Genomic DNA, 50321 nt, shown 5'->3' on the forward strand with positions numbered 1-50321 from the left:
CGGACTACCCGATGGAACCCCCTACTCCAAGTTTCAAGGTCCACGGGGAACTTTGTCCCCAAGAACATTGTACCCAATCCGTGTCCACCTGTGGTGGACGTGGGGGAGCTAAGCTCCCTTCGGTCGCATGTAGCTGCAAGGTACGCTTTGCGTGACCGCTGACCCATGTATCCCCGGTTTGGTCAGCCTGTGTCACGCGTTAGCGTATCTTGAGGGCTATCTTGGAAACCGGGGGATTATAGCTCCCCCACACCCCCTCTTTTCTCTAAACTGCCTTGCGCCACGATACGGGAGTATACACCCAAGCCCCCCTTGGGACAACGGGGAAAAGCTCTTTAGCTACCGCCCCAGGGTGAGAAGGGCCAGGAGGAAGCCCGCGCCGTAGCCCACCGCTAGGGCTAGCCGCAAGGCCTGGTGGGTAGTCTTGGGCGTGGGGGAGGGGGCAGAGGCGTTTAAGGCGTAGGCTCCCCGCTTACGCAGGCGCACCCCTAGCCTCAAGGCCAAGGCGGCCATGGGGAAGCCGGCATTGGGGGAAAGCGTCTTCCTGGCTTCCTGGAGGAGCCTGGGCCAGAGCCGGGGAGGGCAAAGGAGAAGGCCCGTGATCCGGGCCGGGACCAGGTTTAAAAGGTCGTCGGCCCGGGCGGCAAACGCTCCCCTCCTTCCGTGCTCGAGGTAGCCCCACATGGCATCGGCGGTGTTGGCGTACCGGTACAGGGCGGCTCCGGCCAGCCCCAAGAGGGCGTAATAGAGGAGAGGGGCGATGACGCTATCGGAAAGGTTCTCCCCAAGGCTTTCCAAGGCGGCTTCCCGAACCTCCTCTGGGGAAAGGTCTTCTGTGGGGCGGCTCACGATCCGGGCTAGGCGCCGCCGGGCTTCTGCAAGGGAATCCGGCCCCTGCAGAGGCCCATAGGACAGGGCTTCCTCCACCCTACCCACCTCCCAAAGGAGCATCCTCAAGCTGAAGAGGGGCTTGAGGAAAAGCCCCAGAAGAAGCCAGCCCCAGGCCAAGGGCCTGAGGATCAGGTCCAGGAAAAGGGCGGGGAGGGTGAAGAGGAGGGCCCCCAGGGTCCAGTAGAAGGCCCCCGTCCAGAAACCCCGCACCTGGGGCCAGGCCCAGGCCAGGTACCGGCCCATGAGGACCACGGGGTGGAACCGGGCAGGGGGTTCCCCAAAGAGGAAGTCCAAGAGAAGAGCCAGAAGGAGGCTCACGGGTTTGGAATCAAGCGGTCCAGGACCCGCTTAGGCCAGTCCAGAACCACGGCGCTTCCTGGCTGGACAAGGCCGTCCTCCCCTAAGGCCCTTAGGGCCGCCCGGATCACCCCTCCGTGGGTGAAGAGGACCGCAGGGGCCTTGATCGCCTCCAGGAAGCGGAGGACCCGCTCCTGGAAGGCCTCGAGGCTCTCCCCTCCTGGGGGGGCAAAGCCCTGGAAGCGCAGGAGGGCTTCCTGGTAGGCGGGGTCCAGCTCCTGCCAGAGGGCTCCTTCCAGAAGGCCGAAGTGGATTTCCCTTAAGGCGAAGACGGGTTGGGGCTGAAACCCCGCCAGTTCCGCCGTCCTTTGGGCCCGAAGCAGGTCGGAGCTGAAGGCGGGAAGCCCCGGCAGAACCCCTCGGAGGGCCTTGGCCTGGGCCTCCCCCAGGGGGGTGAGGGGGAGGTCGGTCCAGCCCAAGAGGCGGCCTTCCCGGTTCCAAAGGGTTTCCCCGTGGCGCACCAGCCATAGCTCCATGCCTCAGAGCTTATACTCCTGCCGTATGGGATACCAGGAGGTTCTGCAGGCGGCAAGGGAGCGCATGGAACGGCTCACCAAGCCCCCTAGGTCCCTGGGCCACCTGGAGGAGGTGGCGGTGCGGCTTGCTGCCATCCAGGGAAGGCTGAAACCGGAACTGGGCCTGGGGGCGGTGGTGGTGGCTGCTGCAGACCACGGGGTGGTGGCGGAAGGGGTTTCCGCCTACCCCCAGGAGGTCACCTACCAGATGGTGCTGAACTTCCTTCGGGGTGGGGCCGCCATCAACCAGCTGGCGCAGGTGGCAGGCGCCAGGGTGTACGTGTTGGACGTGGGGGTAAAGGGGGACCTGCCCCAGCACCCGGGGCTTCTAAAGCGCAAGGTGCGCCCGGGCACGGGGAATCTGGCCCGGGAGGCGGCCATGACCCTGGAGGAGGCGGAAAAGGCCCTTCTGGCGGGCCAGGAGGCAGCCCGCATTGCCATCGCTCAAGGGGCCACCCTTCTTGCGGCTGGGGATATGGGCATCGGCAACACCACGGCGGCCAGCGCCCTAACCGCCGCGCTTCTTGGCCTTTCCCCGGAAAGGGTGGTGGGCCCGGGCACCGGGGTGGGAGAGGAGGGCCTTAGGCGGAAACGGGAGGCGGTGGCCCAGGCCCTAAGCCGCCTGCGCCCCGGTGAGCATCCCCTGGAGGTGGCGGCGGAGGTGGGGGGTTTGGAGCTTGTGGCCATCGCCGGGGTCTACCTGGAGGGGTACCGTCAGGGTTTGCCCTTGGTTTTGGACGGTTTTCCCGTTTCCGCTGGGGCCCTTCTGGCCTACCGGTTGGAGCCAGGGCTTAAGGAGTACCTCTTCGCGGGCCACCTCTCCCGGGAGCCTGGGCACCGGTACATCCTCGAGGCCCTGGGCCTAAGGCCCCTCCTGGACCTCCACCTGGCCCTGGGGGAAGGGACGGGGGCAGTGCTGGCCATGCCCCTCCTCAGGGCTGCGGCCCGCATCCTGCACATGGCCACCTTTGAGGAGGCGGGGGTTTCCGACCGCCAGTAGTCCATGCGCCCCTTGCGCCTGGCCCTAGGCCTTCTCACCATCTTCCCCTTGGCTCCCAAGGAGGCCACCCCGGAGGATTTCCGAAGGAGTACCCTTTTCTTCCCCCTGGCGGGTTATGCCCTGGGGCTTCCCCTCATGCTCCTGTCCTTACTTCCCCTTCCCGATGGGCTTTTGGCTGCCCTGCTTCTGGCTTTCCTCCTGGGCCTTACGGGGTTTTTGCACCTGGATGGGCTTTTGGATCTGGCCGATGCCCTTTTGGGCGCAAGGCCCAAAGAGGAGCGGCTTCGCATCCTCAAGGATCCTCACCTGGGCCCCTTTGCCTTCGGGGTGGGAGGGGTTTACCTTCTTCTTCTTTGGCAGGCCTTGGCCTTGGCGAGGGAACCCCTTTTCCTCCTCCTCCTGCCCGGCTTTGCCCGCTTTGCCGTCCTCCCCTTTTTAAACCGCTACCCCCTCCTGCATTCGGGAATGGCGGGTCTCATCCGGGGAGGTCCCTGGGGAGGCGCTTTCCTTCTGGCCCTGCCCTTTCCCCTCCTTTACCCTTGGCCTGCCCTCCTGGTTTTCCTGGCCGCCTATGGGGTGGCCCGCTTGGCGGTGGCCCGCCTGGGGGGGCTAAACGGGGATGTCCTGGGGGCCATGATCGCCTTGGGGGAGCTTTCGGGACTGGTAGGCTATGCCTTATGGAAAGCCCTAAGCGGGTGAAGCCGTACGCCAGGCCCACGGAAAAGAGACGGGGCCTCCTTCTGGTCTACACCGGGGAGGGCAAGGGGAAAAGCACCGCCGCCTTTGGCCTGGCCCTTCGGGCCCATGGCCGGGGCCTGAAGGTGAGGATCTTCCAGTTCATCAAGCACCAGACGGCCCGCTTCGGGGAGCACCGGGCCTTTGCGACCCTGGGGATTCCCGTGGAGGGATTGGGGGATGGCTTCACTTGGAAAAGCCGCGACCTTTTGGCTTCGGCCCGGTTGGCCTACGAGGGATGGGGGCGGGCCAAGGAAGCCATCCTCTCCGGCGCTTACCATCTGGTGGTCCTGGACGAGGCCATCTACCCTTTGCGCTACGGCTGGATTCCTTTGGAGGAGTTCCTTGAGGTCTTAAGGGTGCGTCCCGAGCACGTGCACGTGGTGGTGACGGGGCGGGATGCTCCCGAGGAGCTTTTGCACCTAGCGGACACGGTCACGGAGATGCGCAAGGTGAAGCACGCCTTTGACCAGGGGATCCCGGCCCAGGCGGGAATGGAGCACTAAAGCCTTAGAGCCCGGCCCGCCACCAGGAGGTAGACCTCCTCTGCCTCCCGGGCGAAGAGGGCGTTCACCTCCCCCAAAAGGTCCCGGTAGCGGCGGGCCAAGGGATGGGCGGGAACGATCCCCATGCCCACCTCGTTGCTGACGGCGATGACCCGCTTGCCGCTATGGGGGAGGGCCTCGTTGCTTCGCGGAGCGAACAATGCCTCAAGGAACCGCTTGGCCTCCTCCAGGGGGTCCAGGCCCTTTTCCAGGAGGTTGGAGACCCATAGGGTCAGGCAGTCCACCACCACCGTGGGGTAGCGGGCCTTTGTTAAGGCTCCCGCCAGGTCCAAAGGCTCCTCCAGGATCTCCCAGGTGGGGGGGCGTTCGGCCCGGTGGCGGGCGATTCTTTCCGCCATTTCCTCATCCCGGGCCTCGGCGGTGGCGATGAGGGTGGCGAAGGGCCCCGCTAGGTTCTGGGCGTGGCGGCTTTTGCCGCTTTTCGCCCCACCCAGGAGAAGGACCAAGCCGGGGCGAGGGTCATGCGGATCGGGACTCCGGCTCGCTAAGGGGCCTTGTGGGGGATCCGGGCTTTGCGGCATGGAGGGCAGGGGTTTTGCCTTGCCAAAAAGCCCTAGGGCGCGGTGGAGGGCCTTCAGGTCCAGATGGCGCTCCAGGGCGTCCGCCAGTTCCTGCAAGGCCTCCTCGAGGCCTCTGGCCTCCCGGCCGAAGAGGGCCCGTTGCACCCCGGGGTTTTCCAGAAGGCCATGGAGCCAGGTGGCGAGGAGGGAGCCTTCCTGGTGCAGAAGGGGGAGGCCCTGGCCATGGTGGATCTCGTAGCCCTCCACCTGGAGGCCGTTTAAGCTACCCCAAAAGCCCGTCAGTCCCTCCAGTCTTACCCGCCGGCCGAAAACGGTCTTGGCCTTTTCCATGCGCACCTGGAAGGGAAGGAGGCCGAGGCCTGGGAAAAGGCCCCTCTTTTCCACTCCCTCCTCGTCCAAAATAGGCTCCGAGAGCATCTCCGCCCCGCCGCAGACCGCCAGCACCGGCTTGTTTTGGGCCAGGTGGTTTTGGATCAGGGACAGGAAGTCTCTAAGCCAAGGGAGGTCTTCGCTGGGGAGGCGGCTTCCCGGAAGGATGAGGAGCCAGGCCCCTTCCGCCTCCTTGGGGGTGCGGGCATGGACCAGGTGGGCGAGCTCGCTCAAGGGCCAAAACTCGTCCAGGTTGGAGGCATAGGGGTAGCGAAGGACGGCCACCTTGGGGCCCGGGCCAGGCCTAGGGCGATGGCGGAACCCATCTTCCTCGGGAAGCTCCAGCCCCAGCATGGGCAGGGTGCCCAGTACCGGGACCCCAGTCCAGTCCTGGAGGAGGCGGTAGGCGGGTTTTAGAAGTTCCAGATCCCCCCGGAACTTGTTGAGGATAAACCCCACCAGCCTTGGCCTGTGCTCCCCCAGAAGGGCCCAGGTGCCGTAGAGGGCGGCCAGGGAGCCACCTTGGTCCACATCCGCCACCAGGAGGGCCTTGGCCTTTGCCCACTCGGCCACCTTCAGGTTGGGGAGATCGGGCCAGAGATTCCGCTCCACGGGGCTTCCCGCCCCCTCGATCACCACCAGTTCGTAATCTTGAAGAAGCCCCGCCAAAGCTTCCTGCACCACGCCATCCAGGTGGGCCCGCCGCTCGGCCCAGGAAAGCCGCGAAAGTTCCGGGCTAACCTGGCCCAGGAGGATCACCTGGGAGGCCCGTTCCCCCATGGGTTTTAGGAGAACCGGGTTCATGCGGGGCTCGGGAGGGACACCCGCCGCCTGGGCCTGGACCCACTGGGCGCTGGCCATCTCGCCCCCCGCCACCGCCCGGGCGTGGTTGGACATGTTCTGGGCCTTGAAGGGAGCCACCCTAAGGCCCAGGCGGCGGAAATGCCGAAGGAGCCCGGCGGTGAGGAAGCTTTTCCCCACCCCGCTTCCCGTGCCCCAGATGACGAGCGCCTTGGCCTTCACCGGGAAACCCCTTTCGTCTTGGCCAGAACCTGGGCCAAAGCCTCCAGGAGGGCCCCTATGACTTCCTCCCGCCCGGCGGAAAGCCTTAGCCACTCCGGCAGGCCGAAGCTGGTGGCGTCCCGCACCCGGATGCCCTTCTCCCTGAGGGCCCTGGCCACCTCCGTGGCCCGGCCCACCCGTACCAGCAGGAAGTTGGCGGGACTTTCCCGCACCTCGAGGCCCAACTCCCTAAGCCCCTGGGCCAGAAGTCCCCTCAGGCGGTGAAGCTCTTTACGGGTGCTTTCCAGCCAGGCCTGGGCCCTGGGGTCCAGTTGCCTCTCCAAAAGCCCTTCCCCGTACACGGATACGGGCCAGGAGGGGGCCAGGTTCTGGAAAACCGTGAGGTCCAAGGGAGCCACCAGGTACCCGGCCCGCACCCCCGTAAGGCCGTGGGCCTTGTTGGGGCTATAGAGGAGCCAAGCCCCTTGGGGTAGGGAAGGGGGCGTTTCCATTAGGGGGAAGTAGGCCAGGTCCAGCACCAAGGCTCCTCCCGCCCGCCTCACCGCCTCCTCCAGGAAGGGGTAGACCTCCCCCGTGGGGTTATTGGGGAGGCAGAGGAAGGCTATGGAGCTTCGTGGCAAGAGCCTTAGGGCTAGGGTCCTTGGCCTGGATGTGCTCGAGGACCACGGGATTAGGCCCCAAGGCGTTGGCGTTGGTGGAGAAGTCGTATAAGGGCTCAGGGCCCCCGTCGGGACCTCCGTGGATGGGCCTCAGGACATCGTCCAACATGCCTCCATGTTAGGCTAGGGTTCAGGGCAGCGCCTTAGCCTGGACCACTGAGGTTCCGTGGGACCTTGGGCCATTGCTTGATGGTGAGCTGACAAAGCGCCCTTAGGGTGGGGGCATGAGGATTCTGGTGACCAACGACGACGGGATTTTCAGCCCAGGGCTCTGGTCTTTGGCGGAGGCGGCCAGCCGCTTCGGCGAGGTCTTTGTGGTGGCCCCCGACGTGGAGCAAAGCGGGGTCGGGCATGCCATCACCATTGCCCACCCCGTCCGGGCTTTTCCCCATCCGGCCCCCCTGCCGGGGCCCCATTTCCCCGCCTACCGGGTGCGGGGCACCCCGGCCGATTGCGTGGCCCTGGGCCTCCACCTCTTTGGCCCCGTGGACCTGGTCCTCTCCGGGATCAACCTGGGGAGCAACCTGGGCCACGAGATCTGGCACTCGGGTACGGTGGCCGCGGCCAAGCAGGGAAGGCTCTTTGGCCTCTCCGCCGCCGCCTTCAGCACCCCCATGAACGGGGCGGGCCCGGATTTCTCCGCATTGAGGCCCTGGGTGGAACGGGTGCTGGAAACCCTCCTGCGGCTGGAGCGACCCTTCCTGGTGAACGTGAACCTGCCCCACCGGCCCAAGGGCTTCCTCTGGACCCGGCAGTCGGTGCGGTCCTACGAGGGGGTGGTGGTGGAGGGTGAGGACCCCATGGGCCGCCCCCATTACTGGTTTGCCGCCAGGCCCCTAAAGGAGGCGGAGGAGGGAACGGACCGCTGGGCGGTGGAGCAGGGGTTCATCGCCGCCACCCCCCTTAGGCTGGACCTCACCGACGAGGCCAAGCTCCAGCCGGCTTTGGCCCACGATTAGCCCTATTCAGGTCCCGCCCGCCTTCTTTTCAGCTCTCGCAGGCCCGGCAGGAAAGGAGGAGGTCCCGGCTGTAAGCTTGGGCCGCACTGGCGCTGAACTGGTAGTAAAGGGCCTTGAGCCCGCCCCTCCAGGCGTGCAGGTACAGCTCGTTCACGTCCTTGGGCGGGGCCTCAGGGTGGATCACCAGGTTCAGGGACTGGCCCTGGTCGATGTACTTCTGCCGGGCGATGGCCAGGTTGACCAGGGTCTTTTGGGAAATCTCGGAAAAGGTCTTGAACACGTCCTTCTCCTCGTCGGAAAGGAAGTCTAGGTGCTGTACCGAGCCATTCCTCTCCAGGATGCTCCGCCACACTTTTTCCTCGTTCTTTCCCTTTGCTTGGAGAAGCTCCTCCAAAAAGGGACTCCTGAAGGCGATTCGGGCCTTTTGCAGGTCCTTGAGGTAGTAGTTGCTGGTGTAGGGCTCGATGGAGGGGGAAACCTGCCCCAGGATGAAGGAGCTGCTCTTGGTGGGGGCGATGGCCAGGAGGGTGGCGTTGCGCCTTTCCATGACCTCGGCCAGCTCGTCCTCAGGGTGCCGCTTCCTGAGCCAGCGGCTAGCTTCCTCCGCTTTCTCCCTTATGGTCTTGAACACCAGGCCGTTGAGGAAGATCGCCTCGGCGCTCTCCAGGGGTATCCCCTGGGACTGCAGGTAGCTGTGCCAGCCCAAGACCCCGATGCCGATGGCCCTATAGCGCTTGGCGAAGCGCACCGCCCGCTCCATGTAGGGGATGCCCTCCGCCTTCTCGATGAAGTCGTCCAGCACCGAATCCAGGAAGATGGTCAAGGTTTCCACGGCGTCGGTGTCCTTCCACTCGTCAAAGTGGAGGAGGTTTAAGGAGGAAAGGCAGCAGACAAAGCTTTCATCGGGTCCTGAGGGGAGCATGATCTCGGTGCACAGGTTGGAGGCGTGGATGGTTTTCCCCAACTTCTTGAAGATCTCCGGAGCCTGGCGGTTGGCGTTGTCCCGGAAGAAGAGGTAGGGGATGCCCACTTCGGCCCGGCTCTTCAGCACCTGGGCCCATCTTTCCCGCTTCCTTTTATCCCCTCCTATCATCTCCTCCATCCAGGCATCCCCCACGGTGACCCCAAAGAAGAGGGACTGGATCTCGCTCCCCTCCCGCTGGATCTTGAGCCACTCCTCAAAGTCGGGGTGCTCTATGGGGATGTAGGCGGCGCACTGCCCCCGGCGGGTGGAACCCTGGTTGAACACCTCGATCACCCGGTCGAAGAGAGAAGCAAAGGCGTAGGAACCATTGCTTTCCCCGTTGTCCCGGATGGGGGCTCCCCTGGGGCGAAGGGCCCCCAGGTAAACCGAGGTGCCCCCACCCTGTTTGCTCATCATGCCGATCTCCGCCACCGCCCTCAGGATGGAGGCGGTGTCGTCTTCCACGTAGGTGCCGTAGCAGGAGATGGGGAGACCCCGCTTGAGGCCGTAGTTGGCCCAGATGGGGGTGGCCAAGGAGTACCAACCCTTGGCCATGTACTCCTGGAACTTGCGGGAGAAGCCCTCGATGCGGGTCAGGGCCTCCGCCCGGTCGGCGATTTCCTTCACCCTCTTCTCCACCGTCACCCCAGGGAGAAGGTAGCCCCGGCTCATGTAGAGGCGGGTCCACTCGTTGGCCCAGTACCACGGTTTGTACTCCCTTTTGGTCTTTAGCATCCTCGTCCCCCTCTTTAGAACAGGCTGTCCGGGTCAAAGCTTTGCACCCTCCTGGCGTAGGCCACGCTCCTTTTGTTGAAGAAGTCCACTTCCTTGTCCGCCAAAAGCTCTAGGTCAAACCATGCCGTGTCCCTAAGCGCTTCCTCCTTAACAGTGAAGGGTGCGGGGAAGCCGTGGAGGGAAAGGGCTTGGTTGTACCGCCATTTCAGGAACTCCAAGACCTCATCCCGCCCCACCGCTTCCGTGTCCCCTTTGGCAAACATCCAGTCCAAGAGGGCTTCCTCCACCTGGAAGAAAGCCTGGACCCGCTTGAGGACCTCCTCGGTGAAGGAGGCATCAAAGAGGTCGGGGCGCTCTTCCTTTAGGATGCGAAGAAGCTCCACCCCGAATAGCCCATGCAGGTTTTCCTCCTTGCTGGTGGCCTCGATGGCATTGGAGATCCCCTTGAAGCGACCAAGGCGCTTGTTCAGGGCCATAAGCACGTAGAACTGGGAGAAAAGGGAGGCGTGTTCGGTGAAGGCGGAAAAGAGAAGGAGGCCTTTAGCGTACTCCCTGAGGTCCCCCTTTCCCGAGCGGGCCAAGACCTGGGAAAGCTCCTTTTGCCTATCCCTTAGGGCTGGCTCCTCGAGGGCCTGGGCGAAGCGCTCTTCCAGGGAGAGGAGGTCCAGGAGGTGGGCGTAGGCGTTGGCATGCCGCACCTCGCTTTCCGCAAAGGTCATGCCCACCTCGGCGATCTCGGGCTTGGGGAAAACCTCGTAGGCTTTGGCCCAGAAGAGCTTCACGGAAAGCTCCACCTGGGAGATGGCAAGAAGGGAGCGCTCCACCAACGAGCGCACCTCAGGATCCGCCAGGGCGTAGTCCTGGACGTCTGCCGCATAGCTGAACTCCGTGTGGAGCCAGTAGCTGTGCCGGATGGCGTCCCGGTAGGCCAGGAGCTTTGGGTACTGGTAGGGCCGGTAGTGGGGTCTAGGTTCGGTGAGCATGGCCACCTCCTGGGGATTTTCCACCTAGGGCTTGGCGAAGCCGCTTGGCGGCCTCCACCATGTTCCTGAGGTTCGAGATGGCCTCCTGGGGTTTACGGGTTTTTAGACCGCAGTCGGGGTTTACCCACAAGGAGGCCGGGGAAAAGAAGTTGAGATAGCCCTGGAGGCGGGTGAGCATCTCCTCCACCGTGGCTTCCTCTGGCGTGTGCACATCAAATACCCCGGGCCCGATCTCTAGGGGAAGGTCCTTAAGGCTTTGGAGGAAGGCTGGGTCCTGCCGGGCTCCTTCCACGCTCACCACGTCGGGGTCCATGGCCTCCAGGAAAGGCCTTAAGGCGGCGTAATCGGAGTAGCAGAGGTGCTGGTGCACCTGTACCTTGGGTTCCAGATCGCCCACCACCCGATGGAAGGCCTCCTGGGCAAGTTTTAGGTAGCTGGGCTGCTCTTCCCGCCTGAGGGGCATTTTTTCCAGAAGGGCTGGCTCGTCCACCTGGACAAAGCGGATTCCACGGGCGGCCAGGTCCCGCACCTCCTGCCTTAGGGCCTCGGCCAGGGCCATGACCGCCTCAGGGAAGCTAACCCCTTCCGGCAGGTAGCTCCAGGCGGCCAGGGTGATGGGGCCGGTTAGGATGGCCTTCACGGGCTTGGCGGTTAGGCTTTGGGCGTAGAGGGTTTCCCGAAGCACCAGGGGTTCTTGGCGCCGGGGAGGGGCAAAGAGGATGGGAGGGCGCCAGACCCGGCTTCCGTAGGAAAGGACGAAACCCTTCTGGGTGATGAAAAAGCCCTGTAGGCGTTCGGCGAAGAACTCCACCATGTCGCTTCGTTCGGGTTCCCCGTGGACCAGGACGTCCAGGCCCAGCTCCTCCTGCAACCGGATGTTTTCCTCGATGGCTTTTTTGATGTTCTCCCAGTAGGCGGCCTGGTCCAGCTCCCCTGAGCGCAGGCGCCTCCTAAGTTCCCTGAGCTTCCCCGTCTGGGGGAAGCTGCCGATGGTGGTGGTGGGGAAGGGGGGGAGGCCGAGGTCTTGCTGGGCCTGGCGCCGCACCTCCAGGGGGGGCCTAGGGGGAGGTGGGGGAGAAGGGTGGAGCTCCCAGGCGGGAGGCGGGGTGTACCAGGCCCTGGCGGCTTGGTATGCCCTTGAGGGCGAGGTGGCCGCCTCGAGGTGGCCTGCTGGGCCTTGCCCATCCGTCAAGAGCTCTTTGAGGAGGGAAAGTTCCTGTAGCCTTTCCACGGCAAAGGCAAGCCGGCCCTCGAGGGCCTTGGGCAAGGGCTCATCCACCCGCCAGGGCAGATGGAAAAGGGGTGCCTTAGGGGCCAGCCAGACCTCCTGCCCCTCTAGCAGGGGCAGGATCCCTCCTAGGGCCAGGAGATGGGTTCGCCACACGCCTTGCCCCTCCACCACCCCTAGGACCAGGGCCATTCCTGGGGGTAGCTTGGGCAGGGCTTCCCCTACCGGGAAGACCCCAAGGCCCCGCAAGGGAAGGTTGGCCAGGCTCCGAACCACCTCCGAAGCCGGGGGCAGGTAGTAGCTGAGAAGGACCAACGGTACCCTCTTTGCCAAGGCGGCATAGGCTTTCAGGAGGTGGGGTAGGTCCCGTTCCACCCCATCCAACCCCAGGGCCGGTTCTTGGAGGAGGAAGAGGGTGCCGGCAAAAGGCTCAAGAAGCTCCGCATAGGCCTCCACCAGGGCCTCGAGGTGGTCCTCCACCCTCTCGGGGGGGTTTTGCGCCAGGCGCAGAAGGGTGTAGGGACCGAGCAGGGTGGGAAGGCCTTCCGCCGAGCCTGGGGTTTTTTGGCCAACAGGATAGGGGAAAAAGCCCCGCCTGGGGGTGTAGCGGGGTTTTTCCGGAAGCCGGGGGACCAGGTAGTGGTAGTTGGTGCCAAACCACTTCCTAAGGGGAAGGGCCCCCTTGCCCCGGGCCAGGGCGTAATAGCCTTCCAGGTCAAAAGGTTCCACGGGGTAGACCCCAAGGGCCACCGCCAGGTCCAGCATGGGGTCGTACAGGCTGAGCTCCCCTGCTGGATAAAGGTCCACGTGTTCCCGATAGGTGGCCATCCTGAGACCCTCGAGGTCCTCGAGGGCCTGGAGGAACTCCTCCCTCGGCAAGGAGCCCTGCCAGTAGGCTTCCAGAAGCCGCTTGTACTCCCGGTTAGGGCCCAGCCGGGGAAGGCCAAAAGCCAGGGTCCGGATGTTGCCTTCTAAAGACGCATGGAATTTTTCCCGCATCGCTTACCTCAACTTTCCCATGACCAGGGTAGGGTGGCCCACTGGGAGTTAGGAAAGAGGGGGAACGGAAACCGGCCGCCCCACCTCGTCCACCGCCACCAGCACAAATCCGCCCTTAGCTGCCAGGTAGGGTTCCCTACCCACCTCTATGGGCTCCACCCACATCTCCACCTCCACCCGCATGGAGGTGCGGCCCACCTCTATTACCCGGGCTACAAGCTCCACGATGGAGCCCAGGGGCACGGGGCGCTTGAAGTCCACCGCATCCGAGTGCACCGTCACCACCTTGCGCCTGGCGTGGCGGGTTGCGGCCACGAAGGCTGCCTGGTCCATCCAGGCCATGGCGGTGCCGCCAAAAAGGGTCCCGTAATGGTTGGTTTCCCCAGGGAAAACCGGGTAGACCATGCGCGTTTCCTTCACCACGGACCTCCAGGGCCGTCTTTGGGCCCGTAAAAGCTAAATCATCCCTTCTACCTGCCCAAGGGGAGTAACCCCGTGCTGGGCAAGAACTTGCCTAAGGTCGCCTGGCCCAAGGTCCTTGGGCCACCGGGTTTTGGGGGGTTAGGAGTCTAAGGTCCCACAGGCATCACCACCTTCACCCTTGCCTCGAGGGCTACGGGGTAAGGCCGCGAAGCGGGTACTCGGGCTTCCGGACAGAGCCGGTTACCGTTGCGGGACAGCGCCGGACTTGCACCGGACTTCCCCCACCGCCTGGTGGCGTCCAGGCCTGTCGGCCTGGCATCGCGGCCAAGACACCCTAAGTCTTGGGTGTCTTACCAGTGAAGCTACCATATCTTGAATCCCAGGTCAATAGGCCTAGGCTTCCCCTTTTGGGAATCGGGGATTTGTCCGAGGAGCCCTGGTGGGACGTGCCTCGGAGCCAAAATATAACAGGCCGCCTAAGGTGGCGGCCTGAAGGAAGGAGCATCTGCCAAGTTTCCTGCCCCGAGAGCGTTTAAGGGGTTCAGGGGAGCATGGCCCTAGGCCCAGATGTCCTCGGGGTGAGCCATGCCCACGGGGCGGGCCTTGAGAACCTCGAGGGCCTCTTCCTCGGACATAACCGGGTTCTGGTAGCGAATGCCCAAGGCTTCGCCCATCAGCCGGAAGACATGGGTGTTGTCCAAGAGGCCCAGAGGGAGGAAGCGGAGGCCCTGGCCGTAAAGGGCCAGCATCACCGGGCTTGCCGTGTGCTGGCCGGAGTTCCAGCCGATGTTGGGCCGGTCAGGCTTCTTGGCGTCCTTCTGCACCATGGCCCAGGAAAGGGTGTTGCTGGGCTGGACGCCGTAGCGCACCCCATCGGGGCGGTGGACCTTCTTGGTGATGGCCTCCACCACCATCTGGGCTTCGGCGTCCTCCAAGGTCACGCCCTTCATGGTCCGGAAGGCTTCCTTTACCTGGCTGGGGTCGGGGTTGTTCCCTAGGACACGCAGCATGTGCTCAAAGCTGGCCTTCTGGCCTTCCAGGAGGTCCAGGCCCACGCTGCTTTCCAGGTAGCTTCTGCCCGTTCCGTACAGGGCCCCCGTGCCCGTGGCGTGGTCGGATACCAAGATGAGGAGGGTGTCGGGGTTCCGGTCCGCGAAGGCGGTGAGGAGTTCCAGGGTTTCGTCGGCCGCCAGCACATCCCACAAGGTGGCGGCGGGATCGTTGAGGTGGTTGGCGTGGTCAATGCGCCCGGCTTCCACCTGGAGGACAAACCCATTGCGGTAGGCGGCCAAGCGGGCCAAGGCGGCCTGCACCATCTCCTTGAGGCTCGGTACCTTCACCCCCTGGAAGCGGCGGTCCACCTCGTAGGGCACGTGGCCGTCAGAGAAGATGCCAAGGAGCTTGCTGGCGTTGGAGCGGGCCAGCTCCTCGGGAGTGCGGACCACTCCGTAGCCTGCCTGAGCGAAGGCGGCATACATGTCCTTCTTGTCCTTGCGCTTCTCGGGGTTGAAGAAGCGATCCCCGCCCCCCAGGTAGACCTCGGCCCCAAACTCCAGATACTGGCCCGCGATCCTCTCCTCGGCGTTGCGGTCGGGATTGGAAATCACGAAGCTGGCGGGGGTGGCATGGGTTGCGGTGGTGGTGGTCACCAGCCCCACAGCCTTCCCCATCTCCTTGGCTGCGGCAAAGAAGGGCTTTAAGGGGGTGCCGTCGGCATGTACCGCTAGACCGCCATTGACCGTCTTGACCCCGCAGGAGAAGGCGTTGCCGGCAGCGCTGGATTCGGTGACGTAGCTGGTGAGGCTATAGGTGTTGATGAGCCCGTTAGGGTAGCGGGCCAGGAGCCTTTCCAGGGTAAGGACCCGCCCCTGGCGCCTGCGGGCGTAGGCCTGGGCGATGGCGTAGTCTTCCCAAGAGAAACCATCATAGACGAAAACAATGAGGTTCCGGTACCTCCGGCCGAGGCTGGGAACGTTCTGGGGTGCTCCCTGGGCTCCACCCTTGGGGAGAAGGACCAAGGCTCCTGCCGCCAAACCGCCTTTGAGGATATCCCTTCGCTTCATGGCTCACCTCCAAGAGTAGGCTAGGCACCCTGTGTCATAGCCGGATCAAGGGTTAGAGAAAAGTGGGGGTGTGGGGGAGCTATAATCCCCCGGTTTCCAAGATAGCCCTCAAGATACGCTAACGCGTGACACAGGCTGACCAAACCGGGGATTGCGGCCGCACGCGGCCGCATAGCTCCCCCACGTCCACCACAGGTGGACACGGATTTGGTACTGTGTAGAAGAAGCCAGCCATGCGCAAAGCCTTCAAATACCGCCTGTACCCCACCCAGCCCCAACAAAAAGACCTGGAGCGCACCCTCTCGCTGTGCCGCCACCTCTACAACGCGGCCTTGCAGGAGCGTAGGGATGCTTACAAGAAGGCCGGGAAAAGTGTCGGCCTCTACCAACAGAAGAGGTACCTGCCCCAGATACGAGAGGAACTGCCCCAGTACAAAAGGGTCCACTCCCAGGTGCTCCAGGATGTTCTTCACCGGGTGGACAAAGCCTTCCAAGGCTTCTTCCAGAGGCTCAAGGCCAAGAAGGGTAAGGCAGGCTACCCCCGCTTCAAGGGGAAGGGGCGCTACGACTCCTTTACCTTCCCCCAGGCCGGGACTACCGGGGTCAAGCTCCAGGATGGGGAAAGGCGTGTACTCCTCAAGGTGTTTCCCTGACGGGAAAGCAGCCACGGGATTGGCTCCGTCAAGGTCAAGCTCCACCGCCCTTTGGAAGGGAAGATCAAGACGGCGACGGTTAAGCGGGAAGGCGAGCATTGGTACATCATCTTCATCACCGAGGTGGACCCCAAGCCTTTGCCTCCAAGCGAGGAGGCCATCGGCATAGACCTGGGCACCAACCCCCACTTCCTCGTTACCTCGGAAGGGGAGATGGTAGAGGCCCCTCGGTACTTCCAGAAGGCGCAGGCTAAACTCGCCACCGCCCAGCGCAGCCTTGCCCGGAAAAAGCGGGGCAGTAACCGCCGCCGTCAGGCCAGAAGGCGGGTAGCCAGACTGCACCGCAAGATCGCCAACCAGCGCAGGGACTTCCACCACAAGGTAGCCAGGAAGCTGGTAAACCGCTACGGAACCATCGTCCACGAAGACCTGAACCTTCAAGCCCTTTCCCGCTCCCATATAGCCAAGGGCGTACAGGATGCGGGCTGGGCCCAGTTTCTCGCAATCCTCGCCTACAAAGCGGAAGAAGCTGGTAGGCGAGTCATCAAGGTAGACCCCAAGTACACCAGCCAGGACTGCCCGGTGTGCGGCCATAGGGAGAAGAAGCCTCTCTGGGTGCGGGCGTACACCTGTCCCCAGTGTGGGGCGCTTCTCCACCGGGATGTGGCCGCCGCTCAAAACATCCTGGCAAAGGCCTGGACGGGGCCTTCGGGGGAAACCCCGCGTGCTTTCCCGCAGGGAAACACCCCGAGAAGCCCTGGACTTTAGTCCGGGGAGTCGTCACTATGGTACCCATGACCGACAAGAGCCTCGGCCGTTTTTACGCTTTGGCCCAGGAGTTCTGGTCCCAGCTTCCTCCTCAGGCTCGCTTCCGCCCCCTCGAGGACGCCAAGACCTTTGCCCGCCACAAGGAGGCCATGAGGTCTTGGGTGGACGCCGTGGTCCAGGGCTTCTACGACACCCTCTTCGCCCACCCCGCCACCCGGGCCATCTTCCGGGAAGGGGAGAGGCCAGCCCGGGAGAAGACCCTAAGGGACTGGTACCTGCGCACCGTGGAGGGCCCCTTCAACGGGCAGTATTTCGCCTGGCAGACCCTGGTGGGTCTGGTGCACGTGCGCCGGGGGGTGACCAACGCCATGATGGCCGCCATGTGGAACTGGGTGGTGGATACCGTCTCCCGCCTGGCCCGGGAGCACCTTTCCCAGGAGGAAGCCCAGGTCCTGGCGGATGCCTGGCGCCGGCTGGGCTTTACCGTAATGGCCTTGATCTCCGAAGGCTATCTCCACGCCTACCTCGAGGCCCTGGCCCAGGCGGAAGGAGTGGAGGTGGGGATGTTTCTGCAAAGGGCCCAGGAAGAAGGGGCCCGAATGCTAAGAAACCTTTCCCCAAGCTAAAGCCATGCTTAGCCTTCCCCGGCTGGTCCTGGGAGCCCCCCATTCGGGGGCAGGGAAGACCACGGTGGCCCTAGCCCTTCTTTTGGCCCTGAGGGAACGGGGCCTGAAGGTGCAACCCTTCAAGGTGGGGCCCGACTACGTGGATCCCACCCACCTCGAGGCCGCTTCGAGGCGCAGGGTGTACAATCTAGACGGCTTTTTCCTGGACCCCTCGGGGCTCCTTTCCCTCTTCCAGCACGGGGCTAAGGGGGCGGACCTGGCCTTGGTGGAGGGAGTGATGGGTCTATTCGATGGCAAAGACCCCTTGGGAAAGGAGGGCTCCACCGCCCAGGTAGCCAGGCTCTTGCGGGCTCCCGTGGTCCTGGTGGTGGATGCCTCCGCCATGGCGGGCTCCATCGCCCCTTTGGTCCAGGGTTTTCGCACCTTTGACCCCGCGGTCCAGGTGGTGGGGGTCTTTGCCAACCGGGTGGGCTCGGCCCGTCACGCGGAGCTTTTGCGGGAGGCCCTGTCCCAGGTGGGCCTGCCCCTTTTGGGCTGGCTTCCACAGGATCCTAGTTTGGAAGTCCCCGAGCGCCACCTGGGCCTGGTGCTGGCGGGGGAGGTGCGGCCGCCCCTCGAGGCCCTGGCCCGGGCTCTCCAGGTGGATCTTGAAGGAATCCTGCGCCTGGCTGCCGCTGCCCCGCCCCTGCCCGAGGCCTTGCCCTTCCTTCCCGATAGGAGGCCTCCCCGGGTCCGGGTGGCCTACGCGTGGGATAAGGCCTTCCGCTTCTACTACCCTGAGGCCCTGGAGCTTTTGGAGGCCCTGGGGGCTGAACTTGTTCCCTTTAGCCCTTTAGAGGACCCGGCTTTGCCCGAGGCCCAGGCCCTTCTCCTGGGGGGCGGTTACCCCGAGCTCTACGCCCGGGAGCTTGCGGAAAACCGGGCCATAAGGGAGGCTATCCGCCGTTTTCCCGGCCCCATCGTGGCCGAGTGCGGGGGGTACATGTACCTCTCCCAGGGGCTTTGGGTGGAGGGAAACGTTTTCCCCATGGTGGGCTTGGTTCCCGGGGAAGCCCGTATGGCCCAGCATCCGGTGCTGGGCTACCGGGAGGTGGAGGCCTTAAGGGATAACCCCTGGGCGCGAAGGGGGGAGGTGGTTAAGGGGCACGAGTTCCACTATGCCCGGATGGAGCCTTCTCCGATGGCTGCTTGGCGGCGGCTGGATACGGGGGAGAGGGAGGGCTATACGGATGGGCGGGTGCTGGGGAGTTTTGTCCACCTGTACCTGCCGGCCTGGCCTCGAGGGGTTGCGCGCTTTTTGCAGTTTGCAGAAGGTTAGCGGAGAGGGAGGGCACAAGCGTGGTGAATCGTGAATCAAAGCACAAGAAGCCGCCACACTCAGCATAGGGTACCCCAACGCACAAAACAACCCCCGCAAAACGGTACGGCCTACGAACGGAGCCAAGCAGGATGGCATCAGAAGCCTTCCCTCAGAACCGGGAGGAGTTCGGGCCGCACCAGCTCGAGGGGTGGCGTCTTGCCCTCCCTCAGGAGGGCTCGTACCTTGGTCATACTGATGCTTAGCCGCTTTTCCCGGTGCCCTTCTGGACAGGTTCTCTCCGAGGCCATACCCCCACAGACGGGGCAGTGGAAGACAGCCCCCACCTTTATGATCTCGATCCCCAAGGGGGGAAGCTGGTCAAAGATGCGGTGGGCTGCGTAAGGATCGTAAAAATCTCCTACCCCTGCATGATCCCGGCCCACCAGGAAGTGGGTGGCCCCGAAGTTCTTGCGCACAAGGGCGTGGAATACCGCTTCCCGGGGGCCGGCGTAGCGCATCGGGGTGGCAAGGCCAAACAGGGCCACCCGTTCCCGGGGCAAAAAGCCTTCTATGAGGGCTTGGTAAGCCTTAACGATGACCTCTGTGGGGAAGTCGTCCTCTTTCTTGGCACCCAGGATGGGATGGACTAGAACTCCATCGGCCAGCTCCAGTCCCAACCGGATTAGGTACTCGTGGGCCCGATGGGGGGCGTTGCGGGTTTGAAAGGCCACCACCCTCTTCCAGCCCTTTTCCCGGAAGAAGGCCCGCATCTCCTCAGGGGTCTTCTCCAGCTGTGCAGACCGGGGTCTCCAGGCCAGCACCTCCACCCGCCCCCCAAGGGCGTAGGGCCCCTTGGCGAGGAGCTTCCTCACCCCGGGGTGGGCCTCGCTTTCCGTACCGAACACCTGGCGGGCCAGGGCCTTGAGGTCCAGCTCGTAGGCGTCCTCCACTTCCAGCACCGCCACCGGCTTTGCTTCGTGCACCAGGGCTACCTGGTCCCCTTTTCCCACCTGGGGCTTTTCTCGAAGTTGGAGGAGGATGGGGATGGTCCAAGTATCTCCTGAGGGAAGCCGCATTTCGTAGGCCACAGACTGCGCCTCCTCCCGGGTCATAAAGCCCCGCAGGGGATGGAAAGCCCCCGTAACGAGGTTTTCCAAGTCCAGCCTTTCGTCCTCACTAATTTCCACTTGGGGCAGGGTTCCCACCATCTTCTAGACCTCCACCGTTGCCAACGCCGCCAAGGCCGCCTTCGTGTCCTGAACAAAAACCCTCACCACTTCCCCCAGCACCCATACCGCCGGGGAAGAAACCGCTACCTTTCCCGCCGCCACGTCTTCCAGGGTGGCCGGCACCCTGCTTTCCCTTGGGGTGGTGGCCTCCATAACAAAGAGGGTGGGCTCATCCGGCCTTCTGCCGAGGCGGATAAGCTCCTTGGCGATCCACGCTCGCCTCTTCACCCCCATGAGGACCACCAAGGTGGGTACCTGGGCAAACGCCCTCAGGTCCGGGTAACCCCCATCCTCCAGGACGCCGGAGACCACAGCGAACCCTGAGCTCAAACCGCGGTGGGTAAGGGGAAGCCCCGTGGCCAGGATGCTGCTCACGCCAGGCACCACCTCCACCTCTATCCCATGGGTAGCCAGGAAGAGGGCCTCTTCCCCGCCTCTGCCAAGGACGAAGGGGTCCCCTCCCTTAAGCCGGACCACATAGGGAAAGGCCCGGGCGTAATGAAGCAAGAGGCGGTGAATGGTTTCTTGCTTACCGCTTTCCCCCTCCCTCTTGCCCACATCCACTTTTTTTCCGGTTATTAGGGAAAGGATCCTGCCATCTACCAGCCGGTCGTACAGGACCACGGGGGCTTCCCTGAGCAGGCGGTAGGCCTTCAGGGTGAGGAGGTCGGGATCTCCTGGCCCGGCTCCCACCAGGTAGACCTTAGCCATGGACCACCCCCCGCCAGACCAGCTGAGCACCGATGAAGAGAAGCCAGAGGAGGAGGGCTACCCGGAAGGGCTGCTTGGGCACGCGGGTGGCCACGAGGGCCCCCAGGCTGGCCCCCACGATCCCTCCTAGGCTTAGGGAAAGGAGGAGCTTTGGGTCCACCTGGCCGAAGTGGAGGTGCACCCCACCCCCCACCAGGGAGAGGACCAGGCCGAAGAGGATGGTCGTGCCCACCACCTGCTGGGGGGTAAGGCGGGTGGCGTAGAGCAGGAGGAGGCTGCCCAGGGTCCCTGCTCCTGACGAGGAGAAGCCCACCTTGAGGCCAATCCCGAAGGCGGCGGGAGGCAGGAGCCAGGGCCGTTCCCGGCTTAGGGTTAGCCGGGCTAGGCTCCGGTAGAGCCCAAGTCCCGCTGAAACCACCACGGTGAGCCCCACCAGGAGGAGGACCATGTCCTTGGCCCCCTTAATAAGGTGAACCAGGAGGAGGCTGCCCAGCAGGACCCCGGGGAGCCCCCCCAAAAGGAGGAGGCCCAGCACCCTACCCGCCACCTGGCGCCTAAAGAGGTAGACGGCGCCGGCGGGAACCTTGACCAGAAAACCGAAAAGAAGGGCCGTGCCCACCGCGATCTCCGGGGAAAGGCCCAGGCCCAGGATGAGGAGGGGGACGGTGATGGAGCCGGCCCCCACCCCGGTGATCCCGATGACGAAGGCGATGAGGAAGCCCAGAAGAAAGGCCATCTATGCCTCCTTTGGGTGGAGATGGATTCCACACTCCAGCTTGCCCTTGCCCGCCCAACGGCCGGAGCGGGGGTCCTTGGGGTCTAGGGGCTTAGCCGTACAGGGGGCGCAACCGATGGAGAGGTAGCCCTGATCGTAAAGGGGCAGGTAGGGCAGGTCGGCCACGGCCAGGTAGGCAAACACCTCCTTGAGGGTCCAGTCGTAAAGGGGACTCACCTTCTTCAGGCGATGGCCGCTCTTCAGAAGGGCTTCCTCCACGGGCTTTAGGTTAGCCCGGGTGGGGGACTGCTCCCGTCTAAGCCCTGTGAACCAGGTGTCGTAGTCCTCGAGGGCCCGGAATAGCGGGTCCACCTTGCGGATCTGGCAGCAGCGGGTGGGGTCGGTCTCGTAGAGCTTCCCGTAGAGGCGTTCCTGCTCCTCCCGGGAAAGGCTTGGGGAGAGGTTGATGAGCTGGAAGCCAAGCTTCTCCTTTAGGGCATCCCGGTAGGCGTAGACCTCCGGGAAGTGGTAGCCGGTGTCCAGGAAGAGGACGGGGATGTCGGGTTTCTCCTCCAAGAGGAGATGGAGCACCACCACGTCCTCTGCTTGGAAACTGCACGTGAAGCAGGGCCTTTGGCCTTCTGCTAGGGCGTCCCGGATAAGGGCCTTGGCGCTTGTTACCTTGTCCATGGCTGGACCTCCGCAAGGACTTCCTCCACCTTTTCCTTGGCCCTGGTCAGGCCGGCCTCCGGATCCAGGTCAAGTTCCTCTAAGGCCAAATCCACTAGGCGGTACCAAAGCCGCTTGCGCTCTTCGAAGCAGGGGATCTCCGCTATCCGTGGCCTAAGGCGGCGCAGATAGGCTACAAGTTCCCCGTACTCTGGACCCAAAAGCCGAAGAAAACGCTCCTTTAGGCGCACCGCCAAGGCAGGGGCAGCCCCAGAGGTGGAAAGGGCCACCACCAACTCCCCCCTTCGCACCACGGCGGGGAGGATGGCGGTGGCGTTTTTCGGGTCGTCCACCGCCACCAAAAACACTCTTCGCCTTTCCGCTTCTGCCTTTACCTGGGGATGGATCCCCTTGTCCCGGGGATGGCTCACCACCAGGAAGAAGCCCTCGAGGTCCCCTTCCCGATAACCTCGGGGAAGCCAGCGGATCCTTCCCTCCTTGGCCAAGTCTGCCAGATTCCAATGGTCCTCCTCGGCCAGGACGGTAACCTGGGCCTGGGCCTCCAAGAGGGCTTGGAGCTTGGCCCCCGTCTCCGGGCCGCCGGCGATTAGGAGAACCGGCCTGTCCCTCAGGTTCAGCATGAGGGGAAAGTAGGTCATGCCACCTCCCGGTACAGGCGTAAGAAGCCCTGGAGCATGCTTCCTAGCCGCTCCTGCTCATCCACGTAGAAGGGCTGCACCCCCCACTCCCTTAAGGCATCCGCGGTAACCCGGCCCACGGCCAGGGCCTTTACCTCGTGCTGGAAGGTTTTCCTTAGGTCCGAGGGGTTCCGGGCTCCCTCAAACAGGAATTCCACCTGGATGGCGGCTACAAAGGCTACCGCTTCCACCTCTTTGGCCAAAATGGTCTCCTCCAGAAGGCGGATTCCCTCAGGGTCCGGCAGGTGGCGGTAAGGCATGAGGGGGAGAACCGCATAGCCCCTTTCCTCCAAGGCCTGTTCCAGGAGGGGTAGGGGCTTGCCGTAAAGCTGGAGGGCGGCCACTCCAGGCCCTTGGGGTAGGAGAGGCAAGAGGCTTGGTGTGGTCCCGTCTCCTACCCCATGAGGGGCAAGCCCTAGGTCCCTGAGTACCCGGGCGGCCTTGGTCCCCCGGGCCAAGCGGAGGGCTTTCTCCAGGCTCCCCTTCAGGTCTAGTTCCAAAACCCGCCCTCCTTCCATAAGCTCCCTTACCCCTATCCCGGTGGTGGCCACGAAGAGATCCACGCCTTCTCCCAGCCGCCGGAGATGGTCCTGGTATTCGGGAACGGGTACCTTTTCCGTGGCCTGAACAGGGAGAAGGAGGGGGATTAAGCCTAGCTTTGTGGCCAGGGATTTGAACTCTTCCCTCCTCCTGAGACCGGCATAGGCGATGCGCATCCCCAACCTCCCTTACACCGCGCACTCCCCACGGCCTAGCTGCACCCGGAAGGTTTCCCCTTCCGCCCCCAGATCCTGGTAGTACTCTGGGGCTTCCTCATAGGAAGGAATAGTCTGGAGGTCCTCGAGGAGGGGCTTGAAGGAGGCGGCCCCCACCCGGTCCAAATAAGCCTGGAAACTTTCGCCCTGCTCCCGTTCCTCCTGGTAGCGCTTCAGGATCCTTTCCACCGCCTCAGGAGTGCGCCGGGCAGGAATCCGAGCCACTACTTGGCCAAAACGGGCCTCCCCCTCCCGGGTGCGCCCGCCCAGAAGGAGGGTGTAGTGGGGAACCTCCCTTTCCCCTACCTTGCGGCTCGACCCGTAGAAGCCGATGTCGGCAATATGGTGCTGGCCACAGGAGTTGGGGCAGCCGGAGATCTTGATGCTGATGGGCCGGACCATTGGGTCCTGGACCAAGGCAAGGCTCGCCAAGTGGGCTTCCAAGGCCTGGGCCAGGCCCCGGGAGTGGGTGATGGCCAGGTTGCAGGTGTCGGCCCCGGGGCAGCGGGTGATGTCCAGGAGGGTATGGGCCTGGGGCTGGGCCAGCCCGGCTTGGAGGAGGGCCTCATAGAGCCCGCCCAAGGCCTCCTCGGGTACATAGCGAAGGAGGAAGTTCTGGCTGATGGCGCTCCGAACTTCCCCGGCGTAGACCTCGGCGATCTCCGCTAAGGCCCTAAGCCCCTCCGGGGTGATGTCCCCCAAAGGCAGGCGTACGGCTACGGTGTAGAAGCCTGCCTGCTTCTGGGGGTAAAGGTTGGTCCTGCGCCACTCGTCAAACCCCGGGGCGAAGGAGAAGGGCTTCCTCGGGGGTGTGGGAAGCCTGGGGGGTTCGGGCTCTGGGGGCGGGGCCCAGGCCTTCAGGTCCTCGCCGCTTGCCGTGAGCTTCACCAGGCGCCTTTCCTCCCGCACGGCCTCGCGGAAGGCGGCGATGCCCCACTTCTTCACCAGGAACTTGAGCCGGGCCTGGGTGAGGACCTTGCGGTTCCCGTAGCGATCAAAGAGGCGGATGATGGCCAGCATGGTGGGGAGGAGGTCCTCCTCTGGGGTAAAGGGTTCCAAAAGTTCCGCGCTCATGGGAGCCGCTCCCAAGCCCCCGCCCACATAAAGGCGGAAGCCCCTCTTGCCCCCTTCCACCGCCGCCACCGCCCCGATGTCGTGGATGGGGGTGCGGGCGTGGTCCGTAGGGCACCCCTCAAAGGCGATCTTGAACTTCCGGGGGAGGTTCTGGCCCACGGGATGGCGGAGGAAGTAGCGGTAGGTGGCCTCGGCATAAGGGGTCACGTCAAAGGGTGCCTCGGGGGAGACCCCGGCGTAGGGGCAGCAGGTGATGGCCCGGATGGAGTGCCCGCAGGCCTCGCGGGTGGTGAGGCCCACGGCGTTCACCGCCCGGAGGACCTTGGGGACATCCCGGCGGTGGACATGGTGGAGCTGCACCGCCTGGCGGGTGGTGACGTGGGCGAGGCGGTTTTCCGTGTACTGCTCCGCCACCTCCGCAAGGACCCGGAGCCCCTCGAGGCTGATTCGCCCCACGGGAAGCTTGATGCGGATCATGTGGTGCTCGGGACGGCCCCGTATGCCGTAGATGCCGTTTTTGAGCCGGTAGACCCGGAAGTCCTCGGGGTCTTCCTCCCCCGCCTCGAGGCGGGCAATCATGGCCTCCAGATACTGGATTTCGGCTTCGGCCTCCACGCTGAGTCCTGCCATTCCGCCTCCTTTTCCCCCTCCCCGGGGGATTGCCCGGCATAATATACCATTGAGTGTATGAAAGTCAAGAGTATATGCCCTGTTCCCCAGGTCGGGTTTTAGAGAGCCCCGCATGCTATAGTGGAAGGGACAGGCTAGGGGTGCCCCAATGGAGGGGCTGAGAGCTGGGTTTCTCCCAGCAACCCTTAGAACCTGATCCGGGTAATGCCGGCGGAGGGAAGCCTATGCGGAAGACCCTAATCCCCCAAAACCCCACCTCCTTTGGGCCGCGTGGGCCTTTCCCGCTGGCCTGAAGGGGGTGAAAGCTTGCTGGGAAGGCTATACCTGGTGGTGACCCCGAGGCCCGGTTGGTCCATGGCGGAGGTGCTGGATCGGACGGAACGGGCCCTGGCGGGTGGGGTGGAGGTCGTGCAGCTTCGGGCCAAGGACTGGGAGGCGAGGCCCATCCTGGACCTGGGGGAAAGGATGCTGGCCCTGGCCCGACGGTATGGGGTGCCCTTCTTCCTCAACGACCGGCCGGACCTGGCGGCTCTTCTGGGAGCGGATGGGGTGCACCTTGGCCAGGGGGACCTGACGCCCGCAGAGGCCCGGCGCTTCTTTCAGGGGATGGTGGGCCGCTCTACCCACGCTCCCGAACAGGCCCTAAGAGCCCTCGAGGAAGGAGTGGACTACCTCTCCATAGGCCCTGTGTGGGAAACCCCCACCAAGCCGGGGAGGCAGGCCGCGGGCCTGGGTTATGTGCGCTGGGCCCGGGAGAACCTGGGGGAGAGGCCCTGGTACGCCATCGGCGGCATCACCCTGGAGAACCTGGGGGAGGTTTTGGAGGCCGGGGCGCGCCGAGTTGTGGTGGTCCGCGCCATCCTGGACGCTGAGAACCCCGAGCGGGCGGCCCAGGCATTCAGGGAGCGGCTTTATGGTGTGGCTTAACGGGGAGGCTAAGCCCCTCGAGGGCAAGACGCTCAGGGAGGTTCTGGAGGAGCTGGATGTGGATCTTTCCCGGGTGGCGGTCCTCCTCAACGAGGAGGCCTACCTGGGGCGGGAGCTTCCTCACCACGTCCTGAAGGAGGGGGATGTGGTGGAGGTGGTCACCCTCATGCAAGGAGGCTAGATGGACACCTGGAAGGTCGGGGACATAGAGCTTAAAAGCCGTCTTATCCTGGGCTCGGGCAAGTTCCGGGACTTCGGGGTGATGCGGGAGGCCATAAAGGCTGCGGGGGCCGAGGTGGTCACCGTGGCCATCCGCCGGGTGGAGGCCAGGATGCCCGGGCATGTGGGTCTCCTCGAGGCCTTAGAGGGCGTGCGCCTCCTGCCCAACACAGCAGGTGCCAGGACGGCGGAGGAAGCGTTGAGGATAGCCCGGCTGGGCCGGGTCCTCACCGGGGAGAGGTGGGTGAAGCTGGAGGTGATCCCTGACCCCACCTATCTCCTCCCCGATCCCGTGGAGACCCTGAGGGCGGCGAGGATGCTCATCGATGAGGGCTTCCTGGTCCTGCCCTACATCGGTCCTGACCTCGTCCTGGCCAAGAAGCTTTCGGAGCAGGGCACGGCTACGGTGATGCCCCTGGCGGCCCCCATCGGCTCCGGCTGGGGGGTGAAGACCCGGGCCCTTTTGGAGCTCTTCGCCCGGGAGAAGGCCTCCCTGCCCCCGGTGGTGGTGGATGCAGGGCTTGGCCTCCCTTCCCATGCAGCGGAGGTGATGGAGATGGGTTTGGACGCCGTGCTGGTGAATACCGCCATTGCCGAGGCCCAAGATCCCGTGGCCATGGCTGAGGCCTTTCGTTTGGCTGTGGAGGCGGGGAGGAAAGCCTTTTTGGCCGGCCCCATGCGACCCCGGGAGGTGGCGAGCCCCTCGAGCCCCATGGAGGGCATCCCTTTGGGAGGTCCTAAGCCGTGAGGGTAGAGGTGGCGGTGGTGGGGGCGGGGATTATCGGAACCCTCGCTGCCTACGAGCTCAGGAAGCGGGGGCTTTCCGTCCTCCTCCTAGATGCCGGTAAGGAGGGAGCGGCTACCCTGGCCAGTGCGGGGATGCTGGCTCCTTATCCCGAGGGGCTTTCCGGGGAGGTTTTGGAGGCGGCCCTTTTCGGCCTAGAGTACTATCCAGGCCTCCTCGAGGAGCTTGCCGCCAAGGGATGGAAGGTGGAGGCGGGGTTTAGCGGCACCCAGGTGGTGGCCCTGTCCCAGGTGGAAAAGGAGGCCTTGGCTGCTTTCCCGTCAGGGAAACAACCAGCGGCCCAGGAGTCCTTGTCCTACCCGGTTCGGGGTGGAAGGGGAGCGCGTACCTTCCCTGGCGGGTATGTCCATCCCAAGGCCCTCCGCGAGGCCTTACTGAAAGCTTTGGAGGTCATGGAAACCCCTTTCCTTCAAGCCGAGGTGGAGGAGGTGAAGGAAGGGGGAGTGCGAGGGCGCTGGCGGGAGGAGCCCTTTACCGCCCAGGCCCGGTTCGTCCTCCTGGCCGTGGGCGCCTGGGGTAGCCGATTTGGCCTTGGGGTCCGGCCCCTGAAGGGGGAGGCCTTGGTCCTCGAGGGCCCGGCTCCTCCTGCCCCCCTTTTCGCCGGGGAAGGGTACCTCCTTCCCCGGGAGGGTGGGGTATACGTGGGGGCTACCCAGCGAGAGGGATGGGCTCAAGGAGTGGATCTATTCGGCCTAAGGTGGCTTTCCGACTACGCCCACGAGCGCTTTCCCCTGCTGGCAGGGGCCAGGTTCCGGGAGGCCCTTTGGGGGTACAGGCCGGTAGGAGAGCTTTTCGTGGGTGAGGTGGAAAGGGGAGTGCTGGCTGCGGTGGGCCATGGAAGGAACGGCATCCTCCTGGCCCCGTGGACGGCGAAGAGGATTCTCGAGCTTTTGGGGGTGTAGCTATGACCCAGCTGGAAGCGGCAAGGAAGGGCATCGTGACCGAGGAGATGGCTTACGTGGCGGAGAAGGAGGGGGTTTCCCCTGAGTTTGTGCGGGAAGGGGTGGCGTCGGGGCGGATCGTGATTCCTAGGAACCCCAACCACCGCACCCTTCGGGACTTCAAGGGGATCGGGGAAGGGCTCAGCGTGAAGGTGAACGCCAACCTGGGTACTTCCTACGACTACGTCAACCTCGAGGAGGAGGTGGAAAAGGCCAGGGTGGCCATCCAGTACGGGGCGGACACCATCATGGATCTCTCCACAGGGGGGGACTTGAAGGCCATCCGGGAAAGAATCCTCGAGGTGGCCACCGTTCCTTTGGGCACCGTGCCCATCTATGAGGCGGAGTTCCGCGCCGCCAAGCGGAAGAGCTTCTTCGACATGTCCGCGGACGAGCTTTTCGAGGTCATAGAGGAACACGGGCGGCAGGGGGTGGACTACATCACCGTGCACGTGGGGGTTACCCTGAAGAACCTGGAGGTTTACCGGAATTCCTCCCGGACCACGGGGATTGTGAGCCGGGGGGGCGGGCTCATGGCCGCCTGGATGCTCCACCGGGGAGAGGAGAACCCCCTTTACGCCCGCTTTGACGACCTTTTGGACATCGCCCGCACCTACGACATGACCCTTTCCCTAGGGGATGGGCTTAGGCCTGGCTCCTTGGCGGACAGCACCGACCGGGCCCAGATCGCCGAGCTCCTCACCATCGGGGAGTTGGTGGAGAGGGCCCGCCGGGCGGGGGTGCAGGCCATGGTGGAAGGACCGGGCCACATTCCTTTGAACGAGGTGGCCACCAACGTGCAGATCCAGAAGAAGCTCACAGGGAACGCCCCCTTTTACATCCTGGGGATGCTTCCCGTGGACACCGCCGCGGGCTTCGACCACATCGCCGGGGCCATCGGAGGCGCCTTGGCCGGTTGGATGGGGGCGGATATGCTCTGCTACCTGACCCCGGCGGAGCACCTGGGCCTGCCCACCCCTGAGCACGTGAAGGAAGGGGTGATCGCCTTTAAAATCGCTGCCCATGCCGCCGATGTGGCCCGGGGGAACCCGCGGGCTTTGGAGAGGAACCGGCGCATGTCCGAGGCCCGCTACCGCCTGGACTGGGAAGGCCAGTTCGCTCTTTGCCTTTATCCTGAGGAGGCCCGCCGCCTCAAGGAGGAGCGGGGCTCGAGGACCAAGGCCTGCAGCATGTGCGGCCCCTTCTGCCCCATGAACCTGGTGGAGGCCGTCCTCAAGGGAAGGGCACGCATGGAGCTTCCCGTAAGCTAGAGCCATGGACCCCATCGCCCGCTTGGACCGCCTGCCCTTAGGGAGGCCCCACCTTAGGCTCCTTTTCCTCCTGGGGCTCGGCTGGGCCCTGGACGCCATGGACGTGGGCCTCATCGGCTTCACCCTGCCCGCCCTCACCCGGGAGTTCGGCCTAAGCCCCGTCCAGGCGGGGCTTTTGGGAAGCGTGGGCCTTTTGGGGATGCTCCTGGGGGCCGCTTTGGGGGGGAGGCTTGCCGACCGCCTGGGGCGGAAGGCCGTCATCGGCTATAGCCTCTTCCTGGCAGGGTTAGGAAGCCTCCTCACCGCCCTAGCCCCCTCCTTGGCATGGGTCTTCCTCTTCCGCTTCCTCACGGGGCTTGGCCTGGGGGCTGAGCTCCCCGTGGCCGCAAGCCTCATGGCCGAGTGGAGCCCCTTGCGCCTCAGGGGGCGGATGGTGGTCCTCCTCGAGGCCTTCTGGGCCGTGGGCTGGCTCCTTGCGGCCCTCCTCGGCTACCTCCTCGTGCCCGAGTACGGCTGGCGGTTGGCCTTCCTGGCCGGGGCCCTTCCCGCCCTCTACGCCGCCTACCTGAGGCTTTCCCTCCCCGAGTCCCCCCGCTGGCTCATGGCCCGGGGGCGGGTGGGGGAGGCGGAGGCCCTGGTCCGGGCCTGGGAGGGGGCCTTCGCGGGGCCCCTGCCTGAGCCCAAGGCCGCGGAGGTCCCTAGGCCCTTGCCCTACGGGGCCCTTTTCCGCCCCCCCTATGGCCGGCGCACCCTCTTCATCGCCCTGGCCTGGCTGACCCTGAACGCGGGGTATTACGGGGCCTTCATCTGGCTTCCTTCCCTCCTCGTGGCCCAGGGCTACACCCTGGTCCGCTCCCTGGAATATGTCCTCCTCATCACCCTGGCCCAGCTTCCGGGTTACCTCCTGGCGGCCTTCCTGGTGGAGCGGGTAGGGCGGAGGCCGGTCTTGGTGGGCTTCCTCGGCCTTTCCGCCCTTTTCGCCTACCTCCTTGGGCAGGCGGGAAGCCCGGGGGAGATCCTCCTCTTCGGGAGCCTCCTCTCCTTCTTCAACCTGGGAGCTTGGGGGGCCATCTACGCCTACACCCCGGAGCTTTTCCCCACCGCCCTAAGGGGGAGCGGGGCGGGCCTGGCCGCGGCCTTGGGCCGGGTGGGGGGGATTTTGGCCCCCTACCTCACGGGCCTCCTCCTTAGCCCCTTGGGGCCAGGGGGGGTTTTGGCCCTCCACGGGGGGCTCCTCCTCCTTGCGGGGCTTTTTGCCCTCCTCGTGGGGGTGGAGACCCGGGGTAGGGCCCTGGAGGGGGTATGAAGGTCGCTTTGACCATCGCTGGCTCGGACTCCGGGGGCGGGGCGGGGATCCAGGCCGACCTCAAGGCCTTTACCCGCTTCGGGGTCTACGGGGCAAGCGCCCTCACCCTGGTCACGGCCCAGAACACCCTGGGGGTCCAAAGGGTCCACCTTCTTCCCCCGGAGCTGGTCTACGCCCAGATCCAGAGCGTGGCCGAGGACCTCCCCATCCATGCGGCCAAGACCGGGGCCTTGGGGAACGCGGAGATCGTGGAGGCCGTGGCCCAGGGGGTGAGGCGCTATGGGATCGCCCCCCTGGTGGTGGACCCGGTGATGGTGGCCAAGGGGGGGGATCCCCTCCTCGCCCCGGAGGCCGTGGAGGCCCTAAAGGGGGAGCTTTTCCCCTTGGCCTTCCTCATCACCCCGAACCGCCTCGAGGCGGAGGCCCTCCTCGGGACCCCCATCCGCACCCTAGAGGAGGCGGAGGAGGCCGCGCGGGCCCTCCTCGCCTTGGGGCCTAAAGCCGTCCTCCTCAAGGGGGGGCACTTCGGGGGGGAGGAGAGCGTGGACCTCTTGGCCACGGGGGAGGGGGTCCAGGCCTTCCGCGCCCCCAGGGTCCCCACCCGCAACACCCACGGCACGGGCTGCACTCTTTCCGCAGCCATCACTGCCCTCCTGGCTTTGGGAAAGCCCCTGGAGGAAGCCGTGGCCGAGGCCAAGGCCTACCTCACCCGGGCCTTGGAAACCGCTCCTTCCTTGGGTCAGGGCCATGGCCCCGTGAACCACTTCGCCTAGTTCAGAGGGCGGTAGCCCCGCCGTCCACGGGAAGAATTGCCCCGGTGATGTAGTCGGAGGCCGGGCTTGCCAGGAAAAGCACCGCTCCTCCCAGCTCCCCGGGTTTCCCGGGACGCCCCAGGGGCAGGGTGGCCTTCAGGAAGGCCTCGGCCTTGGGCAGGACCTTCTCCGTCATGCGGGTGGGGAAAAACCCAGGGGCTAAGGCGTTCACCCGAATACCGAACCGGCCCCATTTCACCGCCAAATCCCGGGTAAGGGCGATAAGCCCACCCTTGGAAGCGGAATAGCCCACGGCATCCAGCACCTCCGGGTACTCCCCCTTGAGCCCTGCCACGGAAGCAATGTGGATGATCTTGCCGTAGCCCCTTTCCCGCATGCGCTGGGCGGCGGCGCGGCTTGCCAGGAAGGCCCCCACCAGGTTGACCTCGAGGACCTCCCGTACCTTTTCCACCGGCATCTCCCAGGAGGGGGCCCCCCAGGAGATCCCGGCGGCGTTCACCAGGATGGTGAGGGGGCCAAGCTCCCTCTCCACCTCCTCCGCGATGGCCTCGAGGCGGGTCTCATCCCGCACGTCCCCCTCCAAATACAAGGCCTCGCCCAGGGCCTTTTGGGCCTCCTCCAGGAAGCTTGCCCGCCGGGCCATGACGGCCACCCTGGCCCCCGCCTCCTTGAGGGCTAGGGCCGCCTCGAGGCCAAGCCCCCGGGATCCCCCCGTCACCAGGGCTACTTTGCCGTTCAGGCGGAATTGCTCCAGGAACATAGTCCCCCCTTATCCCTCTGAGGAATCGTGGAACAGGTCCTTATACTGTTCCCTGAGGGCACGCTTTAGGAACTTCCCCGCGCTGGTGCGGGGGATCTCTTCCACGAAGACGAAGGCATCGGGAAGTTGCCACTTGGCAAAACCAGCCTTTAAGAGATGTTCCCGAAGCTCCTCCTCGCTGGGTTTCTCTCCCCTGGGCACCACCACGGCTAAGGGCCTTTCCTGCCACCTGGGGTGGGGAATGGCCACCACCGCCGCCTCCTTCACCTTGGGATGTCCCATGAGGATGTTTTCCAGATCCACGCTGGAAATCCACTCCCCGCCCGACTTGATGAGGTCCTTGAGGCGGTCCTTGATCTCCAGGTACCCCTCCTCATCCCAGACGGCGATATCCCCGGTGCGGAACCAGCCGTCCGGGGTGAGGGCGCTCCTGGTGGCCTCCTCGTTCTTGTAATAGCTTCCGGTGATCCAGGGCCCTTTGAGCTGGACCTCCCCCAGGGTTTTTCCGTCCTTGGGCACGGGCCTACCCTCCTCGTCCGCCACCCGGAGGCGCACCAGGGGCACGGGCAGGCCGGTCTTGGCCTTGAGGGTGATCTTCTCCTCAAAGGAAAGGCCCTGGAGGTAGCTCTTAATCACGTTGATCACCACCACGGGCGAGGTCTCGGTGAGGCCGTAGCCCTGGCGCACCTCTATGCCCATGCGCTCAAAGCGCTCCACTAGGCTTCTCGGGGCGGCGCTTCCCCCCACCACCAGGCGCCGCAGGGTCTTGAGGCGGTGTCCCGTGTTCTCCAGGTAATCGGCCAAGGCCAGCCACACCGTGGGCACTCCGGCGGTAAAAGTCACTCCTTCTCCGTCAAAGAGTTCCACCAAGGAGGCGGGATCTAGCTTGGGTCCTGGCAGGACCTGTTTGGCTCCCACCAAGGTGGCGGCATAGGGTAGGCACCAGGCGTTCACGTGGAACATGGGTACCACTGGGAGGACCGAGTCCTTTTCCGAGAGAGCCGTGCCATCCTCGAGGCTCGCCGCCAAGGTGTGGAGGACCAGGGCCCGGTGGCTGTAGACCACTCCCTTGGGAAGACCGGTGGTCCCCGTGGTGTAGGCCATGCCGCAGGCGGCCCGTTCGGGTACCCGGATGGGGTCCGCCTCCTCGCCCAACACCTCCTCGTAGGCCAAGTATCCCTCTGGCGCCTTCTCGTCCATTACCACGAAGTGGCGCACGGTGGAAAGCTCCGGGCGCAGGGTCTCCACCAAGGGAAGGAGCTGGGGATCAAAGAGAAGGACCTTGTCCTCCGCATGGTTCAGGATGTAGGCGATCTCCTTGGGGGAAAGCCGGGGGTTTGCGGTGTGGAGGACCGCCCCCATTCCCGGCACGGCGAAGTAGGCCTCGAGGTGGCGGAAGTGGTTAAAGCCCAAGGTGGCCACCCGGTCCCCCACCTCCACCCCAAGCCGCCTCAGGCCCCCCATGAGCCTTCTAGCCCGCCGGTAAACCTCGGCGTAGGAGGTGCGGTGAACTTCCCCTGTGTGGAGCCGGGATACCACTTCCTTCCTGGGAAAAAGCTCCGCCGCCCGTTCCAGGAAGTCCCACAGATTGAGTTCCTCCTCCATCATGGTGTTCGGGAACATGCCGCCTCCTTTCCTATCTTTTCCCAGCATATCCCCATTAGGGCTTTCACGTCACTCCGTCGAACTCCCATTCACCACCCCTCCTCCAAACTTCCCCTCGGGGGATCTGAACGCCAAGGGAACCGCCCACACCGGAAGCCCTTCCCTGGCGCTTGGGCTGGAGCTGGGCCTTGAACCACCGGGCAAGGGGGCTTTGCATGCGCTATTCCTGGGGTTTCCTGCGGACCAAGGTGACGAATTCCCCTTCCTGAACCACCTCGTCCCGCTGGTTCAGGACCCGTACGTGCTGCACCACCACACCCCGGTCGGGCTTACTGGTTTCATGCTTCTCCAGGATCTCGCTTTCCCCCCTCACGGTGTCCCCTATGAATACGGGTTTCAGGAACTTGTAGTTGCGGATCTCCATCCAGGCGATAATGGTGCCCTCAAAGTGCCCGCTCCGCTGCCGAAGGCCGGTGAACATGGAAAGGACCAGAAGACCATGGGCGATGCGCTGGCCGAAGGGGGTGTTCTTGGCAAACTCGGCGTCGGTGTGGATGGGGTTGTAGTCCCCGGAAACCCCGGCGAAGTTAACCACGTCGGCCTCGGTCACCGTACGGGCTGGGGTGGAAAATCGCTGGCCTACCTCAAAGTCCTCAAAGTACATGGGCATCCTTATCACCTCCCTAGCCTTCTCCAAAAGCTTTGATCCCGGTGAGGTGGGCCCCGATGACCAGGGTCTGCACCTCGCTGGTTCCCTCGTAAAGGGTGAGGATGCGGGCGTCCCGATAAAGCCGGGCCACCTCGTACTCCTCGAAGAAGCCGTAGCCTCCGTGGACCTGGATGGCCCGGTAGGCCACGCGGTTGGCAGCTTCGGAAGCAAAGAGCTTGGCCATGCTGGCCTCGAGGGTATACCGCTCCCCCTTAAGCTTCTTGGCTACTGCCTGGTAGGTGAGGAGGCGGCTGGCCTCGAGGTCCAGCTTCATCTGAGCCAGATGCGCCTGGACCAGCTGGAAGCTGGCGATGGGCCTTCCGAACTGGTGCCTTTCCTTGGCGTAGCGTAGGGATAGGTCCAAGGCCCTTTGCATCAGCTCCACCGCTCCCGCCGCCAGGGAAACCCGGCCGGATCCCGGTAAGCCCGGGTGCGGAGGCTTCCTGCATCCGAGCCCGCCTCGGGCTCGGTAAGGCCGTAGGCCCCTAGGATTTCCCCCCGGGCCAGGTGGGGGATGTAGCGGTTCTTCTGCTCAGGGGTGCCGTAGGTGAGGAGAGGGGTGAGGACCAGGCTTTGCTGCACGGAGAGGATGGAGCGCAAGGAAGCGTATCCCCCAAGCTCCTCCAGAAGGGCGATGTAGGCCCAAAAGTCCAGGCCAGCTCCTCCCAGCTCCTCGGGTACGAACACCCCTAGGAAGCCCAGTTCCCCCATCCGCTTTACCAGGGGCCAAGGGAAGGCCTCCTTCACCTCGTACTCCGCCAAGGCGGGTCCCGCCTCTTCCAGGAAACGCCTCGCCAGCTGACGGATCTCCTTGTGCTCAGGAACGTCCATCTTCTAACCCCTTTAGGATGAGATCAAAGTAGAACCTGGCCACCTCCTCCGCCCGCAGGGGCCCTCCGGGATGGAACCAGCGGATCATCCAGTTCAGGAGGGAAAGCACGGCCCGCCCCGCCAGGGCCACATCCACCGGGCGGAAGACCCCTTTCTCCATACCCCGACGGAGAAGAGTGCGCAGGATTTCCTCGTACTGGTCGCGGAGGGTGACAATCTGCCCTTGCTTTTCGGGGGAGAGGCTTTGCAGGCCCTGGAGCATGGTGGCGAAGAAGGGCCGGTTCTCCTCAAAAAAGCGGGCGTGGCCCTCCATGAAGCGGAGCAGGGCCTCCCTGGGGTCGGAAACGGCCAGGGCTTTTTTGCCCTCGAGGAGAAGTCCCTCCAGGGCCTGTTGGCTGATCTCGTAAAGCACCTCCTCCTTGCTCCGAAAGTGGTGGTAGAGCGCCGCCTTGGAGAGGCCCAGGGCCTCGGCCAGGTCCTGGACGCTGGTCGCCTCGTAGCCCTTTTCGGTGAAAAGCCGGGCAGCTTCTTCAAGGATGCGGTTGCGGGTGGCGGTTCCCATATCTCACCGACCGGTCGGTAAGTATACTCTACCCCTGGAGGAGAGGATAGTCAAGTGGCTTGGTGCCCTCTTCCACGTTTCCAAGCGTCTTGGCGTTATCTGGCCGATAGAGTGTTGCCAAGCCCGCCATAAGTGTGGAAATATGGAACACGAAGGAGGAGCTTATGAAAATCACCCTCAGCGTCCTCAAGGCCGACATCGGTTCTGTGGGAGGCCACACCTTACCCAGCCGCAGGGTGCTGGCCAAGGTGGAGGAGGTGGTACGGGAGGAGGTGGGCCGCCTGCTCTTGGACGCCCACGTGTTCCACATCGGGGACGACATCGTCCTCCTTGTTTCGCACACCCAGGGTCCGCGGAACCCTGCTATACACGAGCTGGCGTGGAAGGCGTTCCGGGAAGGTACCCAGGTGGCTAAGGAGGAAGGCCTTTACGGGGCCGGGCAGGATCTTTTGAAGGACGCCTTTTCCGGTAACCTCCATGGCCTGGGGCCCCAGGTGGCGGAGATGGAGTTTGCCGAACGTCCCGCCGAGCCCTTCATGGTGCTGGCGGCGGACAAGACCGAGCCCGGGGCTTTCAACCTGCCCCTTTACCTGGTCTTCGCCGATCCCATGTACTCCTCAGGCCTCTTGCTTTCCCCCGATTTGCGCCCTGGCTTCCGCTTCCGCATCATGGACCTGGCCCAGACGGAAAGGGATAGCTACATCGTCCTTGATGCCCCGGAGAGGCTTTACGACATTGCCGCCTTGCTTAGGGACTCCCACCGCTTTGGGATAGAGTCCATCTGGTCCAGGAAGTACGGTGAGATCGCCGCCGTGGTGAGCACCACCCGCCTGCGAAACATCGCCGGGCGTTACGTGGGCAAGGACGATCCCGTGGCCATTATCCGCACCCAGAAGGTCTTTCCCGCCACGGAGGAGTTTGGCCCGCCCTTTGCCCTGGCTCCTTTCGTGGCGGGGGACACCCGGGGCAGCCACCACCTGCCCTTGATGCCGGTGAGGGCCAATACCCCTGCGTCCACCTTCTTCTGCGTGCCCATGGTGTGCGGGCTGGCTTTCTCCCTCAAGGACGGGCGTTTTTCCGAGCCCGTGGACCTCTTTGCCGACCCGGTTTGGGACACGGTGCGGGCCAAGGTGGTGGAGAAGGCCCAGGAGATGCGCCGCCAGGGCTTTTACGGCCCGGCCATGCTGCCCATGGAGGAGCTGGAGTACACGGGGATTGCCGAGCGCCTAAAGGAGCTGGAGCGGGAGTTTTCGTAGGGCCTCGCTGGTTGGCAGTGCGGACAATGCCCCGTGTACTTCCCCGAAGGGGAAGACCAGGCGGAGCCTCGAGGGGGGTCCTTCGCCTGGAAAAGGGGTAGACTCTTCCGGGAGAAGCCTATGGACCTCACTTACTACCCCTATCCCTCCCGTCGGCACGTGGTCATGGGCCGGCGGGGAGCGGTGGCCACCAGCCAGCCCCTGGCTGCCCTGGCGGGGATGGAGATGCTCCTAAAGGGAGGAAACGCCGTGGATGCCGCCATCGCCATGGCGGCTACCCTCACGGTGGTGGAGCCCACCAGCAACGGCATCGGGGGAGACCTTTTTGCCATGGTGTGGGATGGGAGGCTCCACGGCCTTAACGCCTCGGGCAAAAGCCCCGCGCGCCTCACCCCTGACCGCCTGCCTGGGGGCAGGATACCGGAAAGGGGTTGGCTTCCGGTAACGGTGCCCGGAGCGGTTTCGGGATGGCGGGCCCTGCACGAACGCTTTGGAAGGCTTCCTTTTCCCGAGGTCCTTGCCCCCGCCATCCGCTACGCGGAGGAAGGCTTCCCCGTGGGACCGGAAACGGCCCGGGCCTGGCGGCGGGCGGAAGGGATCTACCTACCTCTTCGGGGGCTCGAGTTCCGGGCCTTTCAGGAAGTTTTCTTTCCCCAGGGCCGGGCGCCGAGGGCGGGAGAGGTTTGGCGTAGCCCTGGGCATGCCAAAACCCTAAGGGAGATCGGGGAAAGCTACGGGGAAAGCCTTTACCGGGGAAAGCTGGCGGAGGCCATTGCCGGCTTCAGCGAGGCTACCGGGGGCCTCCTTAGCCTCGAGGACCTGAAGGCCCACGAGCCGGAGTGGGTGGAGGCTCTTTCCGTGAACTACCGGGGTCTTACCGTGCACGAACTCCCCCCCAACGGCCAGGGGATCGCCGCCCTCCTGGCTTTGGCCATCCTCGAGGGGTTTGACCTTAAGCCGGAAGACCCCTTCAGCTACCACGTACAGATCGAGGCCATGCGCCTGGCCCTGGCGGACGCCTTCCGCTACGTGGCCGACTCCCGCTACCTGGAGAAGCCCCCCCAGGCCCTGCTCTCCCCCGAATACGTGGCCTCCCGCCGAAGCCTCATCGGGGAACGAGCCCTGCCCCAGGCCCTGCCCGAGGTGAGACCCGGGGGAACCGTCTACCTGGCGGCGGCGGACGGGGAACTCATGGTCTCCCTCATCCAGTCCAACTACCAGGGCTTTGGGGCGGGTGTCCTCATCCCGCAAACGGGCATCGCCCTGCAGAACCGGGGCCTGGGTTTTTCCCTGGAGGAGGGCCACCCGAACCGGCTTGGGCCCGGGAAAAAGCCCTACCACACCATCATCCCGGGGTTCCTGACCCAGGAGGGGAAGCCCGTGGGTCCTTTCGGGGTCATGGGGGGGTTCATGCAGCCGCAAGGGCATGTGCAGGTGGTGGTGGCCTTGGCGGATTTTGGCCTGAACCCCCAGGCGGCTCTGGACCGGCCCCGGTGGCAGGTGGTGCCGGGTAGGGGAGGAGATGCGTCCCGTGGGGAAAAACCTGGGGACCGAGTGATCCTGGAACCGGGTATTCCCCAGGCCACGGCCCTGGTCCTCAAGGACCTGGGGCACAGGGTGGCCTACGAGGTGGAGCCGGGCCTTTTTGGTCGAGGCCAGGTGATCCTAAGGCGTGGCCAGGCCCAAGGGGGTCATGCTGAGGAGGTACTGGTGGCAGCTTCGGATCCCCGGGCGGAGGGTTTAGGCTTGGCGTGGTGAAAAGACCTAGCATCGGCCGGCAGGGTTATCTTGGGGCTATCTGGTGTGAGGCTCTGGCCCGCGTGCCGGGCTGATTTCCCCAAGGCATCGGTGGCTAGGGCAAGGACCAAGTTGTTCGCGAAAGGTACATTTCGCGCATATGTTATACTACCCCCGTGGAACCCAGCCTTATCTGGAAATCCATCGGCATTAAAAAGCCCGAGAAGGCCCTTCAACCCCTGGCACCCTATGCCGAATACCTCCTTTTGGAGCGGGGATACTCCCCCAGGGGGGTGCGCCGCTACCTCCAGGACCTGACCCTCTGGTTTCGCTTCCTCCAGGAAGAGGGTTTCACCCCGGGCCCCGAGGCGGTCCGGGCGCTCCTCCTCAAGGAGCGTTGGGCCCCAAGGAGGGTGCAGGGGTTCCTAGCGGCCCTCCGCAGCTACTACCGCTACCTGTCCCAGGTCAAGGGAGAGGCCGTGTCCGACCCCACGGAGGGCATAGGCCGCCCCAAGGCCGGGCGCAGGCTTCCCCTGCACCCCGCTCCGGAGGAGCTCAGGCGCTTCCTCGAGGCCCTGGAAGCCGAAAGGGAGGCCAGGCTCCTCAGCCGCCTGGCCCGGTTCCTCTACGGCACGGGGCTTCGCATCTCCGAGGCCCTTTCCCTGAAGGGTCGGAACGTGATCCTCGAGGGCTCGGTTCCCGTGGCCATCCGGGTGGTGGGCAAGGGAAACAAGGAAAGGCTGGTGCCCCTTTCCAGGACCGCCCGGGAGGTTCTTTTAGAGTTGGGGCCACCCCAGGGTAATGTGAGTATTTTCACGTTCACTCAGGGAAGGCACCGGGGCAGGGTTCCTTCCGCCCGGTACGTGGAGGCCAGGTTCCGGGAGGCGGCCCTGAGGGCGGGCCTGGACCCCAGGCGCTTCACCCCGCACAAGCTCCGCCACGCCTACGCCACCCTGCTGGTGGAAAACGGCGTGGAGCTGGATGCCGTAAAGGACCTTCTGGGCCACGAGTCCATCGCCACCACCCAAATCTACCTGCACGCCTCGAGGGAACGGCTCAGGGAGGCGGCCTCGAGGTTGCCCGAGCTTTAAGGCGGGTACATCGGAAGCCGGCTAGGCCCCCCTTGACCTACCGGGACCCGCAAAAGGTGATGCGGGACACTTGTCCCTTCGCCTCAGGTGTGCTACCCTAACAAACGACCGTTAGCCATGGAGCGGCGCGAGCAAATCCTCACCATAGCAGGCCACCTCTTCAGCCAGCGGGGCTACCACGCCACCAGCATGCGGGAGCTGGCCAAGCACCTAAACCTCCAGGGGGGAAGCCTGTACGCCCACATCACCTCCAAGGAGGAGCTCCTCCTGGAGGTGGTGCGCCAGGCCGCCGAGCGCTTCCTTAAAGTTCTGGAGGGACTTAAGGGCGACCCCGTGGCCAAGCTGAAGGGCCTAGTACGGGGCCACCTCGAGGTCATCGCTCAGGAGCTGCCCCGGGCCACGGTTTTCTTCCACGAGTGGAAACACCTCTCCCCTCCCCTTCTGGAGGAGGCCAAGGCCTTAAGGCGCCGCTACGAGGAGGGGGTCCAGAGGGTGATTGCGGAAGGGGTAGAAAAGGGGGTGTTCCAGGTGGAGAACCTCCGCTTGGCCACCCTCTTCGTCCTCTCGGCCCTCAACTGGACCTACCAGTGGTACCGCAAGGACGGTCCCCTTCCCTTGGAGGTTCTGGCCGAGACCTACGCCGGGATGCTCCTTAGGGCCTTAGGCGTGGCTGCTTCGCCCATAGGCGAACACCCGGAGGAAGGAGGCAAGGATGGTCAAGCTTAGGATCGGTTACCCCGAGGACCCGGACTACCAGGAAAGGCTTGCGGAGTTTGAGGCGAGGATCGCCCGGGGGGAGAAGATTGAGCCCGGGGACTGGATGCCCGCCGAGTACCGGGCCCAGCTCATCCGCATGATCTCCCAGCACGCCCATAGCGAGTGGGTGGGGATGCTTCCCGAGGGTGCCTGGATCACCCGGGCTCCTTCCATCCGGCGGAAGCTCATCCTGCTGGCCAAGGTTCAGGACGAGGCCGGGCACGGGCAGTACCTCTACCACGCCGCCGAAACCCTGGGGATCACCCGGGAAGAAATGGTGGAGGTCCTTCTTTCCGGCAAGGCCAAGTACTCCAACATCTTCAACTACCCCACCCTCACCTGGGCGGATGTGGGCATCATCGGCTGGCTGGTGGACGGGATGGCCATCAAGAACCAGACCATGCTGGCCCAGTGCTCCTATGGCCCCTACTCCCGGGCCATGGTCCGCATCTGCGCCGAGGAGACCTTCCACCACAAGCAAGGAAAGGAGGCCGTCCTCCTCTACGCCAGGGGCTCCAAGAAGCAGCGCCAGATGGTGCAGGATGCCCTGAACCGCTGGTGGTGGCCCACCCTGATGATGGCCGGGCCCCACGACACCGACTCCCCCCATACCCCCCTCCTTCTGCGGTGGGGCATCAAGACCAAGACCAACGACCAGATCCGGCAGGAGTTCCTGAATGAGCATGTGCCCGAGCTTCTGGAGGCGGGGCTAGAGATCCCTGACCCCGACCTCCGCTACGACGAGAGGACGGGGAACTGGCTCCATGGCCCCATTCCCTGGGACGAGTTCTGGAGGGTGATCCGGGGGGAAGGCCCCATGAACCGGCACCGCCTCGAGGCCCGCAGGAGGGCCCACGAGGAGGGACGCTGGGTGCGGGAGGCCCTCGAGGCCTACGCCCGGAAGCAATTTGCCCAGGCGGCGGACTAAGGAGGCGCCATGTGGGGAACCGATTGGCCCCGGTTTGAGGTGATCAAGCAGGACACCAAGCATGGCCCCCCGCAGATGGTGGGTTCGGTACACGCCGCTGACCCGGAGCATGCCCTCTTGCTGGCCCGACACGTGTTCGTGCGGCGCCCCGCCGCCTACGCCCTCTTCGTGGCCCCGGCCGAGGCCTTCTTCCACGTTTCCCAGGAAGGCCTAAAGGATCTGAAGCCCACCAGGAGGGAGGGAGGAAGCGAAGAACCTTACTGGGTCTTCGCCAAGCGGAGCCACCGCCGGAGCATGGTCTACGGGGACCTAGTGGGCCGCTTCCTGGCGCAAGGCCCGGAGGATGCCATAGCCCAAGCCCTCCTACAGGCCCAGGGGGTGGCCTTCTGGGCGGTTCCCGAGCGCCTGGTGGTGGGGACCGAGCCCACCGAGGAAGTGGTGGAAAGCTGGTTTGCCCCGGCCAAGGAGAAGACCTACCGCCTGCAAAGCTACTACGGCCTGATCACCGCCAAGGGGGTGGAGGATGCTTGAGGCCTACCTGAAGGACGCCCTGGTGGCCCGGCTCACCGCCTGGGCCGACGATGAGGTGGTTCTGGCCCAGCGGCTTTCCGAGTGGGTGGGGCATGCCCCCATCCTCGAGGAGGATATCGCCATCGCCAACCTGGCCCAAGATGAGCTGGGCCATGCCAAGGTCTGGTTGGAGCTCCGGCAGGAGCTGGACGGCTCCGACCCCGACCGCCTGGTCTACTTCCGCGATCCCCTGGAGTTCCAAAACGCCGTCCTGGTGGAGCTCCCCAAGGGGGACTGGGCCTTCACCATGGTGCGGCAGTACCTCTTTGACGCCTACGAGAACCTCTGGCTGAAGGAGGCAACCCGGAGCGTCTACGCCCCCCTGGCCGAGGCGGCAAGCCGCATCCTGAAGGAGGAAAGGTTCCACCTGAAGCACTCTTCTCTCTGGGTGGAGCGCCTGGGCCAGGGCACGGAGGAATCCCACCGCCGGGCGCAGGAGGCCCTGGAAACCCTCTTCCCCTACGTGCGCCAGCTCTTCCAGCCTCTCCCGGGGGATGAGGCCCTGGTGGAGGCAGGGGTGGTACCGGATCTCAAGGCCCTCGAGGCCCCCTACCTGGAGGAGGTGACCGCCCACATGGTGCGCTCGGGCCTAAGGCCGCCTGAGGGAGGGTACGTGCCCAAAAGCCGCCAGGAACACACGGAGTACCTCTGGTCCCTTCTCGCGGAGATGCAGTCCGTGGCCCGCTGGGACCCGGAGGCCAAGGCATGGTAGAGCGGTACTGGGAAGCCCTAAAAGGGGTTAAGGACCCGGAGATCCCCGTCCTCAACATCGTGGAGATGGGGATGGTCTTAGGGGTGGAGGCGGAAGGGGAAAAGGTCAGGGTCCGCTTCCGCCCTACCTTTTCCGGCTGCCCTGCCCTACGGCTCATCCGCGAGGAGATCGAAAAGGCCCTGCGGGAGGCAGGAGCCAAGGAGGTGGAGGTGGTGGAGGCCAAGGCCCCCTGGAGCACCGAGGACATGGCCGAGGAAGCCCGAAGGAAGCTCCTGGGTTACGGCGTGGCCCCACCCCTTCCCCTCCCCCTGGCGGGGAAGGATCCCCCCTGCCCCCGGTGCGGAAGCCAGGAGGTGGTCCTCAAGAACACCTTCGGGGCCACCCTGTGCAAGATGCTCTACCAGTGCGCTGCCTGCGGGGAAGTTTTTGAGGCCTTTAAGACCGTCTGAAGGGGAAACATAAGGCCCGGGACTAGGAGGCGTACGGGGCCTTTTTCCTGGAAGACCTAGAGCGAACACAGTCCAGATTCAAGGAGGAAACCTTGAAGGTAAAAAGCTACCTCATGGGCCAATGGTTGACGGGTGCAGGAGAAGGGGTGCCGGTGCAGGATGCCGCCACCCTCGAGGTGCTGGGCCACGTGACCTCGGAGGGCCTGCCCCTCAAGGAGGCGGTGGCCTGGGGAAGGGAGGTAGGGGGGAAGGCCCTCCTTGCCATGGGCTTCCAGGAGCGGGGCCGAAGGCTTCGGGCCCTGGCACAGTACCTTTCCGAGCGGAAGGAGGAACTCTACCGGCTCTACGCCACCACCGGGGGCACCCGTCGGGATGCCTGGTACGACGTGGACGGGGGCATTGGGGTACTCTTCACCTACAGCTCCCTGGCCCGGACGCTTCCCGAGGGAAACCTCCTTCCCGAGGAGGAAAGCCTTCCCTTAAGCAAGGACTTTTCCTTCCAGGGAAGGCACCTTCTGGGTCCCAAGGGCGGGATCACGGTTCAGATCAACGCCTTCAACTTCCCGGTCTGGGGCCTTTTGGAGAAGTTCGCCCCTGCCTTCCTGGCGGGGGTGCCCACCCTGGCCAAGCCGGCCACCCCCACCGCCCACGTGGCCGAGGGGTTGGTGCGCCTCATGGTGGAGTCCGGGCTTCTGCCGGAGGGAAGCCTCCAGTTCGTGGCGGGAAGCCTGGGGGATGCCCTGGAGGCCCTGGACCACCGGGATAGCGTCTACTTCACGGGTTCCAAGGCCACCGCAGACCGCTTAAAGCGCCACCCTGCCTTTTTGGAGCGGGGCGTCCTCTTCAATGCAGAAACCGACTCCCTAAACGCCGCCATCCTGGGGGAAAAGGCAGGGGAGGAGGAGGTGGAGAGGCTGGCCCGGGAGATTGCCCAGGAGCTTTCCATCAAAACCGGGCAGCGGTGCACGGCCATCCGCCGGGTCCTGGTACCCCAAGGCCGCCTCGAGGCCCTCCTCGAGGCCACCCGTAAGCATCTGGAGGGCCTTAAGCTGGGCGACCCTAGGGAGGAGGGCGTGGACCTGGGGCCCCTGGCCTCCTTAGGGCAAAAGGAGGAGGTGGAAAGGGCCGTGGAAGCCCTCCTGGCCGCCGGGGCCAGGGTGTACTGGCAGCACCCAGGCAGGCGGGATGGCGCCTTCTTTCCCCCTACCCTGCTCCTGGCGGAGGATCCCTGGGCGGAAACCCTCCACCAGGTGGAACCCTTCGGCCCGGTGGCTACCTTCTTTCCCTACCGGGACCGGGAGGAAGCCCTGCGCCTGGCCCGGTTGGGAGGAGGGATGCTGGCGGCCACCCTGGCCACCCCCGATCCCGAGGAGTCCCGCTTCTACCTCCTCGGGCTTTCCGGGGAGGTGGGCCGGCTCCACGTCCTAAACCGATTCAACGCCCATAGCTCCACGGGGCACGGCTCCCCCTTGCCCCGCCTCCTCCACGGGGGACCCGGACGGGCAGGGGGCGGGGAGGAGCTGGGAGGGCTTCTTTCCGTCAAGCGGCACCTGGCCCGCCTGGCCCTCCAGGCCGACCCCCACACCCTGCAGGCCCTCACCGGGGAGTACGCCAAGGGAGCGGAAAAACCTGCCAGCACCCACCCCTTCCGCAAGTACTATGAGGAACTGGAGGTCGGGGAAACCCTCTGGACCCATCGCCGCACGGTCACGGAGGCGGACATCGCCCTCTTCGCCCACCTTTCCTGGGACCACTTCTACGCCCACACCGACGAGATCGCCGCCCAAAAGAGCCTTTTCGGGAAGCGGGTGACCCACGGATACTTCGTCCTCTCCGCCGCCGCCGGGCTCTTCGTGGATCCGGCACCGGGTCCGGTCCTGGCCAACTACGGCCTCGAGGGCCTGCGCTTCACCGAACCCGTGGGCATCGGGGATACCTTGCAAGCCCGGCTCACGGTGAAGGCCAAGCGGCCCAGGGACGAGAAATCCGGGGTGGTGGAGTGGGCGGTGGAGGTGGTGAACCAGGAGGGCCAAACCGTGGCCGCCTATACCCTCCTTACCCTGGTGGCCCGAAAGCCCACGGATGCTTTGCCCTCCGGGTAAACACATTTTGGAGCTTGCTCTTAACCTGTGCTACCATGGGGGTATGGCCGAGCGCGAACCGGCCTTCTGCCCTGTCTATGCCGCCTTGAACCTCCTCCAGGAGAAGTGGACCCTGCACATCATCAGGGCTCTCCTGGAAGGCCCCAAGGGGTTCAACGAGCTGTCCCGGGCCATCGGGGGGGTAAACCCCGCTACCCTTTCCCAACGCCTGGAGCACCTGGTGGATCTCGGCGTGGTGGAAAAGAAGGTGGAATCCTTCATGCCCCCCCGCACCCGGTACGGCCTCACCGAGGCCGGGCGGGAGCTGGAGGCGGTCATCGCCGCCATAGACCGCTGGGCCCGCAGGAACCTCAAGGTCCCCGTGGGCTGAGGTTTCGGGGCCGAGGGCGATCTGGCGTGCCCGTGAGCCCGAACCCCTTTACGGAGCCTATTCCGCTTCCCCGGCCAGGTACTGGAGGTAGTTGGGCAACCCCATCTGGTTCAGGAGTTCCCGCTGGGCCTCCAGCCAGTCCACGTGGCCTTCCTCGTCCTTGAGGATCTCCGCCACCATGTCCCGGGTGCCGTTATCCCCCAGGCTTTGGGCCAGGTTCATGGTTTCGTTGTAGCCCTTCACCGCCTGGAGTTCCCCTTCGTAGTCCCGGAAAAGGATTTCCTCCACCGTTTTGCCGATCCGGATCTCCCCGATCCGGCTCACCTCCGGAAAACCCTCCAGGAAAAGGATGCGCTCGATGTGCCTCTCCGCATGGCGCATCTCGGTGATGGCGTGGGCCTTGAGGTGGCGGGCCAGGGCTTTAAAGCCCCAGTTCTCCGCCATCTCCGCATGGACCATGTATTGCAAAATGGCGGCCAGTTCCTCGGAAAGCCTTTCCTGAAGGCTCTGGATCACGTCCGGGTGCCCTTTCATAAAGAACCTCCAAGGGCATTATACCACCGTCGGGACCCGGCGGAGCTCTGAACCTTGTGCCTCCAGATGGTAGGCTTCCTTCCCTTCCTGGGGGAAGTCCTCGCGGAAGTGGGCCCCGCGGCTTTCCTCCCGCAGCAGGGCCATCCTGAGGAGAAGCCGGCCAAGGAGGGCGAGATTCGAAGCTTCCAAGGCCTGGCGCAGGTGGGCCCCCCACCCGGACCTTTCCAGCGCGCCTGGGGTTACCTCCTCTAGGGGTAGATGGGCCACATGGGCTAAGGCCTGGGCCAGGTCCTTTCCCCGGCGCACCACCCCCGCCGCCTGGCCCATGCGGTCTTGTAGCGCCTTAAGGTGCACGGGATCAAGGAGGTAAGCGGGTAAGGGTTCCAAGGCCTTGGGGTAGGCCAGGTCCTCGAGGGCCGCCAAGGCCGCCCTTTCTCCCATCACCAGGCCCTCCAGAAGGCTATTGGAGGCCAGGCGGTTGGCTCCGTGGAAGCCCGTGGAGGCCACCTCCCCAGCGACATAAAGGCCGGGGATCCCGGTAAAGCCTTGAAGGTCGGTCTTCACACCCCCCATGGCGTAGTGGGCCGCCGGGGCCACGGGCACAGGCTCCTTCAAGGGGTCCAACCCCAAGGCCCGGGCTTGGGCCACCACCGTGGGAAAACGGCGTTCCAGGTGGGGGATGGGCCTCAGGTCCAGGTAAACGGCCCCGGTTCTCTCCCGCTCCCAGTGCGTGAAGCGGGCCACCACGTCCCGGGGGGCCAGCTCGGCCAAGGGATCGTAGCGGGGCATGAACCGCTCCCCATGGGCGTTGAGGAGGAGGGCCCCCTCCCCCCGGCAGGCCTCGCTCACCAGGCTGCCATCGGGGAGGGCCGTGGGATGGAACTGGACGAACTCCAAATCCCTCAAGGTAGCCCCCGTCCGGTAGGCCAAGGCCATCCCGTCCCCCGTGGACGAGGGGGGGTTGGTGGTCACGGGGAAAAGCCTCGAGAGGCCCCCGGTGGCGAGGAGCACCGCCCCGGCCCGCACCTCCACAAGGTTAGCCCTACCGGGCTGACCCGAGCCGTGGGGCGAAAGGACCAAGGCCCCCGCCACCCGCCCCTCGCCCACCAAGAGGCTCACCGCCATGTACCCCTCGAGGACCTGAGCCCTTAGCCGGGAAAGCAAGCCCTTAAGGAGAAGGAGGCCGCTTTTATCCCCGCCCAAGTGCCGCACCCGGGCCCTGGAGTGCCCGCCTTCCCGGGTGGGTTCGGGATGGAAGGGAAGCCCCAGGGAAAGAAGCTTCTCCAGGTGGCGGGGGGCTTCCTGGAGGATGGAGCGGGCCACGGCCTCCTCCACCAGGCCCCGGCCCGCCCTTAGGGTATCCCGGAGATGGGCCTCCAGGTCCTCCTCGTCAAGGGGAAAGGCCACCCCCCCTTGGGCCCAGGGGGTGGAGCCGGAAGGCAAGGGGTCCTTGCTCAAGAGGAGAACCTTGGCCCCCCTTTCCTCCGCCGCCAAGGCGGCGTATACCCCAGCCACCCCGGCTCCCAGGATGAGGAGGTCAACCCTTGGCATCAACCCACCGCCACCATGGCCTCGAGGGCCCTCCTGGCCTTCTTGGCCACCTCCTCGGGCACCCGGATCACGTGGCGCATCTCCTTCAAGGACCAGTAGACCTTCTTTAGGGTTATCTTCTTCATGTACTCGCAGATGGCGTCCGGCTTCACCGGGATGAAGGTCTTCCCCGGGGCTTCCTTAGCGAGGCGGTGGAGGATGCCCACCTCCGTGGCCACCACGAACTCCTTGGCCTCGGCCTTTTTGGCGTGGCGCACCATCCCCTCGGTGGAGAGCATCTTGGCATCGGGTTTGAGGAAGAGGCAACTGGAGCCACAACCGCACTCCGGGTGGATCATGAACTCCGCCCCTGGATGGGCCTCCATAAGGGCCTTCAGGTGCTCCTCCCGGATTCCCGCATGCACGTGGCATTCCCCGGGGAAAAGGTCCAGCCTCCTTCCCGTTGCCCGGGCCACATGGGCCCCCAGGAACATGTCGGGCACGAAGAAGATGGGCCTCCCTTCCGGTAGCCGCGCCACCACCTCCACCGCGTTGGCGCTGGTGACGCAGACGTCCGCCAGGGCCTTCACCTCGGCCTTGGTGTTCACGTAGGCCACCACGATCCCGTGGGGATGGGCTTCCTTCCAGGCCCGGATGTCCTCGGGCCGGAGGCTATCCGCTAAGGAGCAGCCGGCCTCGAGGTCGGGGAGGAGGACGGTCTTTTCCGGATTCAAGATGGCGGCGGTCTCCGCCATAAAGTGCACCCCGGCGAAGACGATGACCTTGGCCCGGGTTCGCTGGGCCTCCCGGGCCAGGCCCAAGGAGTCCCCCACGAAGTCCGCCACCTCCTGCACCTCGGGAAGTTGGTAGGAATGGGCCAGAATGACCGCCTGCCGCTCCGCTTTAAGGCGGAGCACCTCTTCTCTAAGCGCCTCCCGTTCCATGTTCACGCTCTTGCTGGGCTAAAGCCCTGTTCCCAAAAGTGCTCGTCAAAGGCTAAGGCTTTCCGCAAGCCTTTTCCTTGCATGAAGAAGAAGCTGGTCCAGTCCACCAGGCTGATGTCCTTTCGCCCAGAGGCCAGCAGGGCGGTTAGGGCTACCTGGTGTAGATCCCCATCCACCGGGATGCTCAGGACCACCCCCAAAAGGTCGTGGCAGAGGGCCCGCACGGCCTCGAGGCCCAGCCGCCTTTGCACCAGGGCCACGCTTTCCACCACCACATAGCTATGGGTTACCAGGCGCACCCGGTCGGCAAGAAGGCGGCGAAACGCTTCCGCGGCCTCTTCGTGATGGGCGTCGTCCCGGTCCAAAAGGGCGTAGAGGGCTGAGGTGTCCACGAAGACCGCCAAGGTTCTCCTCACTCCATGGCCAGGTAGCGGTCGTGCTCCTGGCTCACGTCCCTAAGGCCCGAGGCGAACCGGCCCACTGCGGCTAAGGCCCTCTCTGCCCGCTCGGCAAAGCCCCCATTCTCCTTCTCTTGGAGATAACCTTCCACCGCCCGCCGTACCATCTCCGCCAGGGATACCCCCTCCTCCCGGGCCAGGGCTCTCAGGCGCCGGGCTTGCTCCTCGGTGAGCTGCACCTGGGTCCGCACCATGCCTATATGGTAGCACACCATGCCATCATGGCTGCACCACCAGAAGGGAGAGGTCCAAGGCCTTGGCGGAGTGGGTCAGGGCCCCCACGCTCACATAGTCCACCCCAGCCTCGGCCGCCGCCCGGGCTCTTTCTAAGGTCATGTTGCCGCTGGCCTCGAGGGGAACCCGTCCCCCCACCCGGCGCACCGCCTCGCGCATCTCCTCCAAGGAGAAGTTATCCAAAAGGATCAGGTCTGCCCCCGCCTCCAAGGCCTCTTCCAGCTCAGCCAGGCGGGTCACCTCCACCTCCACCTTGAGGTAGTGGGGGGCTTTTGCCTTGGCCTTGCGCACCGCCTGGGCCACGCCCCCTGCGGCCCGGATGTGGTTTTCCTTGATGAGGATGCCGTCAAAGAGTCCAAAGCGGTGGTTTTTCCCTCCCCCCACCCGCACCGCGTACTTCTCCAGGGCCCTCAGCCCCGGGGTGGTCTTGCGGGTGTCCAGGACCTGGGCCTTGGTGCCCTTCAGGGCCTCCACGTAGGCTCGGGTGAGGGTAGCGATGCCGGAAAGGCGCTGGAGGAGGTTTAGGGCAAGACGTTCCCCGGCCAGGATGCCCCTTAGGGGACCCTCGAGGCGGGCCACCTCGTGGCCGGGGTCCACCTTCGTCCCCTCCTCCACCAGGGGCGTGAAGGCGATGCGGTGGTCTACTAGGGTAAAGACCTCCCTAGCCACGGGAAGCCCGGCCAAGACCCCCTCCTCCTTGGCGAGGATGACGGCCTCGCCCATGAGGTCCTCCGGCACCGTGAGGGCCGTGGTGAGGTCCCCGTGGCCGAGGTCCTCGAGGAGCCAGGCCTTTAAGGTTTCCAAGGGCACCATGGGCCCTATTCTAGGCGAGGCAGGGGGCTCCATGGAGTGTAGTCGGTCAACACATTTGAGACTCTGTGGGGACCGCCTCCCCCCGTATTCTAGCCAGGTACTCTAAAGGGGCCAGGCCCCCCAAGGCCTGGTGGGGTCGCCGGCGGTTGTAGTGGTCCAGGTAGGCGTCAAGCTCCCTTTGGAGCTCGGGGATCTGTGAAGGCAACGGTCGTGTGTAGAACTCATCCCTAAAGGTCCGCTGCATCCGCTCCACGTGACCATTGAGCTTGGGGCTCCTCGGCGGTTCATTTGGGGTAGGGGCCCCAAAGAG

The 50321-nt window shown here is 64.8% G+C and carries 50 protein-coding genes, 3 pseudogenes and 2 riboswitches; of the genes and pseudogenes, 25 read left to right on the forward strand and 28 right to left on the reverse strand.

Going from position 1 to position 50321, the window contains the following annotated elements; all coding sequences use genetic code 11:
* Nucleotides 1-339 precede the first annotated feature (339 nt).
* Together cbiB and F604_RS0106245 are read right to left on the reverse strand one after the other, a co-directional pair.
* Complete coding sequence (gene cbiB / locus F604_RS0106240) at nt 340-1209, reverse strand: adenosylcobinamide-phosphate synthase CbiB (RefSeq protein WP_019550888.1); 870 nt, start codon at nt 1207-1209, stop codon at nt 340-342.
* The gene (locus F604_RS0106245; protein WP_019550889.1) at nt 1206-1724 is read right to left on the reverse strand and encodes a histidine phosphatase family protein; all 519 of its coding nucleotides are present in this window, start codon (nt 1722-1724) and stop codon (nt 1206-1208) included. Before F604_RS0106245 ends, cbiB begins: the two co-directional genes overlap by 4 nt.
* Nucleotides 1725-1749: 25 nt before the next feature.
* Between F604_RS0106245 and cobT the strand changes: the two genes are divergently transcribed.
* The 3 genes from cobT to cobO are packed head-to-tail and all read left to right on the forward strand — an operon-like array spanning nt 1750 to nt 4004.
* Nucleotides 1750-2763: a nicotinate-nucleotide--dimethylbenzimidazole phosphoribosyltransferase gene (gene cobT, locus F604_RS0106250; RefSeq protein WP_019550890.1), complete on the forward strand. Its 1014-nt coding sequence runs from the start codon at nt 1750-1752 to the stop codon at nt 2761-2763.
* 3 nt (nt 2764-2766) lie between these two features.
* Nucleotides 2767-3462, forward strand: a complete 696-nt coding sequence (locus F604_RS0106255; RefSeq protein WP_019550891.1) for an adenosylcobinamide-GDP ribazoletransferase — start codon at nt 2767-2769, stop codon at nt 3460-3462.
* Nucleotides 3441-4004, forward strand: a complete 564-nt coding sequence (gene cobO, locus F604_RS0106260; protein WP_019550892.1) for a cob(I)yrinic acid a,c-diamide adenosyltransferase — start codon at nt 3441-3443, stop codon at nt 4002-4004. The genes F604_RS0106255 and cobO overlap by 22 nt, the downstream gene beginning before the upstream one ends.
* Here cobO and F604_RS0106265 read toward each other — a convergent pair.
* Nucleotides 4001-5977, reverse strand: a complete 1977-nt coding sequence (locus tag F604_RS0106265; RefSeq protein WP_019550893.1) for a cobyric acid synthase — start codon at nt 5975-5977, stop codon at nt 4001-4003. The genes cobO and F604_RS0106265 overlap by 4 nt on opposite strands.
* Nucleotides 5974-6745: pseudogene (locus tag F604_RS11980) on the reverse strand (aminotransferase class I/II-fold pyridoxal phosphate-dependent enzyme). Before F604_RS11980 ends, F604_RS0106265 begins: the two are co-directional and overlap by 4 nt.
* Nucleotides 6746-6860: 115 nt before the next feature.
* Between F604_RS11980 and surE the strand changes: the two are divergent.
* Entirely contained in the window at nt 6861-7595 is a 735-nt protein-coding gene (surE, locus tag F604_RS0106275) for a 5'/3'-nucleotidase SurE (protein ID WP_019550894.1), read from the forward strand.
* A 28-nt stretch (nt 7596-7623) separates the two neighbouring features.
* On the opposite strand, the gene F604_RS0106280 is transcribed toward surE, so the two are convergent.
* The 5 genes from F604_RS0106280 to F604_RS0106300 all read right to left on the reverse strand — a co-directional run bounded on the left by F604_RS0106280 (nt 7624) and on the right by F604_RS0106300 (nt 14990).
* Complete coding sequence (locus F604_RS0106280; RefSeq protein WP_019550895.1) at nt 7624-9294, reverse strand: ribonucleoside-diphosphate reductase subunit alpha; 1671 nt, start codon at nt 9292-9294, stop codon at nt 7624-7626.
* Nucleotides 9295-9308: 14 nt separating this feature from the next.
* Complete coding sequence (locus tag F604_RS0106285; protein ID WP_026329022.1) at nt 9309-10277, reverse strand: ribonucleotide-diphosphate reductase subunit beta; 969 nt, start codon at nt 10275-10277, stop codon at nt 9309-9311.
* Nucleotides 10261-12504: a 5-methyltetrahydropteroyltriglutamate--homocysteine S-methyltransferase gene (gene metE, locus F604_RS0106290; protein WP_019550897.1), complete on the reverse strand. Its 2244-nt coding sequence runs from the start codon at nt 12502-12504 to the stop codon at nt 10261-10263. The genes F604_RS0106285 and metE overlap by 17 nt, the downstream gene beginning before the upstream one ends.
* Before the next feature lie 48 nt (nt 12505-12552).
* Nucleotides 12553-12909 (reverse strand): acyl-CoA thioesterase, encoded by a 357-nt coding sequence (locus F604_RS0106295; protein ID WP_038031025.1) that lies wholly within the window; start codon nt 12907-12909, stop codon nt 12553-12555.
* Nucleotides 12910-13119: 210 nt separating this feature from the next.
* Nucleotides 13120-13263, reverse strand: a riboswitch (cobalamin riboswitch).
* 221 nt (nt 13264-13484) lie between these two features.
* The gene (locus tag F604_RS0106300) at nt 13485-14990 is read right to left on the reverse strand and encodes an alkaline phosphatase (RefSeq protein WP_019550899.1); all 1506 of its coding nucleotides are present in this window, start codon (nt 14988-14990) and stop codon (nt 13485-13487) included.
* A 233-nt stretch (nt 14991-15223) separates the two neighbouring features.
* Here F604_RS0106300 and F604_RS13240 point away from each other — a divergent pair, with 233 nt between their 5' ends.
* From F604_RS13240 to F604_RS0106315, 4 genes are read left to right on the forward strand one after another with little or no spacing between them, the layout of a single operon-like run.
* On the forward strand, nt 15224-15643 hold the full coding sequence (locus F604_RS13240; RefSeq protein WP_019550900.1) for an RNA-guided endonuclease InsQ/TnpB family protein: 420 nt from the start codon (nt 15224-15226) through the stop codon (nt 15641-15643).
* Between the two features lie 51 nt (nt 15644-15694).
* On the forward strand, nt 15695-16411 hold the full coding sequence (locus F604_RS13245) for an RNA-guided endonuclease InsQ/TnpB family protein (RefSeq protein WP_019550901.1): 717 nt from the start codon (nt 15695-15697) through the stop codon (nt 16409-16411).
* Nucleotides 16412-16437: 26 nt separating this feature from the next.
* A complete protein-coding gene (locus tag F604_RS0106310; RefSeq protein WP_026329024.1) occupies nt 16438-17037 on the forward strand; it encodes a protoglobin domain-containing protein in 600 nt (199 codons plus the stop codon).
* Nucleotides 17038-17041: 4 nt separating this feature from the next.
* Nucleotides 17042-18355, forward strand: coding sequence for a cobyrinic acid a,c-diamide synthase CobB (locus tag F604_RS0106315; protein WP_019550903.1), 1314 nt, complete (start codon nt 17042-17044; stop codon nt 18353-18355).
* A gap of 137 nt (nt 18356-18492) precedes the next feature.
* Here F604_RS0106315 and sat read toward each other — a convergent pair whose 3' ends face one another.
* From sat to F604_RS0106350, 7 genes are read right to left on the reverse strand one after another with little or no spacing between them, the layout of a single operon-like run.
* Entirely contained in the window at nt 18493-19545 is a 1053-nt protein-coding gene (sat, locus tag F604_RS0106320; protein WP_019550904.1) for a sulfate adenylyltransferase, read from the reverse strand.
* A 3-nt stretch (nt 19546-19548) separates the two neighbouring features.
* Nucleotides 19549-20277 carry a uroporphyrinogen-III C-methyltransferase gene (cobA, locus tag F604_RS0106325; RefSeq protein WP_019550905.1) on the reverse strand — a complete coding sequence of 243 codons (729 nt, stop codon included), beginning with the start codon at nt 20275-20277 and terminating at the stop codon, nt 19549-19551.
* The gene (locus tag F604_RS0106330; RefSeq protein ID WP_019550906.1) at nt 20270-21013 is read right to left on the reverse strand and encodes a sulfite exporter TauE/SafE family protein; all 744 of its coding nucleotides are present in this window, start codon (nt 21011-21013) and stop codon (nt 20270-20272) included. Before F604_RS0106330 ends, cobA begins: the two co-directional genes overlap by 8 nt.
* Complete coding sequence (locus F604_RS0106335) at nt 21014-21682, reverse strand: phosphoadenylyl-sulfate reductase (RefSeq protein WP_019550907.1); 669 nt, start codon at nt 21680-21682, stop codon at nt 21014-21016.
* Entirely contained in the window at nt 21670-22320 is a 651-nt protein-coding gene (locus tag F604_RS0106340) for a precorrin-2 dehydrogenase/sirohydrochlorin ferrochelatase family protein (protein WP_019550908.1), read from the reverse strand. The genes F604_RS0106335 and F604_RS0106340 overlap by 13 nt, the downstream gene beginning before the upstream one ends.
* Nucleotides 22317-23075: a uroporphyrinogen-III synthase gene (locus F604_RS0106345; RefSeq protein ID WP_026329025.1), complete on the reverse strand. Its 759-nt coding sequence runs from the start codon at nt 23073-23075 to the stop codon at nt 22317-22319. The genes F604_RS0106340 and F604_RS0106345 overlap by 4 nt, the downstream gene beginning before the upstream one ends.
* Nucleotides 23076-23087: 12 nt before the next feature.
* Entirely contained in the window at nt 23088-24818 is a 1731-nt protein-coding gene (locus tag F604_RS0106350) for a nitrite/sulfite reductase (protein WP_019550909.1), read from the reverse strand.
* Nucleotides 24819-24944: 126 nt separating this feature from the next.
* Nucleotides 24945-25054: riboswitch (TPP riboswitch) on the forward strand.
* Nucleotides 25055-25124: 70 nt separating this feature from the next.
* Between F604_RS0106350 and thiE the strand changes: the two genes are divergently transcribed.
* From thiE to thiD, 7 genes are read left to right on the forward strand one after another with little or no spacing between them, the layout of a single operon-like run.
* Nucleotides 25125-25745: a thiamine phosphate synthase gene (gene thiE / locus F604_RS0106355; protein WP_026329026.1), complete on the forward strand. Its 621-nt coding sequence runs from the start codon at nt 25125-25127 to the stop codon at nt 25743-25745.
* Nucleotides 25732-25926, forward strand: coding sequence for a sulfur carrier protein ThiS (thiS, locus tag F604_RS0106360; protein ID WP_019550911.1), 195 nt, complete (start codon nt 25732-25734; stop codon nt 25924-25926). Before thiE ends, thiS begins: the two co-directional genes overlap by 14 nt.
* On the forward strand, nt 25927-26712 hold the full coding sequence (locus tag F604_RS0106365; protein WP_019550912.1) for a thiazole synthase: 786 nt from the start codon (nt 25927-25929) through the stop codon (nt 26710-26712).
* Entirely contained in the window at nt 26709-27671 is a 963-nt protein-coding gene (locus F604_RS0106370) for an FAD-dependent oxidoreductase (RefSeq protein ID WP_019550913.1), read from the forward strand. The genes F604_RS0106365 and F604_RS0106370 overlap by 4 nt, the downstream gene beginning before the upstream one ends.
* A 2-nt stretch (nt 27672-27673) precedes the next feature.
* Complete coding sequence (gene thiC / locus F604_RS0106375; RefSeq protein ID WP_019550914.1) at nt 27674-28981, forward strand: phosphomethylpyrimidine synthase ThiC; 1308 nt, start codon at nt 27674-27676, stop codon at nt 28979-28981.
* A 4-nt stretch (nt 28982-28985) separates the two neighbouring features.
* Nucleotides 28986-30287, forward strand: coding sequence for an MFS transporter (locus tag F604_RS0106380; RefSeq protein WP_019550915.1), 1302 nt, complete (start codon nt 28986-28988; stop codon nt 30285-30287).
* The gene (gene thiD, locus F604_RS0106385) at nt 30284-31060 is read left to right on the forward strand and encodes a bifunctional hydroxymethylpyrimidine kinase/phosphomethylpyrimidine kinase (protein WP_019550916.1); all 777 of its coding nucleotides are present in this window, start codon (nt 30284-30286) and stop codon (nt 31058-31060) included. Before F604_RS0106380 ends, thiD begins: the two co-directional genes overlap by 4 nt.
* A 1-nt stretch (nt 31061) precedes the next feature.
* On the opposite strand, the gene F604_RS0106390 is transcribed toward thiD, so the two are convergent.
* From F604_RS0106390 to F604_RS0106410, 5 genes and pseudogenes are all read right to left on the reverse strand, one after another.
* A complete protein-coding gene (locus F604_RS0106390) occupies nt 31062-31820 on the reverse strand; it encodes an SDR family oxidoreductase (protein ID WP_019550917.1) in 759 nt (252 codons plus the stop codon).
* A 9-nt stretch (nt 31821-31829) separates the two neighbouring features.
* Nucleotides 31830-33443, reverse strand: a complete 1614-nt coding sequence (locus F604_RS0106395; protein ID WP_019550918.1) for a long-chain fatty acid--CoA ligase — start codon at nt 33441-33443, stop codon at nt 31830-31832.
* A 202-nt stretch (nt 33444-33645) separates the two neighbouring features.
* On the reverse strand, nt 33646-34095 hold the full coding sequence (locus F604_RS0106400; RefSeq protein ID WP_026329027.1) for a MaoC family dehydratase: 450 nt from the start codon (nt 34093-34095) through the stop codon (nt 33646-33648).
* Nucleotides 34096-34108: 13 nt separating this feature from the next.
* Nucleotides 34109-34965 (reverse strand): annotated as a pseudogene (locus tag F604_RS11990) (acyl-CoA dehydrogenase family protein).
* Nucleotides 34952-35527, reverse strand: coding sequence for a TetR/AcrR family transcriptional regulator (locus F604_RS0106410; RefSeq protein ID WP_019550920.1), 576 nt, complete (start codon nt 35525-35527; stop codon nt 34952-34954). The pseudogene F604_RS11990 and the gene F604_RS0106410 overlap by 14 nt, the downstream one beginning before the upstream one ends.
* Before the next feature lie 164 nt (nt 35528-35691).
* Here F604_RS0106410 and fbp point away from each other — a divergent pair, with 164 nt between their 5' ends.
* The 10 genes from fbp to F604_RS0106460 all read left to right on the forward strand — a co-directional run bounded on the left by fbp (nt 35692) and on the right by F604_RS0106460 (nt 45498).
* Nucleotides 35692-36783, forward strand: a complete 1092-nt coding sequence (fbp, locus tag F604_RS0106415) for a fructose-1,6-bisphosphate aldolase/phosphatase (protein WP_019550921.1) — start codon at nt 35692-35694, stop codon at nt 36781-36783.
* Between the two features lie 120 nt (nt 36784-36903).
* On the forward strand, nt 36904-38541 hold the full coding sequence (locus tag F604_RS0106420; RefSeq protein ID WP_026329028.1) for a gamma-glutamyltransferase family protein: 1638 nt from the start codon (nt 36904-36906) through the stop codon (nt 38539-38541).
* A gap of 155 nt (nt 38542-38696) precedes the next feature.
* A complete protein-coding gene (locus F604_RS0106425) occupies nt 38697-39611 on the forward strand; it encodes a tyrosine-type recombinase/integrase (RefSeq protein ID WP_019550923.1) in 915 nt (304 codons plus the stop codon).
* Nucleotides 39612-39728: 117 nt separating this feature from the next.
* Nucleotides 39729-40337, forward strand: a complete 609-nt coding sequence (locus tag F604_RS0106430) for a TetR/AcrR family transcriptional regulator (protein ID WP_019550924.1) — start codon at nt 39729-39731, stop codon at nt 40335-40337.
* The gene (gene paaA / locus F604_RS0106435; protein WP_019550925.1) at nt 40324-41295 is read left to right on the forward strand and encodes a 1,2-phenylacetyl-CoA epoxidase subunit PaaA; all 972 of its coding nucleotides are present in this window, start codon (nt 40324-40326) and stop codon (nt 41293-41295) included. Before F604_RS0106430 ends, paaA begins: the two co-directional genes overlap by 14 nt.
* A gap of 9 nt (nt 41296-41304) precedes the next feature.
* Nucleotides 41305-41826 (forward strand): phenylacetic acid degradation protein, encoded by a 522-nt coding sequence (locus tag F604_RS0106440; protein ID WP_019550926.1) that lies wholly within the window; start codon nt 41305-41307, stop codon nt 41824-41826.
* Complete coding sequence (gene paaC, locus F604_RS0106445) at nt 41819-42577, forward strand: 1,2-phenylacetyl-CoA epoxidase subunit PaaC (RefSeq protein ID WP_019550927.1); 759 nt, start codon at nt 41819-41821, stop codon at nt 42575-42577. Before F604_RS0106440 ends, paaC begins: the two co-directional genes overlap by 8 nt.
* Nucleotides 42571-43026, forward strand: a complete 456-nt coding sequence (paaD, locus tag F604_RS0106450) for a 1,2-phenylacetyl-CoA epoxidase subunit PaaD (protein ID WP_019550928.1) — start codon at nt 42571-42573, stop codon at nt 43024-43026. The genes paaC and paaD overlap by 7 nt, the downstream gene beginning before the upstream one ends.
* A 92-nt stretch (nt 43027-43118) precedes the next feature.
* Complete coding sequence (paaZ, locus tag F604_RS0106455; RefSeq protein ID WP_019550929.1) at nt 43119-45128, forward strand: phenylacetic acid degradation bifunctional protein PaaZ; 2010 nt, start codon at nt 43119-43121, stop codon at nt 45126-45128.
* 43 nt (nt 45129-45171) lie between these two features.
* Nucleotides 45172-45498: a winged helix-turn-helix transcriptional regulator gene (locus tag F604_RS0106460; protein ID WP_026329029.1), complete on the forward strand. Its 327-nt coding sequence runs from the start codon at nt 45172-45174 to the stop codon at nt 45496-45498.
* Between the two features lie 57 nt (nt 45499-45555).
* Here the strand turns inward: F604_RS0106460 and bfr are convergent, their stop codons facing one another.
* The 7 genes and pseudogenes from bfr to F604_RS12615 all read right to left on the reverse strand — a co-directional run.
* Nucleotides 45556-46032 (reverse strand): bacterioferritin, encoded by a 477-nt coding sequence (bfr, locus tag F604_RS0106465; RefSeq protein ID WP_019550930.1) that lies wholly within the window; start codon nt 46030-46032, stop codon nt 45556-45558.
* A gap of 18 nt (nt 46033-46050) precedes the next feature.
* Complete coding sequence (locus F604_RS0106470; RefSeq protein WP_019550931.1) at nt 46051-47583, reverse strand: L-aspartate oxidase; 1533 nt, start codon at nt 47581-47583, stop codon at nt 46051-46053.
* A complete protein-coding gene (nadA, locus tag F604_RS0106475; protein ID WP_019550932.1) occupies nt 47583-48506 on the reverse strand; it encodes a quinolinate synthase NadA in 924 nt (307 codons plus the stop codon). Before nadA ends, F604_RS0106470 begins: the two co-directional genes overlap by 1 nt.
* Nucleotides 48507-48508: 2 nt before the next feature.
* Nucleotides 48509-48910 (reverse strand): type II toxin-antitoxin system VapC family toxin, encoded by a 402-nt coding sequence (locus F604_RS0106480; protein WP_015717121.1) that lies wholly within the window; start codon nt 48908-48910, stop codon nt 48509-48511.
* An 8-nt stretch (nt 48911-48918) separates the two neighbouring features.
* The gene (locus F604_RS0106485) at nt 48919-49158 is read right to left on the reverse strand and encodes a ribbon-helix-helix domain-containing protein (RefSeq protein WP_015717122.1); all 240 of its coding nucleotides are present in this window, start codon (nt 49156-49158) and stop codon (nt 48919-48921) included.
* Nucleotides 49159-49183: 25 nt separating this feature from the next.
* A complete protein-coding gene (gene nadC, locus F604_RS0106490) occupies nt 49184-50044 on the reverse strand; it encodes a carboxylating nicotinate-nucleotide diphosphorylase (protein WP_019550935.1) in 861 nt (286 codons plus the stop codon).
* Nucleotides 50017-50321 (reverse strand): annotated as a pseudogene (locus F604_RS12615) (integrase core domain-containing protein); the annotation flags it as partial. The pseudogene F604_RS12615 and the gene nadC, both read right to left, overlap by 28 nt.

Origin of the sequence: Thermus scotoductus DSM 8553, assembly GCF_000381045.1 — a bacterium.
Lineage (GTDB): Bacteria > Deinococcota > Deinococci > Deinococcales > Thermaceae > Thermus > Thermus scotoductus.

Excerpts from the sequence above, each read along its gene's own strand:
- F604_RS13240 (WP_019550900.1), top strand. The coding sequence starts at position 15,224 with ATGCGCAAAGCCTTCAAATACCGCCTGTACCCCACCCAGCCCCAACAA.
- F604_RS0106470 (WP_019550931.1), bottom strand. The coding sequence starts at position 47,583 with ATGCCAAGGGTTGACCTCCTCATCCTGGGAGCCGGGGTGGCTGGGGTA.
- surE (WP_019550894.1), top strand. The coding sequence starts at position 6,861 with ATGAGGATTCTGGTGACCAACGACGACGGGATTTTCAGCCCAGGGCTC.
- F604_RS0106315 (WP_019550903.1), top strand. The coding sequence starts at position 17,042 with ATGCTTAGCCTTCCCCGGCTGGTCCTGGGAGCCCCCCATTCGGGGGCA.
- metE (WP_019550897.1), bottom strand. The coding sequence starts at position 12,504 with ATGCGGGAAAAATTCCATGCGTCTTTAGAAGGCAACATCCGGACCCTG.
- F604_RS0106285 (WP_026329022.1), bottom strand. The coding sequence starts at position 10,277 with ATGCTCACCGAACCTAGACCCCACTACCGGCCCTACCAGTACCCAAAG.
- cobT (WP_019550890.1), top strand. The coding sequence starts at position 1,750 with ATGGGATACCAGGAGGTTCTGCAGGCGGCAAGGGAGCGCATGGAACGG.
- F604_RS0106350 (WP_019550909.1), bottom strand. The coding sequence starts at position 24,818 with ATGGCAGGACTCAGCGTGGAGGCCGAAGCCGAAATCCAGTATCTGGAG.
- F604_RS0106400 (WP_026329027.1), bottom strand. The coding sequence starts at position 34,095 with ATGCCCATGTACTTTGAGGACTTTGAGGTAGGCCAGCGATTTTCCACC.
- F604_RS0106280 (WP_019550895.1), bottom strand. The coding sequence starts at position 9,294 with ATGCTAAAGACCAAAAGGGAGTACAAACCGTGGTACTGGGCCAACGAG.
- paaC (WP_019550927.1), top strand. The coding sequence starts at position 41,819 with ATGCTTGAGGCCTACCTGAAGGACGCCCTGGTGGCCCGGCTCACCGCC.
- F604_RS0106340 (WP_019550908.1), bottom strand. The coding sequence starts at position 22,320 with ATGACCTACTTTCCCCTCATGCTGAACCTGAGGGACAGGCCGGTTCTC.
- F604_RS0106245 (WP_019550889.1), bottom strand. The coding sequence starts at position 1,724 with ATGGAGCTATGGCTGGTGCGCCACGGGGAAACCCTTTGGAACCGGGAA.
- thiD (WP_019550916.1), top strand. The coding sequence starts at position 30,284 with ATGAAGGTCGCTTTGACCATCGCTGGCTCGGACTCCGGGGGCGGGGCG.
- F604_RS0106300 (WP_019550899.1), bottom strand. The coding sequence starts at position 14,990 with ATGAAGCGAAGGGATATCCTCAAAGGCGGTTTGGCGGCAGGAGCCTTG.
- F604_RS0106335 (WP_019550907.1), bottom strand. The coding sequence starts at position 21,682 with ATGGACAAGGTAACAAGCGCCAAGGCCCTTATCCGGGACGCCCTAGCA.
- F604_RS0106390 (WP_019550917.1), bottom strand. The coding sequence starts at position 31,820 with ATGTTCCTGGAGCAATTCCGCCTGAACGGCAAAGTAGCCCTGGTGACG.
- F604_RS0106395 (WP_019550918.1), bottom strand. The coding sequence starts at position 33,443 with ATGTTCCCGAACACCATGATGGAGGAGGAACTCAATCTGTGGGACTTC.
- F604_RS0106380 (WP_019550915.1), top strand. The coding sequence starts at position 28,986 with ATGGACCCCATCGCCCGCTTGGACCGCCTGCCCTTAGGGAGGCCCCAC.
- thiS (WP_019550911.1), top strand. The coding sequence starts at position 25,732 with ATGGTGTGGCTTAACGGGGAGGCTAAGCCCCTCGAGGGCAAGACGCTC.
- cobA (WP_019550905.1), bottom strand. The coding sequence starts at position 20,277 with ATGGCTAAGGTCTACCTGGTGGGAGCCGGGCCAGGAGATCCCGACCTC.
- F604_RS0106420 (WP_026329028.1), top strand. The coding sequence starts at position 36,904 with ATGGACCTCACTTACTACCCCTATCCCTCCCGTCGGCACGTGGTCATG.
- F604_RS0106460 (WP_026329029.1), top strand. The coding sequence starts at position 45,172 with ATGGCCGAGCGCGAACCGGCCTTCTGCCCTGTCTATGCCGCCTTGAAC.
- F604_RS0106430 (WP_019550924.1), top strand. The coding sequence starts at position 39,729 with ATGGAGCGGCGCGAGCAAATCCTCACCATAGCAGGCCACCTCTTCAGC.
- fbp (WP_019550921.1), top strand. The coding sequence starts at position 35,692 with ATGAAAATCACCCTCAGCGTCCTCAAGGCCGACATCGGTTCTGTGGGA.
- sat (WP_019550904.1), bottom strand. The coding sequence starts at position 19,545 with ATGGTGGGAACCCTGCCCCAAGTGGAAATTAGTGAGGACGAAAGGCTG.
- paaA (WP_019550925.1), top strand. The coding sequence starts at position 40,324 with ATGGTCAAGCTTAGGATCGGTTACCCCGAGGACCCGGACTACCAGGAA.
- F604_RS0106485 (WP_015717122.1), bottom strand. The coding sequence starts at position 49,158 with ATGGTGCGGACCCAGGTGCAGCTCACCGAGGAGCAAGCCCGGCGCCTG.
- F604_RS0106345 (WP_026329025.1), bottom strand. The coding sequence starts at position 23,075 with ATGCGCATCGCCTATGCCGGTCTCAGGAGGAGGGAAGAGTTCAAATCC.
- F604_RS0106295 (WP_038031025.1), bottom strand. The coding sequence starts at position 12,909 with ATGGTCTACCCGGTTTTCCCTGGGGAAACCAACCATTACGGGACCCTT.
- F604_RS0106410 (WP_019550920.1), bottom strand. The coding sequence starts at position 35,527 with ATGGGAACCGCCACCCGCAACCGCATCCTTGAAGAAGCTGCCCGGCTT.
- F604_RS0106330 (WP_019550906.1), bottom strand. The coding sequence starts at position 21,013 with ATGGCCTTTCTTCTGGGCTTCCTCATCGCCTTCGTCATCGGGATCACC.
- bfr (WP_019550930.1), bottom strand. The coding sequence starts at position 46,032 with ATGAAAGGGCACCCGGACGTGATCCAGAGCCTTCAGGAAAGGCTTTCC.
- thiC (WP_019550914.1), top strand. The coding sequence starts at position 27,674 with ATGACCCAGCTGGAAGCGGCAAGGAAGGGCATCGTGACCGAGGAGATG.
- F604_RS0106365 (WP_019550912.1), top strand. The coding sequence starts at position 25,927 with ATGGACACCTGGAAGGTCGGGGACATAGAGCTTAAAAGCCGTCTTATC.
- nadA (WP_019550932.1), bottom strand. The coding sequence starts at position 48,506 with ATGGAACGGGAGGCGCTTAGAGAAGAGGTGCTCCGCCTTAAAGCGGAG.
- F604_RS0106310 (WP_026329024.1), top strand. The coding sequence starts at position 16,438 with ATGACCGACAAGAGCCTCGGCCGTTTTTACGCTTTGGCCCAGGAGTTC.
- nadC (WP_019550935.1), bottom strand. The coding sequence starts at position 50,044 with ATGGAGCCCCCTGCCTCGCCTAGAATAGGGCCCATGGTGCCCTTGGAA.
- paaD (WP_019550928.1), top strand. The coding sequence starts at position 42,571 with ATGGTAGAGCGGTACTGGGAAGCCCTAAAAGGGGTTAAGGACCCGGAG.
- F604_RS0106255 (WP_019550891.1), top strand. The coding sequence starts at position 2,767 with ATGCGCCCCTTGCGCCTGGCCCTAGGCCTTCTCACCATCTTCCCCTTG.
- cobO (WP_019550892.1), top strand. The coding sequence starts at position 3,441 with ATGGAAAGCCCTAAGCGGGTGAAGCCGTACGCCAGGCCCACGGAAAAG.
- F604_RS0106440 (WP_019550926.1), top strand. The coding sequence starts at position 41,305 with ATGTGGGGAACCGATTGGCCCCGGTTTGAGGTGATCAAGCAGGACACC.